This is a genomic window from Nostoc sp. (assembly GCF_036917515.1).
In the GTDB taxonomy this organism is placed as follows: Bacteria; Cyanobacteriota; Cyanobacteriia; order Cyanobacteriales; family Nostocaceae; genus Nostoc.
Window position 1 is genome coordinate 1 of sequence record NZ_JBALDE010000115.1, and the last position, 42,290, is coordinate 42,290.

The following is a 42,290-nucleotide window of genomic DNA, read 5'->3' on the forward strand; positions in this document are numbered from 1 at the left end:
TTACCCCTTAATGACCAAACCCCGCCACGAATTACGCAAGCAATTGCAAACTGCTTAACCCACAAGTGTTTCGGTTTTTCTTAGTGCCATTCGGCAAAGATGCAACTTTTGACTTCTTGGTGCAGATGTATGTCAACGATGAAAAAACTCCCATTGAAGATCCCATGCAAGAGTGGAAAGAGGAAGACTCACCGTTTATTAAGCTTGCAACTATCACAGTTCCCGCTCAAAAATTTGACTTTGAGGAGCGCAAGCGTCTGGATGAGGGGTTATCATTCATGGCTTGGCACACCCTGCCCGAACACGAACCTCTGGGTAGCGTCAACTTAGCTCGCAAGAAGGTGTATCAGGAGATCGTCAAGGCTCGACGGAAGTACGCACAACACCGCATCGAAGAGCCGCAAGCCTACAGTTCAATTTTGGACGATCCTGAATAACTGTTCTCGTCTACTACTTCCATCAACCACTCTTGGGTACAGTCCAATCAAATTCTGAGAGCGTCGGTACAGTATGCCGAGAAACCGGGTTTCTGGTGAGACTATGCAACAAAACTTAGGTATTCCATAAAAGAAGCTCGGTTTTGTATTGACGTTCCAGGTATGCTTAGTCAACTTTTGAATCTGTCTGGTTAGTCACGTATCACCCCAACAAGAGGAAACAGACCATGAAAACTATCTCTTTGCCATTGCCAAAGCTTTTTGCCGCAGCACTTCTTGCGACTTCACTTTGCACACCTATTTTCGCTCAAGCAATTCCCCAGAAGGGAATTGCAGTGTCCAACACTCAGTCCAACCCACAAGAACAGAATTTCTCCAACGTTCATGTCGTCGTAACCTCGACCAAACCATTTGAGAAGACCGTTGAAGACCTACAAGCCGAACTTGGCAAAACCAGTACAGAGGATTTAATGCGGTTACTCTCAGCCAGTAAGACCTTCGATGAGTATGCTGCTGAAGTTGAGCCGTTGGCGGGTAGAAGTCACTTAATTGAAGTCGGATTTTTGAATTGGGGAAAGGTGATGTCGCGTGTACCAATCAAGATGAAAGCAAATTGTTTCATCATCGGCAATCCTTTGACGGCGCGAAAACTTCTTGAAGCTGGTGGACCCGAAGTAGGACTGTACCTACCAACAAAAATTTATGTTTTTGAAGACAACCAGCGTGTGACTAAGATTTCCTATGATCGACTCTCACCCGTAATGGCGCAGTACAAAAACGAAAAACTAAGTACGGTTGCAACTACGATCGATGGAGTTTTACTGCGCTTAGCGAATGCTGCCGCAAATTAGTCACGGGCATTGCCCCAATCGCAGGTGGTACCCTGCTGTAGTTCGATAGTGTTGCTGAAATTCATCCCACTCCAAATTCATTCCTAGATTCAGCAGCACTTAGTTCGATAAATGATGTTTGTTGAAAAGCTCTAATCAGGAGATAACCCATGAAAATTGCTCAATATGGAATTGCGATCGTGGTGATACACGAGATTGTTAATGGATTGCATGGTTTAGCCCATATCAAAATCCCAGTCCCTCTCTCCCTGATTCAAAGTTCGTTTGTGCTGGTGGTCATTTTTCTAGCTCCTATCATTGCAGCTATTTTACTCTGGACACGGTTCTACCGCATTGGGCTCTGGTTCTTGCTAAGTGCAATGATAGGTTCGCTCTTAGTTTCGATCTACATTCATTTGATAGCCATGAGTCCCGCTCACATCTCTCAAGTTTCTTGGGAAGGTTGGGGTTTACTCTTCTACATTACAGCCATTCTCAGCTTAGTTATAGATGGGTTGGGATGCTGGCTGTGTGGGCAAGCATTGAAGTCGATTCGACAGCCAGCAGAGGTTCTGGCAGATAGCGATATGGCACAAGTTTGAAGCGTCCTCAAAATTGCGTTCAACCCAGTTTGACTCAATTAATCTATTACTAGACAACAAATAAGGAGAAAGAATCATGACTCACTATGACTACATTGTGATTGGTGCCGGCTCGGCAGGCTGTGTGGTTGCTAATCGTTTGACCGAAAACCCTGATATAACTGTGCTGTTGCTCGAAGCGGGCAATCCAGATACAAAACCAGAAATCCAAATCCCGTTGGACTGCACAACCCTACCTGGCACTGAAGTGGACTGGGGATACTTCTCTGAGCCAGAGCCGTATCTGGGCGATCGCAGAATCTTTTGTCCACGTGGTAAAGTTCTAGGTGGCAGCAGTTCGATTAATTTCCTGGTGTATATTCGGGGCAATCGTGCTGATTATGATTACTGGCAGGAACTCGGAAATCCCGGTTGGAGTTATCAGGATGTCTTGCCTTATTTCAAAAAATCTGAGCACCAACAACGCGGATCTGATCCATATCACGGAGTAGTTGGAGAGTTGAGCGTCACGGACGTCGCTTCTCCGGCGACCATATCTCAACGTTTTGTAGACGCAGCCATTACACTGGGATACGACTATAATCCTGATTTCAACGGTAAGCAGCAGGAAGGGGCAGGACCGATTCAGTTGACGGTCAAGGATGGTAAACGACACAGTGCTGCGGCTGCATTCCTGGTGCCGATTCTCAATCGCCCGAACTTAACAGTGCAAACAAGTGCGTTAGTAACACGTTTGTTGTTTGAGGGCACTCGCACCATTGGTGTGGAATATCTGCATGAGGGCATATTTCATCAGGTTAGAGTCAACCAGGAAGTGATTTTAAGTGCAGGTTCGTTCGACTCGCCCAGGCTCCTGATGCTTTCCGGCATTGGCGATGCGGAACAATTACAGGCAATGAAAATTCCAGTAGTTGCTGATTTGCCAGGTGTGGGTCAAAACCTGCAAGACCACATTCTCATTCCGGTGCCCTACGAGGCAATTCAGGATTTACACACGGCAATTACCAGCAATGGCTGTGCTGAAGCCGGACTGTTTGTGCATAGCAAGATTAATCAGGGAATTGCGCCAGATTTAGAATTAATCTTTGGTCCAATTATGTGGGCACCACCAGGATATCCCAATTCTGGTGTCGGCTTTACGGGTCTGATCGCGTTGGTTCATCCTGAAAACATTGGCAGTGTCTGTTTGCGATCATCTGATCCCAAAGATGCGCCCGTGATTCGATTGAACTATCTACAAAGTCAATCCGATGTGCAAAAGTTTGTTGCTGGGATTAAACTAATGCGCCAATTGTTTCAAACTAGTGCGTTTGATGAATTTCGAGGTCGGGAAGTTGCTCCGGGTGCGGATGTAACTGACGATACAGCCATTGAAACCTACGTTCGAGAAAACTGCGGTACGGTGTTTCATCCGATTGGCACCTGCAAAATGGGCACTGACCCAATGGCAGTTGTAGACCCCGAACTGCGGGTACATAGAATTGAAGGGTTGCGTGTCGTCGATGCATCCATCATGCCAACTCTAATTACGGGACATACGAACGCGCCCACAATTATGATCGGTGAAAAAGCAGCCGATTTAATTAAAGCCGCTCGTCGCGTTTCACAGCCACTACAGGAAGCAATTGCAAACTAATACCGATTCATCTTGGGCGATCGCATCTAGCTTTGCTCGGTCTAACACTAGAATCTTGCCACTTTGATAATATGTGATCGCCTAGATTTGCTTGAACAAGCGTAGCTAGCAATCAAACCTGCACCAATTAAGCCAACACCAAATAGGTATTTAAAAAGTAAAAAGATAATCCCTATAAATGAATTGAGGGGTTTGGAACCATTTTCTTGTTCTTTCTTTTGCCTTATTTGGTCACTGTAAAAATAAGTAAATAATGAGTAAAAAATGAAACTTTATTATCGCGGTCTAAGTTACGAATATAACTCCTCACAAGCAGCTAAAAAAGCAACACGACCATTTACACCAGTTCGTCATCAAGGTTCTGCTTATAACCTAATTTATCGTGGGCTAACCTATCACGTTGACCCCAATATCGAGCCTGCGGAAGTCTCTACACAACCAGTAGTTTATCAATTAATTTATCGGGGAGTTACCTATTTTGTAGAGAGAACAGATACAGGAGAAGTTTCTACAGTATTCTCTCAAACTGTTAATGCTTTCAAAGTTGGAAAATTTTTCATCAATATTTTGGAATTGCAAAAATAATGAAAAATTTTCTTTAAAAGTTTTGTTGTGGTGGCAATTTTATTTATCTAAAAACAACAAAGAGAACGGACATGACTCAATATGACTATATTATGGTAGGTGCAGGTTCGCCAAGCTATGTGGTTGCAAATCTTTTGACCTAGAAATTTTGGAGATGTCTACCAATTAACAGTTTAAGGAAGAAGCGAAATGAAAATTGCTCAATATGGAACAACGATTGCGGTCATCCATGCGATCGCCAACGGACTGCATGGTTTAGCACATGTGGAAATCCCTGTTGCTCTCTCTGTGCTTCAAAGTTCGTGGTTAGCCCTCTTTCAAGAAACACATTCGGTGGGGTGGGAAATAGGGATGAGTTCTAAACCAAGAGCCTGAGCTTTTTGCTTGAGGTTTTTAAGCATCAGTTCTTGGTATTTTTGCTCATAGTAGTCCATACCAGGATCAGAATATTGCCCAGCAGTTATCCACATCTGGTAAAACAAACGAGCCAATTTGTGAGCAGCTTCCATTCATAACGGAAGCGAGTGCGTCCGTAAACAGCTTCTGTCACTCTCCGAGATAAGCAAGTAGTAAATAAGTAAAATCATCCAGAAGCAAAAAAGGGTTTAAATTGGTTCATGGCACAAATTAAATGATTAAATCCTAGTAATAAATGAGAATTCGGGAAAATATCTAACCAGGGATAAATCAACTAAAAAGGACGAACGCACGAACCCATCACCGCAATTTCAGCAAATACGGGTGTAGAATAATCCAGCTAACAGTCCAAGAAGTAGTGCAGTCAGGATTTATAGGGTTTCCCCGCCGCCCCGATTACCTCCACGCCTCCCTAGTGTGTGCCAACGTAAGCCTTGCTCACACAGCTAAAGCGGGTAAGGGTATTGAAACGGCTGACGATCTGACGGCTGCGATCGCTATTGCTGAAGCCATCCGACAGTTGCAGCCACGGGTGTTTACACTGGAGAATGTACCGCGCTATCAGAACAGCCAGAGTTTCAGTATCATCCTGTCAGCTTTGGAGCAAGAGGGATATCTGGTTGATTACAGCGAAGCGCAACCAAGGCAAATTCAGCTGCGACAAAGAATCCGTTGGCTAGCACCAAGAAAATCACCGATATCAATTTGCCCGCAGTAAGCCAAATCAATGGACTGTTCATAACTATCTATTCTAGCCTTTGATCCTAATTACTACTGCGATTATTTTGTCAACGCTAATTGCTACCTATTTGCCGACCATTAGTCGGCAAATATTCTATTGGATATGCGGGTAGACACATCATAAGTTAGAGCAATGCCGTTTGCGGAACGTCTCCAAGATTTGGCGGGCTATTCGGCATCACGCTTCGATCACGTGCCTAAAAAGCAATCCACACCCATACAACAAATAAGCAAAATATCTCTATTCGCTGATAAGTTTCTGTATTCTGGGATATCCGTTCTTTGTGGAGAGCCGAATGATTTCTATAGATAACCCAAGTTGCGGGTTATCAAGCTGTGGGTACTTTGCACTTGAATAGTCGTGCGCTCGTTCAGGAGGAAGTGGCGGTTGTGCGTCGCGCAACCGCCACCTCAACTAACTCAAAAACACAAATACTGAGTGAAATTAAAGCATTATATTTGACTCATTAAACAAATGCTTGTTTGAAACTGAAAGCAAAAATGAATGCTTTTAACTTCAGTAAAAACCCTTTTCAGGTACAAGCATGAATTGACTTTGGAAAGACACGAGTGATGCTACTAAATACGGTTTCAATATCATGTCTAGTACACTGCTTAATATACTGATTCCACGGTTCATCCTTACGTTTGAAATTCTTTTTTTATATTACTTTCAACTCAATCTCAGATGAGTTGCAAATGGTAGTTAGTAGCATTTATGTCTGATACTTTCTTTTTTATCATCAAAGAACATCAGGTAAGTAATATCATGATTTCCTGACAGCAGAATACGAAAGCTTTTAGTGATTCACCTAGTTGAAGAACGCTGATGTCGAAGGAAAGAAAAAGTAATAAAGAAGCTAAAAAACCTAAAAAAGATCCCAAAGACAAAAAGGAGAAAAAAAAACCAAAAAATAGGGCGATTTAGGTAAATAGTTCTAGCGAAGACCAAGAGTTGCATTTCCTGAAATTGACAATACTTCGTCCAGTAGCACTGAATAAGAAAAGTTATTGTCAAAAATTTATTCACCCTTGGTCAAGCTCCAAAATCTGATGATTTAAGTTGTGTGTACGATGTCACGACGGCCTACGCCTACGCAACTTATCAAGCAGGATCAAACTTCAGCGAAACACCGTTCATGCAGTAGCGCTTACCAGTGGGTGCAGGACCATCATCAAAAACATGACCCAAATGACCGCCACAACGACTACAATGTACTTCAGTTCTGGTCATAAACAATGACTTATCTACAGTCGTGGCGATCGCCCCTTCAATTGGATTAAAGAAGCTAGGCCAGCCAGTACCACTATTAAATTTAGTATCAGATGTAAACAGTGGTAGTTCACAGGCGGCACAATAATAAGTGCCTTGGTCGTATTCCTTGTCCAATGGGCTGGTATAAGGGCGTTCAGTTCCATGTTTACGCAAGACATTAAACTGTTCTGGCGTTAAAATCGTGCGCCATTCTGACTCTGGTTTGGTAACTTCAAATCCACTACTAGAAGTTGTCATTGCTTGTGACCCCCAATTGATATATCTTGATAACAACGCTGTGCCGACTATGACTGCACTAGCTTGTAAAAAATAGCGTTTGTCCATATATCTATTATTTTCTATTTTCCGGTTCACTGGCCAATCAATTCCAGTACGGAATTCCCTACATGAATGACTATAATCAGCGATGTCTGGCGACAAGCCGCTTCTCTACGAGACACTACGCGAACGCGTCTACGCTCTGAATTAGTCCTAATAAACTGATTAAAATTGGCTATGAAACAACAAATTATTTTTCAATAAAATACTAGGCGGCAATCCGATAAATTTGACCTAATTTTGGACAATACAAGTATAGTTTTCAATTGGAGTATAACGATAGTCAATCATCATCTTCATCAGAGATGGTGTTTAAGATGCTGATTAGTCCCCTGTTTACCCTGACTTGTCAGAAATAAAAATGCGCGATTGAGCCGCTTCACCCCACTTAACGTAATTAGAGTCAGTAAACCTCCCAATAATCCCATTTGCCATAGACCACAACCAATTGCAGCCCCCAACCCGGCCGCAGTCCAGACACAGGCGGCTGTAGTTAAACCTTTTACTTTTGGCGTTGCAGATTTTCTTGGAGACTCTTGTAAAATCAATCCGGCTCCGAGAAATCCAACCCCGGTAGCTACACCTTGAATTGTGCGACTCAGTGCATTGGTAGCAGCATAAGGACTCTCACCCTCAGCCTGCAAAGGAATCATCACAAATAATGCTGCCCCCATACTCACAAGCATAAATGTTCTCATCCCTGCTGGTCTACCCCCTTGCTGACGGTTAAATCCAATCAAGCAACCAACCAGGAGCGCCAAAGACAATCTAAACGCTATATGTGGCCAATCATTGGCAGCAATAAACATTGGCCCCATTGCCTTATTTCTCCTAGAGACAGAACGGAATTTTGCGCCTATTGCCAGTGGACTGGATAGCTACCCACGTTTATATCTGAAAACTAAGTACATTAAGTCAATCAGTTTGGCGTACATTTAGGTTAATTTAACAGAAGGTTAGGGATAAGTAAACTAATATACACAAAGATGCTATTGCTGTATTCTCCCTAGAGACAGAAACAAGGGGAGGGGGAGATGAGAGGACAAGGGAACAAGAGAAATAACTCTCCAATCCCCAATTTTTTTTGATCGCTAGCTTATTGAACACTGCCTAATATACATTGATCTGATAGAGATACCGGAGTTTTATGAAAAACTTCTTGCTTGGTTAAGTAGAATATGTGATACTCTAAAAACTATAAATAAAGGACGGTAATTAGATAGAATTACCGTATTTTAAAAGGACAGGATTCATGCAGCTACTATGGTTCATCCCAACCCACGGCGACGGACGTTACCTTGCAACTGCTACAGGCGGACGGGCAGTAGGCTTTCCTTATCTACGGCAGATTGCTCAAGCGGTGGATGACCTTGGTTATACAGGGGCATTGCTACCCACGGGACGTTCTTGCGAAGATGCTTGGATTGTAGCTTCAACGTTGGTATCACTGACGCGACAGATGCGTTTTTTGGTGGCAATTCGTCCCGGCTTGGTATCGCCTGGAGTGGCAGCGCGGATGGCGGCGACTTTTGATCGCCTCTCTGGGGGACGCTTGCTGATTAATGTCGTCACAGGTGGCGATCCCGTGGAGTTAGCAGGGGATGGCTTGCATTTGGATCATGATCAACGCTATGAATTAACAGATGAATTTTTAACAGTATGGCGAGCGATCGCTAGTGGAGAACAAGCCAATCTTCAGGGCGACTATCTCAACATTCAGGATGGTAAGCTGCTGTTTCCACCCGTCCAGAAGCCATATCCGCCCTTATGGTTTGGCGGTTCCTCTCCGGTTGCTCAAAAAATTGCTGCCAAGCATGTAGATGTTTATCTAACTTGGGGCGAACCACCGACACAAGTAGCCGAGAAGATTGCATCAGTTCGCAGACTTGCTTTATCAGAAGGGCGAACTTTGCAATTTGGGATTCGCCTACATATTATTGTCCGCGAAACTGAGAGTGAAGCTTGGGATGCAGCAAATCAATTGATTAAGTATGTAGATGACGAAGCGATCGCTAAAGCCCAAAAAGCTTATGCTCGAATGGATTCAGTTGGACAACAACGGATGACTCAATTACACCAAGGTAATCGTGAAGCATTAGAGATTAGCCCGAACCTATGGGCAGGAGTAGGTTTAGTCCGGGGTGGTGCAGGAACGGCCCTAGTCGGCGATCCCCAAACCGTGGCGGCTAGGATATTAGAATATGCTTCTTTGGGTGTTGAGTCCTTTATCCTCTCTGGCTATCCCCACCTAGAAGAAGCTTATCGAGTTGCAGAACTTCTATTTCCCCATCTGCCATTAGAGAATTTACCCGCCGTGGAGAAGCAACATGTCTTAAGTCCATTTGGTGAGATTGTGGCAAATGAAGATTTCCCTAAGCAAAAGCCTCAAGAAAGAGCAACGTCCATATCCTAGTAATTATGAACTAGGAGATTAACAGCCATGCTGCACCAACAAATCGACCAAAAAATCTCAGAAAAAGAAGCGTGGGCATTGCGTCGTCAATTGGGAGTACCTAACAATAAACGCTTATGGGTACTAGCTTGCATGGATGAACGTTTACCAGTAGAGAAAGCATTGGGAATTGGTGAAGGAGATGCTCATATTTTCCGTAATGCTGGGGGGTTAGTTACAGATGATGCGATTCGGTCAGCGATGTTAACTACACAGTTTTTTGGCACCAAAGAAATCATCGTCATTAATCATACCGAATGTGGCATGATGACAGCATCAGGAGACTTTCTCAGTGAGGTATTGCAAAATCAAGGTATTGACGTGGATCGAGTTAGTGTAGATCCTGCTTTGCCAGAATTGAAGCTACCAAAAGGCGTTTTTTCTAAATGGATCAAAACGTTTACCGATGTAGATGAAATCTGCACACAGCAAGTGCAATTACTGCGTAATTCTGCTTTAATTCCCCAAGATGTAGTTATTCATGGCTACATTTGGGAAGTAGAAAGTATGAGTTTGCGCCGTCCCTACAAACGTCTGAGCGATCGGGTCAACACAGCATCAGCGATGGAGACCAAAACTGCAAAACATACTGAACCCGTTTTAGAAATTGGGAGTTTAATTGAATGACAAATATTTTAGCGATCGCAGGTAGTCCAACCCATCCATCTAGAACCTATGGTGTTGTCGAATACACTGCCAAGCTTTTACAACAAGAAGGCTTGCACGTAGATATTATTTCAGCGCGGGATTTGCCTGCTGAAGATTTAGTTTTTGGACGATACGACAGCCCTGCTTTAGAACAGCCAAAAGCTTTATTAGCAAAGGCAGATGGTGTGATTATTGCCACCCCGATTTACAAAGCTGCTTACACAGGAGTGCTAAAAACATTTCTAGATTTGCTGCCACAAAAATCATTAACAGGTAAACCCGTCTTACCAATTGCTTTGGGTGGAACGATCGCTCATTTATTGGCAATTGAATATGCCCTCAAACCTGTGTTATCTGAATTAGGAGCGCGGCATATCCTAGCTACTGTTTATGCAGTAGACAAACAAATTCAACGACAAGCTGATAACAGCGTGCTGTTAGATGAGGAAATTGACCAAAGACTCAAAGAAGTACTCAAAGAATTTGTTAAAGCAGCAGAATACGACGCCGCAGCACCTCAAGAATTGGTTCATGCCAATTAAATAATTAAGTTTATACCTCCGTTTGTTCGTAGCGGATGGGTAATTTCTACCCCTCTGCTACCTTTTTTTTAAAAGCTTATCACAGCTATAGCAGGAGACAGAAGGCAGGAGACAGGAGGCAGGAGGAAAAAGGTTTTAGCCTCATTTATCTTTCTTAATATGGTTGTGTTTTCCACCGACTTACTTACACTAGCGATTAATTCCGATTTCCTCCCCATAATGCCTGCACTACTTTATCAGTCGATTCTTTACCAAACATCTGCTCTGCTAACTTATTCCCTGGGTCTTGTTCAGCGCTGCTACGGCGCAAAAATAAGTCACGTTCTGCCAAAGCAGTCCGTATATCTTCTGGTACAGGCTCCGCTTTGTCTACCCAGTTTATCCAGCGTTCGAGCATTTCATTGGCATATCTGCGAATGAGGTTGACTGTATCATTTGTGGCAGGACTTGTATAACATAACCTGATAGGCGACATGAATTGACGAATATACACGCTCTTACTGGTGTACATTGAAAGATTTGGTTCTTGCTGCAAATTCAGGAATGACTGATTAACAGGCTCATAGTAGCGTTCCAGATAGTCTAGGTCTGTCAATAAATCAGTTCGAGGAATGTAATCTAAATAAAAGAAAATATCTGGAAGCGTACCAAACTCAAACGTTAGATGGGGAACACGGATATGGGAACCTAACCAAACAGTCAGACGCATAACACTAAAATTTGACTTTTCGTTATGCGACAACACATGCACTAGCCAATCAATTTCCGTACCAGAAAAAGCCTTAAGTGAACCCTGAAAATTACCGTCAATGCTAGTGTAGCTATTTAAATCATTTGTAGAATGTGCTGGATTTAGCTGAAAACGATTCTCTAACTTTTGTCGCAATTGGTTTGTAATAGTCCATAACTGCTCAAATACAGATGTATTATCTGAGTTGAGTTCTTGGTAAATCATTGTTTTTGCTGGTACATTGAGGATGAACAATAAAAACTTTTATGATTGCTTCTTAATTTTAAAGACTATAAATGTAATTTTTTTATTTACATATAATGTCAACTCACCAATTGCTACAAGTTCGTTGACAATTTGGCGTTTGATTTTTTCACTTTGGATATCCAACCTTTGTATGAGTTCAAAATTTCTGAATAGGGAACTACAGTTTCAAATATTAGCTCAGATATTGAAGGTGAGAAGCGATGGGGAAAAAGTTTGTGCAGAGTTTTGGCAATACTTTCCCTCAATACAAATTCAATAAACAATACTATAGTCGAGGGAAATGCGTTATCGCCAAGCTCAACTAAGGCGTGAGCATCTTCCTTCCGGCGAACAGTAAATTGTTCAACAACCTCCCCAATATTGTCAGAATACTCGTCTAAAAGATTGTTAAATAAGACAACATCTTCAAGTGCCGCATTGCAACCTTGACCAATAGAGGAAGATACGGCATGTGCTGCATCTCCCATGAGTAGGACATTATCACTTTGGTGATAACGGTTACAACGAATTGTTAAAATTCTTGATACAGGTCTAGTGAGGAAAGCTTCAGCTTCTTCTCTGGGCATCATCTGATAAACTTCTGGGAAATTATTTTGAAAAAATGTGAGAACTTCTTCTGTATTGGAAAGATTAACTATCTGATTTTTTTTTCGAAGAAATAAAACTACTCCACTCATGCTTCCATCTTGTTGATGTAATAGTACTATCAGCGTACTATCGTTTATTATCCAAGAATGAATTTTGCCTTGTTCCAAGTTGATACTTGAATTTTCATTGGGACGAGGCAGAAAAATCGATTTATAGTCATTAGGGACATATTTCTGCTGGCACTCAAAGTTTTTTGTAGCAAAAAAATTCTCTCTTATCTGAGAATTTGCTCCATCTGCACCTATTAACAGATCATAGTCAACAGTGAACTCATGTTTTCCTTCAACCACAGAGGCTTCCACAACTTTTTTCAATGTTACTGTCTTTGCCACAAAATCCACAGAAGTACATTGACAGTTGAAGTTTAGATTGAGTTTATTGTCGTACTTTTGGTTTAAATTTTCTAATAGCACAATTGCCAAGCTAGTGCGGTCAAGCGTAAACAGAGATTTATTTCTTGGCGTTACCCGTGTCTTACCGTTTTTTTGGTGAAAAATTGTTCCTGTCACCTCCAAACTTTTGGATTTGACCGCTTCTTCTAAACCCTCAATTTTTCTTAAAGCTCTCATTGCTCTCTCGTTCAGAGAGATAGGGTAGGTTCTAGATGTAGAGAATGAAACAATTCTAGGGTCACTGCGACGTTCATAAATGTCGATTTCGTATTTGTCGCCACGACTTAATAAGTAGTGAGCAAGCAGAAGTCCGCAAGGTCCAGCACCTACAATAACTACTTTCTTGACCATAATTCTATGACTTCCGCATTAGTTAAATAATCATGATACTTAATAGCACTAAAAATTTTTACATCCTCTAATACATTTTTCATTGGTCTTGAGAGAGATATAGTGACAAAGCTCGTAAATATGCAATCTCATCATCCCTAATCTACTACCACAAACAATTCACCGCGTCGAACTCACGTTAAATTAGAAGTAGGGCGTAAAAAAATAAACTCAATGAAAGCGATGTCTAACGACAAGCCGCAAGGCGTCTGCGCTTCTGATTTTGCATCTATCGTCGGTGAAGAAAATGCTATTTGCCTTTGGGAAAATATCGAACTCGGTCAGCAAAAACGTATTCAACAGGCTATGGCTTCTGGAAAGCTTCCCAGTTGTATTGTCTATCCGCGTACCCAAGAACAGCTAGCCGCAGTCATCGCCACAGCTCACATAAACAACTGGCGCGTCCTCCCCTGTGGTAGTGGCAGTAAACTCAGCTGGGGTGGTTTAGTTAAGGGCATTGATGTTGTAGTTAGTACAGAACGTATTAACCAACTGATTGAACACGCCGTTGGCGATTTGACTGTCACCATAGAAGCGGGAATGAAATTTTCCGTTCTCGAAGCACTTTTGGCAAAGTCGCGGCAATTTCTCGCCCTTGACCCCACTGCACCAGAGTCAGCAACCATTGGTGGTATTGTTGCCACAGGTGATACAGGTTCTCTGCGGCAACGCTATGGTAGTGTGCGCGACCAGTTATTAGGTATTACCTTTGTCCGTGCTGATGGACAAATTGCCAAAGCTGGGGGAAGAGTAGTTAAAAATGTCGCCGGGTATGACTTGATGAAGTTGCTTACGGGGTCTTACGGCACATTAGGCTTTTTTAGTCAACTAACTTTTCGCGTGTATCCGCTAGCAGAGGCATCGGCGACGGTGGTACTAACTGGCAGTGCAGAGGCTGTATCCCAAGCGGCTGATATCCTTAGAGGTTCGGCGTTAACACCAGTCCAAGCTGATTTGCTATCAACTAAACTGGTGTCCAGCTTAGGTTTGGGTGAAGGACTGGGATTAATTGCCCGCTTTCAAAGTATTAGTGAGAGTGTTAAAGAACAGTCAAACCGAGTTTTGGAAGTAGGGGAAAAGTTGGGTTTAGATGGGGTAATTTTTACAGATAGTGATGAAGGCAGTCTATGGCAGAGATTACAAAAACGAATACATTCTACTGCCACAGATTCTGTAATTACCTGCAAAATAGGAGTATTACCTACTGCTGCCGTAGAGATTTTAACTCAGGTGGAGTTGGGTTTAATACATATTAGTAGTGGTTTAGGTTTGTTACAATTAGAGGATAAAAATCAGGTTTTGGAAGTGCGCGATAGGCTAGGTTTTGCTGGAGGCGATGCCTACGGCGGGCTGCGCCTACGCACTCAAACTCATAAAGGGTTTTTAACAATTTTGTCAGCACCAAAGGCGGTTAAAGAACAAATAGATGTTTGGGATTATACAGGGAATGCTTTGCCGTTGATGCGCCGTATTAAGGAACAGTTTGATAGTAAGAATATTTTAAGTCCTGGTCGGTTTGTGGGTGGAATTTAAGAAACAAACCGCAGAGACACAGAGAACGCTGAGATAGAGAGGGGAAAAAAGAAATATGCAAGTTTCAAGAAATTTTGTTAATAATACGGCTAGTTTAAAGAATTTGAATGGCTTTGATGAGAGTCATCCGCCTGACCCGAAGTTGATTGATAGTTGTGTACATTGTGGATTTTGTCTCTCGACTTGTCCCAGTTATCGGGTACTTGGTAAAGAGATGGATTCTCCTAGAGGACGCGTCTATTTAATGGATGCAATTAATCAGGGTGAAATTGCTCTCAATACGACAACAGTAGAACATTTTGATTCTTGTTTAGGGTGTCTTGCTTGTGTGAGTACTTGTCCTTCTGGTGTGCAGTATGACAAATTAATTTCTGCAACTCGTCACCAAGTTGAACGGAATTATCCCCGCAGTTTGCCAGATCAATTTTTTCGTCAACTGATATTTTCTCTATTTCCCTATCCTAATCTTTTACGGGTTTTATTAGTTCCATTGTTAGTTTATCAAAAGTTGGGATTGCCTAAATTCCTTCGGGCTACAGGTTTACTGAATAAAATATCGCCTCGTTTGGCAGCAATGGAATCAATTCTGCCAGAAATTACTCTCAAATCTTTTCAAGATAATTTGCCGACTGTGATTCCTGCTAAAGGTGAAAAACGGTATCGCGTTGGGGTGATTTTGGGTTGCGTCCAACGGCTGTTTTTCTCACCCGTGAATGAAGCGACAGTTCGCGTTTTAACAGCGAATGGTTGTGAAGTTGTGATTCCCAAATCTCAAGGTTGTTGTGCAGCACTTCCTGAACACCAAGGACAAACAGAACAGGCGAAAGCTTTGGCAAGACAAATGATTGATAGTTTTGCTAAAACAGATGTAGATTTCGTGATTATTAATGCTGCTGGTTGTGGTCATACTTTAAAAGAGTACGGTCACATCTTAGAAGATGACCAAGAATATCGACAAAAGGCAAAGGATTTTGCAGCTAAGGTTAAAGACGCTCAAGAGTTTTTAGCAACTGTTGGATTAACAGCGAAACTATCGCCACTGACTGATAAACCATTAAATTTAGTTTATCAAGATGCTTGTCATTTATTGCACGGACAAAAGATTAGCGTCCAACCGCGTCAGGTGTTGCGACAAATTCCAGGTGTGAAGTTGAGAGAACCAATAGATGCAGCTTTGTGTTGTGGCAGTGCCGGGGTTTATAATATGTTGCAACCAGAAGTTTCTGAAGAATTGGGTCAGCAAAAAGTGCAGAATTTATTGAATACTGGTGCGGAGTTAATTGCTTCTGCTAATCCTGGGTGTACTTTGCAAATCACTAAACATTTGCAGTTGCAAGGTAAAAAGATTTCAGTCATTCACCCGATGGAGTTGTTAGATTATTCGATTCGCAGTGAAAAGTTGAAATTGTAAATATTTTTTGTGGGTTGGATATTTTGTCATTGATTTTAAACCAAAGAGCCAAAGCTATGTTTTTATTCCCCTTCTCCAAAAATTGGGAGAAGGGGTTGCGAGATGTAGCTCACTTCCCACAAGGTGGGCTAGTTTTGTATTCGTGCAAGAGGTCTAATGTTTTACTTAGTAGGTATAGAGACTTCCCAAATTCCTTGATTTCCACCATACTCTAGAACATAAATCTTATTGCCAATAATTTCAGCATCGATAGGATTACTAAAACCTATGACAAGGCGCGTAGCGTTAAGTTTATAGTTAGTATTTCCTACTTTAGTTAACTTTAAATGCAGTAGGTCTTGGCTAGCATCTTTAAAAGGGCCTACTAGTGTTTCGCCAGTAGGATCGCCTGGTGTCCAACTCAACATAAATCCATCTTTGTTAAATTCTGGACTCATTACTCCTTGTCTATCAAAAACTAATCCTAAAGGAGAACGGTGTGTTGTAAAAGTACTAATACTTTGTCCAAGAACACTGGCATCTTTGATTTTTCCATCTACAGGATCGCGGTAATTATCTGTGTCTGGGCCAAGATTAGGAATTGGTTCAATCAAATTTTCAGTAGGTCGAATAGGAAAGGTTGGATCGTTACGATAGTAACCCTTTTTGATGGCATTAAATTGAGGGCTTAATAATCGATCAGTGGCAGGATTATAATTGGGAAATTGTTGGGGATTATCTGTCCCACCAATACGCCAAGGAAAGCCGTAATTACCACCTAAACGTAGCCAATTTAATTCTTCTGACATGTCGCGATCTGGGCCATTTTCTGTGCCAAACAAATCCCCATTAGGCGCAAAAGCCATATCAAATGTATTGCGTGTTCCTTCTGCAAAAATATAGCCAGATGTCTTTAAAGTTGCTCGATTGTTTGCCAGAAAGAGATTATTGCTATTAGTAGGAAGACGGAGTATACAGGCGGTTAATCCGACTTCACGAGTATTGGGATATAGACCATTAACAGACTGAACCTCACCATGATCGGTACGAGAACCGCTATTCACATAGATAAAATTACCATCTAGACTAACAACTACACCGTTGAACTGATGGTCATAAGCTGTTTTGCTTTTGGGATAGCCTGCACTCTGAGCTAAAATAGACCAGATATGTTTTCCTGTACTCGAATTAATTACACCTTTAACAATAATTGCTTTAGTCTGGTTATTCACAACGTCTGCATTGCCAACCAAATAAATTGTGCCGTTAGGGCCAATGGCCATACCTTGAGTTTCACTTAAATTATGATTACTAGAATTGTACACAAGTGTTTTAGTAAAAGAAGTTAAATCGACTTTATAAATTTCACCATTTCGTTTGAGATAATAGAGGGTATTGTTTCGTGGATCTTTTACAATCCGAACAGAAGGAGAGACTGATAATGTATTAATAATATTGCGAACCTTAATATCAGGACGCAAGGTTTGTGGTACAACATTTAGTCCAGTAGTGCTATGATTTAATAAAACTATTGTAAATAACAGTGTTATTATAAATAACAGCATTTTAGTAACAGAATTTCTGAGTAATCTGCTTTTTACTTGGTTAAATAATTTAGTGTTATTCATTAGTTTCTTGATAAATTAGTCAGTTAATTTTGTTTCTAAATCTTCTTGAGAAGGGGAAAAACAGTGTTATCACTATTAGCCCAACCATATACAGTCTTATCTCCTAAAGTCCCATTTATTATGTCAGTAAATGTATTATTGTAAATAACTTGCATATTTATTTTTCTTGAATTTCTACTAACTAATCTCTAATTTTGACTGAAATAAAAGAAATTTTCATAAGTTCAAGTTTGAATAGAGATACCTTTGCTAACCTAATTAATACCAATATCCTGAAAAAATATTAGTTATTGATTTGGTAAGTTGATATTCAAATGATAAGTAATTGAATCAAAGTTAGTCTATTTTAATTATTTATTTTCTTAGGCTTTTTTATTTTTAACTCTCTTCTAATTATTTATTATCATGAATAAAAGGTAACGTCAAATTCTTTACTAAATCTTAAAAATGTAATTTATTTAATTTTTAATAATATTAAAAGCTTTTATAAAGTTTGATTAAGTATTTATGAAAGTTTAATATTTTTTTAGTAAAATTTACAAGATTTTTCAGATGAATACAATATTGTCATTAAGTTAAGTTTCAATATCAATTTTAATTTGGAAAAAAATACTTTTTCTATTAAATAAATACCTCAGAAAATACATAAGTTAAATTGATAGATTATCCAAAACATTTTGAGCTTAATAAAAGTTAAGCTTTACATAAATTTTATATACTTTTTGTCGAAAAAATGCCCAAAAAATGAATTTAAAAGTCAATTCCTTCTTCTTGTAAACTAATGTTGTGTTGAAGTGTTAGGCATAATTGCTTCTTGAAGATTTACGCCGCTAAGGTTAGCTCCCCGAATGTCGGCTCCTCTAAGGTTAGTTCCTCTGAGATTCGCCCCTGCCAGATTTGCACCTCTAAGGTTAGTCCAACTTAAGTCAGCTTGACTCAAGTCAGCTTCACTTAGGTTAGCTTGCAATAAGTATGCACCACTGAGGTGAGCCTTGGTCAGATTAGCTTTATATAGATCGGCTTTGTAAAGATAAGCTCCTAAAACTTCTGCTTCGTATAAACTCGCCTCACTGAGGTCAGCCGCAATCAAGTTAGCTTCAATAAGGTTGGCAAAAGTGAGATTAGCACGAATCAACTTCGCTGCACCTAAATCGGCATCTCTCAAGTTAGCGCCTCTTAAGTCAGTGCCAATTAGATTAGCAGATGCGATCGCAGCACCTCTAAGATCCACCTGACTCAAGTCAGCTCCAATCAAATTCGCATGACTCAAATCTGCCTGCGTAAGTACAGCGCCACTCAAGTTAGCAACACTGAAGTTAGCTGCACTCAAGTTAGCTTCATTTAGGAAGGCTTTATAGAGGTTAGCACTACTGAGTTCAGCACCACTGAGGTTTGCCCGCACAAGTAAAGCATTACCCAAATCAACTCTTCTCAAGTTTACCCCTTGGAGGTTTGCGCCTCTAAGGTTATCGCCTTGCAAATCAGCGGCGCTGAGGTCTGGTTCAATCTGGGGATTTTTCTTTCTCCACTCAATCCATGTAACTGCACCTGCTTTGAGTAAAGTTAGATGCTCTCGATTTGCCATTTTCTCTTTTTTACTCCTGACGCCCACCCAGAGAATTTACCCGACCAGCGACACTTTCAATGGCCGTTAATGCTCCCGCTGCTCCTGCTAGAATATCCTGTTCTTGTCCACCTAAGTAAAGCCGTCCAAAACTACCTACAGCTTGAACTTCAAGAATGTTAATCCTCGCTGCTTTCTCCGCTTCATTGGCAGCCAGTGCAGCGTAAGCAGCAGGCTCCACTTCTAATACATACAGCGTTTGACCTGCTAGTAGTAGCTGTCCCCGGCGCGTGCGATTAATCAGTTGTGTTTGATAAGCATCGATATTGCGGATAATCTGACTAGAAACAACACGCGGTTTCAGACATTCCTCTCTTTTGACTCCCAGTGCCGCCAAAATAGCTTGACCAGCAGCTCTGGTTTCGCCTTGGGAGCTAGAATGAACTTCTAATAGTCCGTATAGTCGTTCAACTACCAGTACTGCCGGACGGACAGAGGCAGATTTCAGGGCTATATCCGTAATCTTATTAATTTCTATACCAGGAGAGATTTCAATCCACAGTGATGTATCTCCTGGTAATGGTAAGAAGCCTTGGGCTACTGTTCCCATATATGCTGCATGTTGAGGTTGCAGGCTGTCGAGAAATACGAAACTGCGTAATTCTATGCCCAAGATTTTGCTCTCCAGTTGTGAAGGTAAAAAATATCTATATACAAGATATAAGCGCCTAACTTGACAATATAGGGTATAAAGGAGCGCAAAATCCGTTAAACGGATCTACACCGTGTGTCAAATGGCAATTTCTAGAAGCTAATGCTTATTTAGAAGACCATCGTCGTCTTGGGATAAAATCTACTTCGAGCGGACGACATAATTTTTGTTTAACACAGCTGCTTTGTAAACATCTTGACCCTTTTAGATTACCCCAGTTTTACCCCAAATATTTCCCCAATATCTTGCAACCTAAACTGCAAGGATTAGATACCAATGAATATGGCTCTTTCTAGCTCAAGTTGTTTTTTCTAAAGTATTTTCATCCCCATTCTGCCAATCAGGCAAATAAGCCTCTCCCAAAGGACTTAAACAGCTTGCCGTGCTTTGGGAGAGGCTTGACGGGCTTTTTTGGTGCGATCGCCAATCATTCGAGAGGGAGGGCGATCGCGATTTTTCTGGTTGAATCAGGTACTGGGCAAGTCCCCTTCAGGTAAGACATTATCTATGCTGAGTACCCACGGTATACCTTTGTCAATTGGAGAACTGACAGTAATTTTAGCTCTATTGGCAAACTGTTTTAAGTGGTTAGCAAATTGGGGAACAGTTTTCATGATATTGCGATAACTTTCCATATTATTACAAATCACGATCAACGTCAAAACGCCACTATTGATTCGGAAATACCAATGACAACTCGATAACAAAATCCGTGTCATGCGTAGACGCAGAGCGGCTTGTCGTCAGACATCGCACGCTAAGAAAAAGCTTTTTTTAGTTGCTTCCTCAAGCTGTCTAAATAGTATTTCACTTAGCTTGATTGTTTGATATGAAGGCAAATCATCTGGATGCAAGCACGGTTGATTCATAAGATTTAGGCAAGCTTCAAAAGTAACGAAGCTGCGGTGAAGATTGGTAAATTTGGTTGTTTGCAGATGAGAAAAATCTGTTTGTATGCAGTAGCTTTGGTTATTTTTCTTGAGTGACAATCCACAACAAATCTAACCACAAGTGAGGATAAGTTTGCTTAATATTTGAAAGTGGATCGCGAATCAAATTATTGGCATTCAAGCAAACAACCTCAAATAGCCCCAAGTATTCTGCTACTTCTCTGAGTAGGTTTTTTTGCTCTACTACAGCACTCATCAGTTTATCAGGGCAATAAATAGCAATGTATTTTGTATGGCGAATGCATGTTTTTATATTTACTCTTGTTAAGTGAGGATGAGGATTAATCATCTTCACATAACATTGGCTTAACAGTTTCCATACCCGTGGATGAGCGTGTTCGATAATTACGTTAAATTGCTGGGCTAAGTCCTCTTCAGTAATCATTACTCTCTCCATTGCTTTAGTGCTAAGAACAGTAATCTCATGTCATCTGTTACGTACTTTGAAAAATACCTAATTGTGCAAAAAATCAAAGTAGCAATTTTTTGCTGATGCTATGTGCATATTCACTCTTAGTCAAATAGGTAATTTTTCGTCAGGGCAAAATTTACCCCAAAAAGCGAAATTGGTTGGTATGTTTTCTACTGTTTGTATTACTCGCCTATCAAGCATCAAAGCTGAAACTAATCTCTAAAACTGTATTAAATGCTACTATTTACCAATTAAATTGGTAAAAACTTATTGCTAAATATAATGCTCTGTTTCTTGGAATTTAGGGCTTTCAAAGTAAAAAGTAAACACCCGGAAAAATAATTTGCGCTTGGCAAGCAAATTGGCAATTTCTGTGATAGTCTTTATATATGGGGAATCAAGACAGCGAAAGCACAAAAAGTCTTCAAAGAGAAATGATATAAACTCAAAGACTGCACTTTCGCCTTGGCAGATGTTTTGTTAAATCCGCTACGGCTTTTTGAAACTAAGAGACAAAGCCAATGAAGCAGGATAGTGACCTCCGTAATAACTTGAAGTCGATTAGAACTCGCTTAGGCATGAGCCAACAAGATTTGGCTAACATCGCTAATGTGACTCGTCAGACTATTAGTGGTGTAGAGTCGGGACTATATGCTCCCTCAGTAGCCATAACACTTCGCTTGGCCAAAGCGCTAGGCTGTCAAGTTGAGGATCTATTCTGGTTAGAGCGGGATTTACCTGAAATTGAAGCCGTTCTTGCCAAACCTGTTCCTAATGGTCAGCAACTACGAGTTAGCATGGCTCGTGTGGGAGGACAATGGATAGCTTATCCCTTAATTGGTAAGGATGCTTTTCGCCAAGATATGATTCCCGCTGATGGTGAGACAGTTGCAGTGGTGAGGCAGTCCGATCTTGGGGGTTCTCCCCAAGAGGAACTGCCAAAAGGGTTCCCCGACATAAGCAAACTATCTCACCCGCAGGATGAAAGCACTAGCCAAACAGGTACAAATAAAGTTCGAGTCAGGCTACTAGACGATAATCTCGACACACTTCACAACACCGTTGTGATTGCTGGTTGTGCCCCTGTGATTTCACTATGGGCAAGAGCCACCGAACGCTGGCATCCTCAACTGCGAGTCCAATATAACTTTGCCAATAGCATGGCTGCATTGCACAGTCTATGCAGAGGTGAAGCGCACATCGCTGGGATGCATTTGTACGATTCTAAAACTGGTGAGTATAATACTCCCTTTGTTCGAGATGTTCTGGCTGGCAGGGAAGCAGTTCTGATTACCCTTGGTGTCTGGGAGGAAGGACTTTTGTTGAAGTCAGGCAACCCAATGGGAATTAGAACAGTTACTGACTTAGTAAGTGGGGGAGCGACTATTGTCAACCGCGAAATAGGTTCTGGTAGTCGGATGCTTTTGGAACAAACACTCCAAAAAGAGCAGATACCGTTCGATACTGTTCAGGGCTTCGACAATATACTCAAAAATCACCAAGATGTTGCCCAAGCTGTAGTCAGAGGAGTTGCCGATGCTGGTATGAGTACAGGCTCTATAGCTGCCGCTTTTGGGCTGGGATTTATCCCTTTAAATCAGTCACGATATGATTTGGTGATTCTCAAGGAATATCTGGAAGAAGAACCTGTACAGCAGTTGCTCAGTACTTTGGGACATCGGATGGTTCACTCCCAATTTGAAATTCTCGGCGGTTACGATATCAGCAAAATCGGGGAAGTTGTAGCAACTGTTTAGAGTGGATTGCAATGGTTGGTTGTGTGGTTAAAGGAAAATTCGGCGTAAATTTAAATCCTGCTGTAACCACTCTTGAGGTATGAGCAACCTTCAGGAAATTACAACAACTGATGATGCTGAATTCGTAATACTCGCCAAATGCGATAAGCAAGCTACATAATTCGTAATTCGGGTTGAATTTGAGTTTTCGGCTTAGAATCTGTAGCTTTCTTTTTTCTAATTGGTATTATACCAATTCAATTCATGACTGCAACATATCCTTGGGTAAAGACGCGATGAATCGCGTCTCTACAAATGGTCTATTTGTCGCTTTCTTTTTTCTAATTGGTATTACTACCGTTAGAGAAATCATTTGAGTAGAGTGTTTGGTAATACTTGCAATATTCCTTGAGTGATGTCTTATCGCTCTAGCCATTAGTCAGAAAAAACAATGACTAATGGCCAACGAAAACTGACCAAAACTTGAATATGTTCTTTCTTCGGACTTTTTTTGGTGTGGAACGATCGCCTCCAACAACGTTCTGCATAAAGTCGTTGCTGTAATTTTACAGCGCGAGTACCTCCGGCACAAAGTGCCAACGCCTCATCAACTGACAGACCCACCAAACAAACAATTGTAGGATAAATTATCATGTCCGACGACAAAATTAGACAAATTGCTTTTTACGGTAAAGGTGGTATTGGTAAATCTACCACTTCCCAAAACACCCTTGCTGCAATGGCAGAAGTGGGTAAACGCATCTTGATTGTCGGATGTGACCCCAAAGCTGACTCCACTCGTTTGATTTTGCACTGTAAAGCTCAAACTACCGTGCTGCATTTAGCTGCTGAACGGGGCGCTGTGGAAGATATCGAACTTGAAGAAGTGGTAATCACTGGTTTCCGCGATATCAGATGCGTAGAGTCAGGCGGGCCAGAACCTGGTGTAGGTTGCGCCGGTCGGGGTATCATCACCGCTATTAACTTTCTTGAAGAAAACGGCGCTTACTCAGATGTAGATTTCGTATCTTACGACGTATTGGGTGACGTTGTGTGCGGTGGTTTTGCGATGCCAATTCGTGAAGGTAAAGCCCAAGAAATCTACATCGTTACTTCTGGTGAAATGATGGCGATGTTTGCAGCTAACAACATCGCTCGTGGCGTTCTCAAATATGCTCACACTGGTGGTGTACGTTTGGGTGGGCTAATTTGTAACAGCCGGAAAACTGACCGGGAAGATGAACTGATTAGCACCCTAGCAGCCAGAATCAGTACTCAGATGATTCATTTCGTCCCCCGTGACAATATCGTGCAGCACGCCGAATTGCGCCGGATGACTGTAAACGAGTATGCACCCGACAGCAACCAAGCTAATGAATATCGCACACTAGCAGACAAAATTATCAACAATACAAATCTCGCTGTTCCCACACCCATTGAGATGGATGAGCTAGAAGAATTGTTGATTGAATTCGGTATTCTCGAAAGCGAAGAAAATGCTGCAAAACTGGTAGGTGTGGCCAACGCTCAAGCAGATAGTGAGAAAAAGCTAGAAGATGCTCAAGGCGAAGCACTAGAAGCACTGAAAAAAGGAAACGTAGAAATAGTTTCTGCTAGTGAGAAGAAGTAAGGTTCTCGTTTAGACTTAGGTGCTAAATCCAGAGTAAATATTAGGTGGGCAAAAATAGCCCACCCTCTCACCAAAACAGTTCTGAGTGCTGAGTAACATTAGCAGATAGCTAAAGTTTAGTCCGTGCTGAGTAAAAAGTAAAATTAGATCGACTAAGCATCAAATTAGTTTTGAGTAGCGAATGCCTCGGCTGAAAGTGGGAAGATTCATTAATACTACTTATTCATTACTTTTTACTCAGAACTCAGCACTCATCACTTCTGAAAAATCCTTTAAAATGGAGGTAATTGCATAGCCAATCTTAACTTTTTTTTTTTCAAATTCACCGTGCTAACACTAATTTTTCAAGGTCTACACAGCAACATTAATACTTTAATAGTCTAGTTCGTGTTTTTGTTTTCTCCTTCTCTAACCTAGTTGGTGTTTATGTTTTAGGGGATGGAAAATTATCTTTCTCATTCCCTTTTATTCCATCCTTTAGATACAAGATTGATAAATTAAAACCTATGAAAGCTTTGGAAAATTCTCTTAACACCTAAGAACTTCTACCTATTGTCACCAAAGAAATGAATCCCACCCCAGGAAAAATCAACGATTCGCTCAGTGACTTCAATTCTGAAGATGCTCCTCAGCAGAAACAAAAGAAAAAAAAGTCCTCTACACAATTACCCCAACCTGGAACTACTCAAGGGAGTTGCGCTTTTGATAGTGCAATGATTACCCTAGTACCAATCACCGATGCTGCTCATGTAGTTCACGGGCCAAGTGGCTGCGCTACCAGTATTTGGGGAAGTTACAGCAGTCTCTCCTCTGGTTCGATGCTGTACAAAACACGCTTTACCAGCGATATAGATGAGAACGATATTATCTTTGGTGGAGCCAAAAAGCTGTATAAAGGCATTTTAGAATTAACAAGACGGTACAAACCGGCGGCGGTATTTGTTTACTCCACTTGCATCACCGCTCTAATTGGAGATGACATTGAGGGAGTTTGCAAAAATGCCACTGAAAAAACAGGAATACCTACTATCCCTGTACATTGTCCTGGATTCATTGGCAACCAAAATTTGGGCAACCGTGTTGCTGGTGAAGCAATGCTAGAACACGTTATTGGAACAGCTGAACCAGAGACTAGTACAGCATACAACATCAACCTAATTGGTGAACATAATATCGCAGGTGCAATATGGAATGTTTTACCGTTATTGGAGAAATTAGGTATTAGAGTTTTGGCAAAAATTACAGGCGATGCTGTCTACAAAGAAGTTTGCTATGCTCATCGTGCCCAACTTAATGTCATACTCTCCTCCAAAGCACTAATCAACGTGGCAAAAGGGATGGAAAAAAAATATGGCATTCCCTATATTGAAGAGTCTATCTATGGTATAGAGTCAATCAATCAATGTCTAAGGAATATTGCGGCAAAGTTAGGTAATTCTGATTTGCAGGAACGTACAGAAAAGTTAATTGTAGAAGAAACTGCTGCAATAGATGAAAAACTTGCTTTGTATATTACCCGATTACAAGGTAAGCGCATTATCCTTTCTATTGGAAGTTTCAAGAGTTGGTTGATTATCTTTGCTGCTCAGAAATTGGGGATGGAAGTTATTGCTATTAGTATTAAGGATAATACTGAGGAGGATAGAACTAGAGTCAAAAGTTTGTTGGCTCAAGATGGCATAATTTTAGAACAAAATACTCCTGAAGAAATTTTACAGATAATTAACGAAAATCAGGCTGATATGTTAATTGCTGAGAAACGCCATCAAGATACCTCTCTCACCGCTAGGATTCCATTCCTAGATATTAATCAAGAACGCAACCATCCTTATGCAGGCTATATAGGAATTTTAGAGGTAGCACAAGAACTGTATGCTGCTTTTTACAACCCTGTGTGGGAGCAAGTATACCAGCCAGCCCCGTGGTCAGCAGAAAATTCTTCTGAGGAGAACATTTGATGGCAATTATTAGCGTTACGAGTACATCCGTTGCAGTTAATCCTCTGAAGCAAAGCCAAACTGTAGGTGCAGTTTTAGCCTTTTTGGGGTTAAAGGGAATCATGCCTTTGTTACACGGTTCTCAAGGTTGTACTGCTTTGACTAAGGCGGTATTGGTACAGCATTTCCGTCAGACGATTCCCCTTTCCAGTACAGCAATGACAGAAGTTGCAACCATTTTGGGTGGCGAGGAAAGAGTTGAACAAGCAATCTTGACTTTGGTGCAAAGATCCAAACCGGAAATTATCGGTCTTTGTAGCACTGGACTTGTGGAAACCAGAGGTGATGACATGGTACGTTTTGTCAAAGAGATTCGCCACCGTCACCCAGAACTAGATTATCTACCAATTGTGTTTGTCTCTACACCGGATTTCAAAGGTACATTACAGGATGGCTTTGCTGGTGCAGTTGAGAGTATAGTTAGGGAAATTCCTCAAAAAAGCTCTAAGCAAGACGCTTGTCCTACACAAATTACTATTTTGGCTAGTTCTGCCTTTACACCAGGGGATATACAGGAAATTAAAGAGATTGTCACCTCTTTTGGACTTGTACCTATTGTTGTACCTGACCTTTCTGGCTCATTAGATAGTCATATAGAAGATTCTTCTAGTGCCATTACAGCTAATGGCACGACTTTGGCAAAGTTGCGCTCAATTGGCAATTCTGTATTCACTTTGGCATTAGGTGATAGTATGCGGAGTGCAGCGCAAATCTTGGAGCAGAGATTCAATATACCTTATGAGGTATTTGGTGAATTGACGGGGCTAGGAGCAGTAGATAAATTCCTGCAAGCATTGGCGGATATTAGTGGTGTTAGTGTACCAGAGAAATACCGCCGTCAACGCCGTCAGTTACAACATATAATGTTGGAGAATCATTTTTACTTTGGTTGCAAGCGAGTTTCTTTGGCGCTGGAACCTGATTTACTTTGGTCAACAGTTTCTTTTTTACGATCGCTAGGAGTTGAGATTCACTCAGCAGTGACAACAACACGCTTTCCTTTGCTCGAAAAACTTCCGATTCCTAGCGTTACTATTGGTGACTTGGAAGACTTTGAGCAACTGGCGGTTGGGTCTGATTTACTAATTACCAACTCTCATGGAGCGGCGATCGCTCAACGCTTAAAAATTCCTCTCTACCGTCAAGGAATTCCCATTTTTGACTCCTTAGATCATGGTCAATTTACTAAGGTTGGCTATCGAGGTACTATGCAACTTTTATTTGATATTGGCAATCTGTTTTTAGAGCAAGAAACAAAGGTTAAATAGGTAGGCGTAAATCTTTATCGTTGGGATAAGGCAGGAAGAAAGAGGGTTTTAGTCTTGTTCATTTTTGTTAACATAGTTTAGTTTTATTCTGCCTACTTACTTAAGCATTAATATTAGTTATCATGTCGATGTTTGCTTCAATAACATGGACATTTTAAATAATGATGAAAAGGTTTGTAAAGTGGTGTGTTGAGTTTTCTTCTTGGTGGAATATTCGCCAAAGTAGAAAGTCTCTTTTGTTTATCGTTATGCTTACCTTGAGTGCGATCGCTACGTTGTTGTCATTCCCATTGAACGCTCAAATAAATCTGCCGTCAAAGCCAATATCTGAGTTAAGGGGAGTGTGGTTAACAAATATTGATAGTGATGTGTTATTTGAGCGCGATCGCCTCAAGGGATCTTTGCAACGCCTTGATGAACTCAATTTTAACACTATATATCCGGCGGTTTGGAATTGGGGATATACATTGTATCCTAGCAAAGTTGCCCAAAAAGTTATCAGGCGATCGCTCGATCCCACTCCCGGACTGCAAGGGCGAGATATCCTCAAAGAAATTGTTAATGTGGGACATCAAAAAGGGTTAACAGTGATTCCCTGGTTTGAATTTGGCTTCATGGCACCAGCGGATTCTCTATTAGCCAAAAATCGTCCCCAATGGCTCACCAGTCGCAGTGATGGGACTCGAATTGTCAAAGAAGGTATACATAATCGCGTTTGGCTAAATCCCTTTCGTCCGGAAGTACAACAGTTCATCCAAGATTTAATCGTTGAAATTGTCAGAAACTACAATATCGATGGCATTCAATTTGATGACCATTTTGGCTTACCATCAGAATTAGGGTATGATGCTTATACAGTAGCACTTTACAAAAAAGAACACCGTGGAAAAGCTCCCTCCAAAAACTTTAAAGATTCAGAATGGGTGCGCTGGAGAGCTAACAAAATCACTGAGTTTATGAAGCGGGTATTTACAGCCATCAAAGCTACTAAAAAAGATTGCCTGGTTTCCGTTGCTCCTAATCCTCAGCGTTTCTCTTATGACTTCTTTTTAGCAGACTGGCAGAAATGGGAACGTCTGGGAATTCTTGAAGATTTAGTTTTGCAGGTATATCGGGATGACTTGAATGTTTTTATTAGTGAATTAGAATATCCAGAAGTGAAAGCGGCCAAGAGCCATATTCCAGTAAGTGTAGGTATTATGGCTGGATTGAAAAAAAAATCTGTACCGATGCAGCAGATTCAAACACAAGTGCAAAAAGTACGCGATCGCAATTTTGCCGGAGTCTCCTTCTTTTTCTATGAAACCCTTTGGAACATTAGCAAAGAAAAGCCCCAAGAACGCCAGATTGGTTTACAGCAACTCTTCCCCACACCAACAACTTACCCGAATTTGCTAGCTGGTTGGAGACCCTCTAGTTGATTTTCCTAACAATAATTCCCCACCATAAGAACCAGGCGGGGAATGAAAAACGGGTCGGAAGCACTGAATAATTATTAGTGTGATGTTTCGGCAAGTTCATCCACAATTACTTAAGAATTTGTCATAGTTTTTAATTAGCTTCCTGTCCAAACCGTCTTTATAATTCAGCTTCCGCTTCCTCAATTGTCATTGGAATTTGATTTGGAGATTGGGCACGTCTCCTTTCGATATAGATATGAAATGCTTGATCATCGTTACAATGAGCCAAAATATAAACTCTTAGCTCTTATAAAGGCATTTGTTGAAAGTTAGGTTGTGTCATAAGCAAAGAATTTCTCCGGTTGGTATTACCTCAGCTTCTATGGAATTATCTGTCAAGATATAAACATTTTTAGTACGTTCAGTTATATAGCAATCCTAAATCATTTGTAAGAGAGTAAAAGGCTGAAAAGCATATAGATACATACTTTTAATCTCCGTATTTTCTCACGATTCAATTCGGATTGCTATAGCAACTTTCATACCATCGCTGAAATACGTATTGGAAAACTCAAAAGGATTTGCGAAGAATTTATTGTACTCATAGTGTGTATTCAGGTCTGTCCGATCTCCCATTTTCCAGTAATTGAGGGTGCGATCGCCTTTTTTCAAGGGTTGGCAATCGCCTGGAGGAGCTACCCTTTAACCCAGATTAAGAACTAAATTTTCTCGATTTTGTGCATATCCCGGCTCAATGGCAAAAACACTACCGGATGCGTTGTTAGATTTTACTAGTTTGGCTGACTTACAAGCAACTTGAGAAATACTTCAGGATTAGGATAACAAAGCGATCGCTTTGTGAGTCAATTGTGCGTAGGCGAGCTTTTCGTAGACATTGCACTTTCATAAAAAGCAAGTTTTATAACAAATCCTCCTATATGAGGCTACAAAGAAAGTATTCGTTTTTATCGATATTATTTAAGTAGCACCTCAATAAAACTAAAGTTGAATTTTATTTTTTGTCCATAAATTAAAACTGTGTTGGAAGAAGTTGTTCAGCCAATGACTACCAGTAGGGCAAGTTAAAACTCCCACGAAATTGTGCCCTGCACCGTGAATGCATCGCCTGGGTTAACACTGACATTGCTGCCAGCCGAATCATAATAGTTAACATCAAACAAATTCTTGAAATTGAGTGCTGCCCGGAATCTATCTCGCTTGTAGAAGATGGCAGCATCGGTAAGGAAGTAACTGGGTAACTCAAGGGTGTTTTCCAGATCCCCTTGCCGCTCTCCCACAAAGAAGAATCCTATACCACCCCCAAAACCCTGCAATGCACCTCGCTGAATTTCGTAGGTTGTCCAAAGGTTGAAGCTATTTCTAGGGGTATTGTTCAACAAGTTACCCACTGTCAGGGTGTTGTCTTTGGTGATTTGGGCATCAGTGTAGGCATAGCCTGCAATGATGTTCCATCCTGGCAAAATTTCGCCCCCAATGTTGAACTCAATGCCTCGGCTGCGCTGCTCACCTGTTTGGATGGAAAAACCAGTTCTACCGGGTACAGGATCGGCTGTCGAGACATTAGAGCGAGTTAGGTCAAAAAAGGTAAGGGTTGCAGAAAGTCTATCAGTTAAATCTGCCTTAATTCCCACTTCATACTGAATGCCGCGTTCTGGTTGAAAAGCACTGCCTTCAAAAGTGGCTCCAGTGACTGGGTTAAAGGAGCGGCTGTAGCTGGCATAGAGAGAAATTGGCACAATGGGTTGGTAGATTATTCCTACACGGGGACTAAAGGCATCATCAGATAAGTTTTGTTCAGCACTGGTGATTCGATCTTTTGTAGTTCCTGTAAATGTATCAAATCGCACACCTAGCAAGAGTTTCAGATTATCAACAAGCGTGATCTGATCTTGAACATAAATACCTAATGTATCGGTTGAGCTATTGCTACCAACTCTAAAGCCCCCATTATCAATGGGTTGTCCATAGACAGGATTGAATAGGTCAATTGGAGCGGCTTGGCGAATAGTCGCAAGATAACCGCTCTCTTCCCTGGTGAGATTAAAACCTGTAACAAGTTGATGCTGAATGCTGCCTGTAGTAAATTTTCCGACAATGTAAGTGTCAGCATTGAAAAATTCACCAAAACTGTCAGTAAATAAGCCAATTCTATTTAGAGTGCGATTATCCGTGCTTAAGAAGGTATTTACTAAAGCATCTAAATCACGCTCATTTCGCGAAAATCTGAAAGCGTTGCGTAACTGCCAGTTTTCACTAAAGCGATGTTCGAGATTGTAGCCCACTGCGATAGAAGATACATTGTCGTTGTTCGGGTCTGGCTCATTAAAGCTGCGATTACGCGGTATTCTCCCATTCGGATTTGGCAGCACACTCCCTACAGCAGGGACACCGACATTACCACTCGATCTTGGTCGATTAAGATACTCAGTTTCTAGAGTGAGTTTAGTGCGATCGCTAATTTGCCAGGTGAGGACAGGTGCAACAAAGTATTGCTGTTCCTCATAGAAATCAAGGAAGCTTTCTGTAGTGAGAGCTGCCAAGTTCAAACGATACAACACGGTTTTGCTGGCATTCAGTGGTCCCGTCAGGTCAGCCGCACCACGATAATAATTGAAACTTCCCGCAGAGGCTTCCACGGAGTAGTAGGGTTCTGTGAGTGGTTGTTTGGTGACATAGTTAATTAAGCCTCCGAATGAACCTTGACCAAAGAGAACGGAAGCGGGTCCCTTGAGAACTTCAATTCGTTCAATGTTAGCTAGGTTAAAGATATTACTTCCAGGGTCTCTCAAACCATTTCTAAGGAAATCGCCAAAAGCAACATCAAAGCCTCGAATGTTGATTGTCGCATTTCCACTGCGAGATCCGCTATTAACTCCCTGCGATACACCAGCTACGTTTCTGAGCGCCTCACTTGGGTTTCTCACCTGCTGGTCTTGCAGCACCTGTTGTGGCACCACTTGAATTGATTGGGGAATATCACGCAGAGGTGTGTCGGTTTTGGTAGCAGTTGACGAATCTCTTACACGATAACCATCTTGCTCACCTGTCACGACTAATTCAATCGGCTCATCACCTTCTGCTGATGGTGTCTGGTTTTCTGGCTTTTGTTGGGCAGGCGGTGTTTCTGGTAGCTGTGTCGCGGTTGCCTGTGATGCTACCGCAAAAACTAACCCGCCATCATCATCAAATAACTCAACCGTAGGTATAGCCGCAACACCCACTACTGTGACTCGCACAGTAGTGGCATTAATATTTGTAACTGTTATTCCAGTAATTCCCTCAGTTGGTTTCTCCGAACGAAATCTAAAAGCATCTCCCGACGGTAAACGTAACTGCCCGCCCAACACATCTACAATAAAATTATTACCCGTACTACGATTTATTACTTGCAGTTGAGTTCCAAGCGATGTCTCTAAAATTACTTCTACACCTTTATCATTGGGATTTGCTTTCACTCCTGTGATTGGTACAACTGAACTTTCTTGAGAAGGTGTTTGTACTAGTATTTTATAGCTTTCTATTGGGGATTTCTCTCCTGCCCACGTAGAGGGTGCAATCAACAATGAAACCACACTTGCAAGCAATGCTAACTTCAGTCGATACGTCATGACTCCCCACACCGCTATAAGAAATAATTGTCAGAAAACAACATTACTGAATAAACGGTGTGCAGTGGAATAAACAAAAAAGGGCGAGACGGAATATTTTGGGGGCTAGACGGAATATTTTCGTTTTTTCCGGTAATCCTTGGGGTTCAAGCCAAACTGCTTGCGAAAGGCGATCGCAAATGACTTCGGATCGGCATATCCCACCAAATGAGCAATTTCTTTGATATTCATATCCCCGATTTGCAAAAGTTGTCGTGCTTGTTCCAAGCGATGACTGCGGACATAGCTGAATACTGTAGTGCCAAACACCTCCCGAAAGCCGCGCTTCAGGGTACAGTCGTTTAACCCAACCAGTCGTGCCAGTTCTATCAAAGTTGGCGGATTGTCCAACCGTTGCAATAATAGCTCTCTGGCATGGTGCAATCGTTCCCTGACATCAGTCTTAAGCGAGTGGAAAGGGTGATTTTCATCCCGCATTTCCACCTCCTGCACTACCAGCATCCCCAGCAATTCCAAAACTTTGCTTTCCCAATGCAGCCGTTTGGAAATTCCCCAATAGGGACACTCCAGAATTTGATGCAGCACAACCTGCATGGTAGAGGTGGTCGTGCCAATGTGATGGTAGTAAGTTTGGGTATAAGGTCTAATCAAATGCTGCAACTCTGGGGGTAATTCTCGGTCGGGATTGCTAGCGAACGAGCACAAGAATTCTGGTGAGATGTGAACGTTAACGGTTAAATGCTCTTGTCCTAAAAGTTGATATTTGCCGCCGGGAGCCATGCCGCTACCATAGAAGCCATACTGCCCAGCTAGGGTAGGAGTGCTACCTGATAGCACTCCTCCTGTCAAATAAAAATAATACTCTAGCGAATGGGCGCGATCGCAGCCCAGTGTAATAATCTCATCGTGAAACTGGTTATGGGCGATCGCCAGCCACAACCCATCTCGTAGCTCAATCTCCCGCAAATATCCCTCTCCTAATTCAGAAGGCTGCCTCCAGGTAACATCCAACAAGTCTGATGAATCTAAGTACTGCGGCGTTTCATTCGCTGAGTTCCAAAGATCCAAGTAAGCTTGCGATGAAATGGTGATGGTCATGCTGGTGTTGAAAGTCAGGTAAATTCTCAATCCAACCCAAGAAAAACCAGCTTAGATGAGAAAGAGTTGCATCTTTATCGAATCACTAATTGGGTATGAAAGGCAAGGGCGATCGCACCTGATGCTCACCCTCCATTTCCCTCACTTACCTTAAAACTCCCACGAAATCGTGCCCTGTACGGTGAATGGCTGACCGGGGAAAACACGCAGATTGTCACGGGTAGCCTCAAAGTAGTCCACATTAAACAGATTTTTAAAATTGATCTGTGTGCGTAACTGCCCTCGTTTATAGAAAATGGCAGCATCGGTAGTGACATAGCTGGGCACTTTAAAGGTATTTTCCAAATCGCCCTGCCTGTCTCCCACAAAGAAAAATCCCACACCAAACCCTAAACCTTGCATAGAACCTTTTTGAATTTCATAGCTTGTCCACAGGTTAAAGGCATTCTCCGGTGTATTGTACAATTGATTACCTACTGGAAGGGTATTATCCTCTGTAATTCGGGCATCGGTGTAGGCATAGCCTGCAAAGATATTCCATCCTGGTAAAATCTCACCTGCCAGATTGAGTTCAATGCCCCGGCTACGCTGTTCTCCAATCTGAATCGAAAATTCACCTGGGGGTATATCGGGTCTAGTGTCCTTCGTTAAGATATTGGATTTGGTCAGGTCGTAAAAGGCAAGGGTTGCAGAAAGTTTGTCACTGATATCTGCTTTGATTCCTACTTCGTACTGAGTCCCGCGTTCTGGTTGGAATAGATTGCTCTCAAAATCCGTTCCACTGTTTGGGGTAAAGGATCTGCTGTAGCTAGCATAAAGGGAAATCGGCTTTATGGGTTGATAGACAATACCAACACGAGGAGTGAAGGCATCATCCGCTTGACTGGATTCTGTATTGGCAAGCTCATCTCGACTTGTAGAGGTGGTGATGTCAAACCGTCCACCCAGCAGTAACTTCAAATTATCAGTCAACGTCACCTGATCCTGAACATAAACCCCTAGTGCATCAGTTACAGAAGTACTACTAAATTCCTGGTCGAGAGGATCTAACGGTTGACCATACACTGGATTGAATAGGTCAAGCGATGGCGCACTGCCAGAAACTCCACTCGAATCAATGGTATCGGAGCGACTGAGATCGACTCCAAATAGTAATTGATGCTTAATTGAGCCAGTTGAGAATTTACCAATTATATCTGTTGTCAAGTTATAGTAATTGACATCATTTTTCGAGATCCCATAACCACGATCCAGGATTCGATTATCAGGCTCAAGTTCACTAGCAGATGCACCTTGAGCATCGTCTCGAACGAATGCTACTTGAAAGGCGTTTCGTAATAACCAGTTATCACTAAACTGATGTTCAAGCCTGTATCCTACTCTAGCTGTTTTCGTTTCTTGATAAGCGTCAGGCTCATTAATGTTGCGGTTACGGGGTATTTCACCGTTGGGATTGGGAAGTACAGTGCCAACAGCAGGTAAACCATACAGCGGTAAATTTTTTGCGTTAGTGTAATCTGCTTCTAAAGTAAAGTTAGTTTTCGGACTAATTTCCCAACGTATGACAGGTGCAATCAAAAACACTCTATCATAGAAGAAATCAGTGAACCCCTGTTTATCCAGGTAAGATGCATTTAATCGATATGAGACTGTTTTGGAGTCATTCAACGGTCCAGATAGATCCACAGCACCCCGGTAGTAATCATAACTGCCAACAGTTGCTTCAATCGCATAAAAAGGGTCGCGCAGAGGTTGTTTGGTAATGACATTAAGCGTGCCACCTGGACCGCCTTGACCAAACAGAACTGAAGCTGGACCACTAAGGAACTCAATTCGCTCCACATTAGAAAACTCAATTGAACTATCGCTTGCTCCACTTGGCAATCCATTTCTGATAATTGCACCACTCTCAAATCCTCGAGCCGTAAAACTAAAATAATTGCGGTCAGATTGTTGGGTCGGACTCACACCAGTAACGTTTCTGAGTGCCTCATTTACAGTGTTAACTTGTTGATCTTTAAGTACCTGCTGAGGAACTACCTGAATCGATTGGGGAATATCGCGTAAAGGCGTATCGGTGCGGGTGGCAATAGAGGCATTTGGTACGCGATAGACATCTTGCTCTCCCGTCACCACCAATTCTATTGGCTCATCCTGCTGTGTTGATGGTTGCTGCTGCGGTGTCTGGTTTGCTGGCTTTTCTTCGGCTTGCGGTGTTTGGAGTCGCTGCAGTGACTGCGTTGCCGTTGCAGTAGTTGTTACCCCAAAAACCAGTCCGGCATTATCATCAAATAACTCAACTGTCGGCAAAGCTTTCTCACCCACTACCGTCACTCGCACAGTATTGGCATCAATATTCGTAACTGTTATTTCTGTAATTCCCTCAACTGGTTTCTCTGAACCAAATGTGAAAGCTTCACCCGACGGTAAGCGCAACTGTCCACCAGATACATCTGCAATAAAGTTATTACCAGTGCTGCGATTTGTGACTTGCAGTTGAGTACCTTGAGGTGTCTCTAAAATTACTTCCACACCTTTATCTGTGGGGTTTGCTTTGACTCCTGTAACTTGAACTATCTCTACTGGTTGATTGTTTCCAGATTCACCCTGAGACAGCCATTCTTTAACCGTCATCGCCGGACGTTGAAGGTCACGCACACAACGAATCGTAGTAATTGGTGACTCATTGCTTGCTGTTGAAACCTGATTAACAACTTCTGCCAATGCGGGTGGAACACCAAAAACGGAAACCAAGCCTACGAAAAAGCATAGCGATCGCTGCCATAATTTCAACATCACCCACACCAAGACTGAGAACAATTGTCAAAAACATTACAGGATAATCTGGTGTGATTGAAAGGCATTTTAGCTGCTAGACGGATTTTTTTTGAACGCTAGACGGATTTTTTCTGCTGGATTTGGTATTCCTTGGGAGGTAAACCAAATTTTTTTCTAAAGGCTGCGGCAAAATAACTCTGGTTAACAAACCCTACGGCTTTAGCGACCTCTGATACTTTCATGTTTTTTGTCTTTAAGAGCTGATGTGCTTGTTCTAAGCGATAGTGATGCAGGTAGCTAAATGCCGTTGTGCCAAAACAGGCACGAAATCCCTGCTTGAGGAGATAGTCATTTAAACCTACCTGTCGAGCTAATTCTATTAACGAAGGTGGATTATCCAACTTTTGTAATAAAATTTCCCTGGCATGGTAAACTCTGTCTACCACATCTGGTTTCAGGGGGAGAGGCTTGCTGTTGCCATTTTGGATTTCAACTTCCTGTGCAACTAAGATTCCCATCAACTCCAGAACTTTGCCTTCCAGATACATCCGTTTAGCAATACCTTGATAGGGACATTGCAATATTTGTCTTGCTACAGTCTGCATGGCTTGTGTCGCAGTTCCAGAACGGCAGCAATACTCTTGATCGGGCTGTCGAATCAACGATTTTAACTCTGGTGGTAATTCCCTGTCTGGGTCGCCAACAAAGGAGCGCAGTAGTTGATTCGATAGTTCAGGTTCTATTTCAAAACCCACTCCTAGAGCGGGCTGTATACTACAATTTATTGTCTCTTTAGGAGCTAAACCACTCCCATAAAAAATGTATTGTCCATCACTGATCGCAGCAAGTTTATTCTGGGATTGTCCGGTAAAATTAAAGTTCCACTCAAAACCATGTTCGCGTTGAGGAGCTTGGATGATTAGGCGATCGCTCAGTTGTAAGTTGAGGATGCTCAATACCAAGCCCTCTCGCAACTCAATTTGTCGCAAATAACCCTGTCCCAAAGCTTGCGGGTATTTATAAACCACATCCATTGCATCATCAGGATTTGGGTGTTGAGAACGTTCGATAGTCTCCTGAAATAGTTCCCAATAGGCTTGCCATGAAATAGTGATAGTCATGCTGGCACTTCAATTGTGATAAAAAGCTTCAACTCTTAATCAAAAATTATTCCATTAAGCTTTCTTCATCTGATTTTAGTGCCATTCGACTCAGAACACTATCCTATCCCCAAACGCCCAGCCAAGGCGGGAGTTAGGGGTAGAAGCGTGGTAATCATCAAGAATAGAGCCAAAAGACCCAAAGCGGCTCTGGCATCATCAGGTTCAGTGACTTCATTCAAGCTGGGGCGTTCCTGATCCCGTTGTAAAAAGAAAATCACGATCGCCCAGTACATGGCAATCATATTACCGAGAGACACTAGTACCAGTAAAATTAAAGTTGCGATCGTTGCCCGTCCTGCGGTTTTGCGTCCATAAATCGCCTGTATAATGCGCCCACCATCTAGTTGTCCTGCGGGCATTAAGTTCAAAGCGGTGATAATTAACCCCAACCAACCAATTATCACTAGGGGATGAACACTTACCAGAGATGACTGCAACGCCGAACCAAGGACAACTCGCGCCAAACTTCCCACCAAAATTGACCCTTGGAAAAACTGATTGGGCAATTGAAATAAACTACCTGGGTGCGAAAGCAGCAAGCCCGTTACCAGTATTAACAAAGAGACAATACCACCTGCAGCTGGCCCGGCTAAGGCAATATCAAATAATACCTTGCGGTTGGGCAATAGAGACTCAAAGCGAGTAATTGCACCAAAGGAGCCAATTTGCACTGCCGGTAGAAAGAAAGGCCAGCTAAGGCGAATTTGGTGACGCTGGGCAAGTAACCAATGACCGATTTCGTGAGCTACCAAAATCGAAAATATCCCAGCGCCTATGGGCAAAGCTTCTTGAAACCGCCCTGGATTGCCAAAAAAATCAAAATTCAGCAGTAATCCCGCAGCTTCTAAATTAGTAGCAATAGTTGCTATCAACAGAATACCTGCAAAGACTTTTTGCGATAATAACATCGGTTGGGGATCGTTACGGCTTGGTAGGACAATCACCACAGGTTTGCCGTCTGTATTTTCCACTAAAAACAGGCGATATCGATCGCCAAGGCGTTGCTGTAAACTTGCAGTTAGACGGTTGTGAGTCTCTTCTGGTTCTCCCCGCAAATTGCCTTTGAAAATGACTCCATCTTGGTAGGCGACGGTTTCTGTGGCAAAAAATGTATCGATACCAAAAATGCCTTTAATTGCATTCAAGTCATCTTCCGGTATTGGTGGGATCTCCGCTTTTAGTTCTGTGACTGCTAATTGTGGGGAATTTGCTTTAAGTGAGTCAGCAGCAGCCAGTCTTTCGGTTGCGCGTTGCTTGAGGATGGTATCTTGCCCAGCTGCGCGTAACTGTCTGCCCAAATAGACGTACAATCCGGCGGATGTTACCACTAAGAACAATATACCCGCTATATTGATGTAAATCCCTGCGGCAAACAATCCAAAAAACAAGAGCCAGGGAGTCATCAACACCACCGACTGTAACCAGGCTAAGACTCCCAGCTTACCAAAAGTTCTGGCGCGATAAAAGCCCCAGCCTAGAATACCTAAAGCTACCAGTAGGATTGCCGCCAGGATAGAAGTTTCTGATAAAGTGAACATCTCCAAACCTTTGCTATTGAGACTAAGCCAGAACAAGTCCGGTATTGCAGATACACTTATTAATTTATAACGCCGCCTGTCGTCTGCCCAAATTATCTCGCTTGGGGTAGTGATAAAACTTCATATCAGCTACGCTGTTGTTGAATTTGAAAGGAGGTCAGCATAAACACTAAAGAATCTGGTGTCACGCCAAGCCAAATCTTCTCAGTCCTCAGTTGAATGCATAAGCACAAAGTTTTGTAACAATTGTGGCTGGTTTGTGTAAAAGTCGCGAGCAATACATGAGATATAGATGAATTTGTAACTTGGTACGTTCTGATTCGAGGTCTTTTATGAGTAATGACTGGAGAAGACAACTAGATGAACAACTTAAAGACTTAGCGATCGCAGCTCAACAATACACACACCTAACTAAGGAAAAGCGGATAGCCTTAACACGTTTGATTAATGCTATTTGGCAGTCAGGTAAGCTTGTTCGTCCTTATAAAGGTCAATTTCAACTACTTTATCAAGATATTTATGATGAAGCAGTACAAAATTTATTTTTTTATCTTTGTCAAGATAACAATATTAATAAGTATGACCCAGAACGCGGCGAAGTGATGACTTGGATAAATATGCTATTAACTAAACGTTTTTTTCCAGAGGCTATCCCCAGAATTATCAGCAAAGAAAATGAAATAAATCTCGAAAACTTTCATCTTGAAAATTTACACTCATCTCAACCTATGTCTTTATTTGAACAAGTAAGAGAATGTATAGAAACTGACCCAGAATTAATTTTTTGTCAGGAACATATCAAAGGTCATCCAGAGGCAAATTTTCAAGCTATAGCTAAAAGAAGATGTTCTGGCATTTCCTGGAAAGAGATTTCGGCAGAATGGGGTATTGGAATCACATCTCTTCACAGTTTTTACCAACGTTGTTTGAAAAAATTTGCTACTAAATTTCATGAATATTTATATATTTAATGTTTCATATCATCTAATCAGCTAGGCAAAAATATGAGTAAAATCATCAACGCTTTAACATTTTCAGCCCCAATACCCGTAAATGGAAGGCATCGTGCAGAAGAGTTACGTAAACAACAAGCCACGCAAGTAAAAGGCGAACAAGTTTATCTCAACACTTTGTCTGTGTCTTTCGTAAATTATTATCTATATTGTATGGGATTTGAGACAGATTTGCATAAAAGTGATAGTTGGAATGTCATCCAACAGACACTTATGGATATTGCTGATTTGTCGCTAAAAAACTTGGGCTTATTAGAATGTCGTCCAGTATTGTCAGATGCACAATTTGTTTATGTGCCGCCGGAAGTACAGTCAAATCGAATTGGCTATGTAGCTGTGCAAATTGACAAATCATTTAGAGAAGCAACGCTGCTGGGATTTGTCAAGCAAGTACAAACTGATTTATTACCCATTAACCAATTGCAACCTTTAGATAATCTTTTGGAATATTTAGAAGAACTTTCTCAATTACAGATTGCTGAAATAGCTGATAATTCGCTGGAATCTAATCAGAATTTAGTTAATTTGAAGCAATGGTTGGAGAATATTTTTGAAGTTGGTTGGCAAGAAGTTGAGACTCTTCTAGGCACTCAAAGTATCAATCCAGCTTGGAGTATGAGAAGTAAAGCAGGCGCTTTTCTTAGCAGGGGTAAGTTGATTGATTTAGGAAAACTTTTAACCGCTCAAGCAGTAGTTTTAGTTGTTACCTTGCCTGCGGACAACGAGCAAGAAATGGACATTATCGTAGAATTACATCCGACAAATGGACAAGATTATCTGCCACCAAATCTACATCTAATGGTGCTGGATTTTGAAGGAACATCTGTGATGGAAGCTCAAACCAGAAGCAGCAATAAGAATATTCAATTGGAATTTAGTTGTGAAGTGGGAGAACGTTTCAGCGTTAAACTTGTTCTGGGAGATATCAGCATCACAGAAAATTTTGTCATTTGTTAAGAACAACAGCAGGGGTACTGCCAATGAGAAAGTTAGTTGTGCTGAAGCTAGATGGCGATTTGCACTTAGGCGTGCAGGTAACGCTGGAGATTGGAGAAGAGGGCAAACGCCCGATTACAGAAATTACTGGCAAGCTACCCTCTAATCCAGATATGGCAACAGCAATTGACCAATGGCAATCTACATATCGCAGCTTGTGGAAATTTACCCGCATCAAAGCCAAAAAAATTATTTACGATGGTTCTATTTCCCAGCGACGTCAGGAGTGCAATACAAAAGCTAGTGAGGTGCAAGAGCATCTGAATAACTGGTTGCTATTAGAGTCTTTTCGTCCCGTGCGGGAAAAATGGCTTAAACACTTGATGCCAGATGAAGAAGTGCGGGTGTTGATTCGCACTCATTGTTTACAACTCAAAAAACTTCCCTGGCATTTGTGGGATTTGATAGATCAACATTACCCCAAAGCTGAAGTTGTTCTCAGTGTTCCAGAATCAGAACCAGTAACAGCTGCATTGCAGACATCCATAAGCAGAAATAAAATTAGAATTTTGGCAATTTTAGGCAATAGTGACGGTATTGATGTAGAGCAAGACCGCCAGTTATTAGAGAAATTACCTGGTGTGACTACAACTTTTTTAGTAGAACCTGAATATTCAGATATCGACGACAATTTGTGGAAACAACCTTGGAATATCTTATTTTTTGCAGGTCATAGCAACAGTGAGGGTGAAGCTGGTTGCATCTATATTAATAAAACAGATAAATTAACAATTGATGAACTCAGATATGCCCTGACAAATGCTGTTGCCAACGGGTTACAATTGGCGATTTTCAATTCCTGTGATGGATTAGGATTAGCGCGAGAACTACAAAATTTACAGATTCCGCAAATTATAGCGGTTCTCAGTTGGGTGCAATATAGTAACAGCAGTGGGTGAACCATCCAATAATGTCTTTTTTAGTTACCGCATTCAGAGCATTTG

At 41.6% G+C, this 42,290-nt stretch carries 35 protein-coding genes and 2 pseudogenes; 20 read left to right on the top strand and 17 right to left on the bottom strand.

The window, feature by feature from the left end:
• Positions 1 to 65: 65 nt before the first annotated feature.
• From V7K89_RS14830 to V7K89_RS14850, 5 genes are all read left to right on the top strand, one after another.
• A complete protein-coding gene (locus V7K89_RS14830; RefSeq protein ID WP_335188279.1) occupies positions 66 to 437 on the top strand; it encodes a hypothetical protein in 372 nt (123 codons plus the stop codon).
• A 227-nt stretch (positions 438 to 664) separates the two neighbouring features.
• A complete protein-coding gene (locus V7K89_RS14835; RefSeq protein ID WP_335188281.1) occupies positions 665 to 1,288 on the top strand; it encodes a DUF302 domain-containing protein in 624 nt (207 codons plus the stop codon).
• Positions 1,289 to 1,692: 404 nt separating this feature from the next.
• Positions 1,693 to 1,869: a hypothetical protein gene (locus tag V7K89_RS14840; RefSeq protein ID WP_335188283.1), complete on the top strand. Its 177-nt coding sequence runs from the start codon at positions 1,693 to 1,695 to the stop codon at positions 1,867 to 1,869.
• A 76-nt stretch (positions 1,870 to 1,945) separates the two neighbouring features.
• Positions 1,946 to 3,505, top strand: a complete 1,560-nt coding sequence (locus V7K89_RS14845; RefSeq protein ID WP_335188285.1) for a GMC family oxidoreductase — start codon at positions 1,946 to 1,948, stop codon at positions 3,503 to 3,505.
• Between the two features lie 264 nt (positions 3,506 to 3,769).
• The gene (locus V7K89_RS14850) at positions 3,770 to 4,090 is read left to right on the top strand and encodes a DUF4278 domain-containing protein (RefSeq protein ID WP_335188286.1); all 321 of its coding nucleotides are present in this window, start codon (positions 3,770 to 3,772) and stop codon (positions 4,088 to 4,090) included.
• 317 nt (positions 4,091 to 4,407) lie between these two features.
• On the opposite strand, the gene V7K89_RS14855 is transcribed toward V7K89_RS14850, so the two are convergent.
• Positions 4,408 to 4,599, bottom strand: a complete 192-nt coding sequence (locus tag V7K89_RS14855) for a hypothetical protein (RefSeq protein WP_335188289.1) — start codon at positions 4,597 to 4,599, stop codon at positions 4,408 to 4,410.
• Between the two features lie 173 nt (positions 4,600 to 4,772).
• Here V7K89_RS14855 and V7K89_RS14860 point away from each other — a divergent pair, with 173 nt between their 5' ends.
• Complete coding sequence (locus V7K89_RS14860) at positions 4,773 to 5,225, top strand: DNA cytosine methyltransferase (RefSeq protein ID WP_442941670.1); 453 nt, start codon at positions 4,773 to 4,775, stop codon at positions 5,223 to 5,225.
• A 490-nt stretch (positions 5,226 to 5,715) separates the two neighbouring features.
• On the opposite strand, the pseudogene V7K89_RS35895 reads toward V7K89_RS14860, so the two are convergent.
• From V7K89_RS35895 to V7K89_RS14870, 3 genes and pseudogenes are all read right to left on the bottom strand, one after another.
• Positions 5,716 to 5,940: pseudogene (locus tag V7K89_RS35895) on the bottom strand (IS982 family transposase); the annotation flags it as partial.
• A 413-nt stretch (positions 5,941 to 6,353) separates the two neighbouring features.
• Positions 6,354 to 6,848 (bottom strand): peptide-methionine (R)-S-oxide reductase MsrB, encoded by a 495-nt coding sequence (msrB, locus tag V7K89_RS14865; RefSeq protein WP_335188349.1) that lies wholly within the window; start codon positions 6,846 to 6,848, stop codon positions 6,354 to 6,356.
• Between the two features lie 293 nt (positions 6,849 to 7,141).
• Positions 7,142 to 7,660, bottom strand: coding sequence for an MgtC/SapB family protein (locus tag V7K89_RS14870; RefSeq protein WP_335188291.1), 519 nt, complete (start codon positions 7,658 to 7,660; stop codon positions 7,142 to 7,144).
• Positions 7,661 to 8,094: 434 nt separating this feature from the next.
• Here V7K89_RS14870 and ssuD point away from each other — a divergent pair, with 434 nt between their 5' ends.
• From ssuD to ssuE, 3 genes are read left to right on the top strand one after another with little or no spacing between them, the layout of a single operon-like run.
• Positions 8,095 to 9,255 carry an FMNH2-dependent alkanesulfonate monooxygenase gene (gene ssuD, locus V7K89_RS14875; RefSeq protein ID WP_335188293.1) on the top strand — a complete coding sequence of 387 codons (1,161 nt, stop codon included), beginning with the start codon at positions 8,095 to 8,097 and terminating at the stop codon, positions 9,253 to 9,255.
• 27 nt (positions 9,256 to 9,282) lie between these two features.
• Positions 9,283 to 9,921: a beta-class carbonic anhydrase gene (locus tag V7K89_RS14880; RefSeq protein WP_335188294.1), complete on the top strand. Its 639-nt coding sequence runs from the start codon at positions 9,283 to 9,285 to the stop codon at positions 9,919 to 9,921.
• Positions 9,918 to 10,484: an NADPH-dependent FMN reductase gene (gene ssuE, locus V7K89_RS14885; RefSeq protein ID WP_335188296.1), complete on the top strand. Its 567-nt coding sequence runs from the start codon at positions 9,918 to 9,920 to the stop codon at positions 10,482 to 10,484. The genes V7K89_RS14880 and ssuE overlap by 4 nt, the downstream gene beginning before the upstream one ends.
• 196 nt (positions 10,485 to 10,680) lie before the next feature.
• Here ssuE and V7K89_RS14890 read toward each other — a convergent pair whose 3' ends face one another.
• Positions 10,681 to 11,439, bottom strand: coding sequence for a red chlorophyll catabolite reductase (locus V7K89_RS14890; RefSeq protein WP_335188298.1), 759 nt, complete (start codon positions 11,437 to 11,439; stop codon positions 10,681 to 10,683).
• Positions 11,440 to 11,552: 113 nt separating this feature from the next.
• Positions 11,553 to 12,872 (bottom strand): FAD-dependent oxidoreductase, encoded by a 1,320-nt coding sequence (locus V7K89_RS14895; protein WP_335188300.1) that lies wholly within the window; start codon positions 12,870 to 12,872, stop codon positions 11,553 to 11,555.
• Between the two features lie 213 nt (positions 12,873 to 13,085).
• On the opposite strand from V7K89_RS14895, the gene V7K89_RS14900 reads away from it, so the two are divergent.
• Both V7K89_RS14900 and V7K89_RS14905 read left to right on the top strand, forming a co-directional pair.
• Positions 13,086 to 14,444, top strand: coding sequence for an FAD-binding oxidoreductase (locus tag V7K89_RS14900; RefSeq protein WP_335188302.1), 1,359 nt, complete (start codon positions 13,086 to 13,088; stop codon positions 14,442 to 14,444).
• Positions 14,445 to 14,499: 55 nt separating this feature from the next.
• On the top strand, positions 14,500 to 15,855 hold the full coding sequence (locus V7K89_RS14905) for a (Fe-S)-binding protein (protein ID WP_335188304.1): 1,356 nt from the start codon (positions 14,500 to 14,502) through the stop codon (positions 15,853 to 15,855).
• Positions 15,856 to 16,016: 161 nt separating this feature from the next.
• On the opposite strand, the gene V7K89_RS14910 is transcribed toward V7K89_RS14905, so the two are convergent.
• From V7K89_RS14910 to V7K89_RS14920, 3 genes are all read right to left on the bottom strand, one after another.
• Positions 16,017 to 17,462, bottom strand: coding sequence for a PQQ-dependent sugar dehydrogenase (locus tag V7K89_RS14910; protein WP_335188306.1), 1,446 nt, complete (start codon positions 17,460 to 17,462; stop codon positions 16,017 to 16,019).
• A 778-nt stretch (positions 17,463 to 18,240) separates the two neighbouring features.
• Positions 18,241 to 19,047 carry a pentapeptide repeat-containing protein gene (locus tag V7K89_RS14915; RefSeq protein ID WP_335188308.1) on the bottom strand — a complete coding sequence of 269 codons (807 nt, stop codon included), beginning with the start codon at positions 19,045 to 19,047 and terminating at the stop codon, positions 18,241 to 18,243.
• A gap of 10 nt (positions 19,048 to 19,057) precedes the next feature.
• Complete coding sequence (locus tag V7K89_RS14920) at positions 19,058 to 19,699, bottom strand: hypothetical protein (RefSeq protein ID WP_335188310.1); 642 nt, start codon at positions 19,697 to 19,699, stop codon at positions 19,058 to 19,060.
• 453 nt (positions 19,700 to 20,152) lie between these two features.
• Here V7K89_RS14920 and V7K89_RS14925 point away from each other — a divergent pair, with 453 nt between their 5' ends.
• Positions 20,153 to 20,365, top strand: a complete 213-nt coding sequence (locus tag V7K89_RS14925) for a hypothetical protein (RefSeq protein ID WP_335188312.1) — start codon at positions 20,153 to 20,155, stop codon at positions 20,363 to 20,365.
• 342 nt (positions 20,366 to 20,707) lie between these two features.
• On the opposite strand, the gene V7K89_RS14930 is transcribed toward V7K89_RS14925, so the two are convergent.
• Positions 20,708 to 21,073: a hypothetical protein gene (locus V7K89_RS14930; protein ID WP_335188315.1), complete on the bottom strand. Its 366-nt coding sequence runs from the start codon at positions 21,071 to 21,073 to the stop codon at positions 20,708 to 20,710.
• Between the two features lie 548 nt (positions 21,074 to 21,621).
• Here V7K89_RS14930 and V7K89_RS14935 point away from each other — a divergent pair.
• Positions 21,622 to 22,857: a substrate-binding domain-containing protein gene (locus V7K89_RS14935; protein ID WP_335188317.1), complete on the top strand. Its 1,236-nt coding sequence runs from the start codon at positions 21,622 to 21,624 to the stop codon at positions 22,855 to 22,857.
• 414 nt (positions 22,858 to 23,271) lie between these two features.
• Here V7K89_RS14935 and V7K89_RS14940 read toward each other — a convergent pair whose 3' ends face one another.
• Complete coding sequence (locus V7K89_RS14940) at positions 23,272 to 23,490, bottom strand: hypothetical protein (protein ID WP_335188319.1); 219 nt, start codon at positions 23,488 to 23,490, stop codon at positions 23,272 to 23,274.
• Here V7K89_RS14940 and nifH point away from each other — a divergent pair.
• From nifH to V7K89_RS14960, 4 genes are all read left to right on the top strand, one after another.
• The gene (gene nifH, locus V7K89_RS14945; RefSeq protein ID WP_335188321.1) at positions 23,489 to 24,466 is read left to right on the top strand and encodes a nitrogenase iron protein; all 978 of its coding nucleotides are present in this window, start codon (positions 23,489 to 23,491) and stop codon (positions 24,464 to 24,466) included. The genes V7K89_RS14940 and nifH overlap by 2 nt on opposite strands.
• Positions 24,467 to 25,032: 566 nt before the next feature.
• Positions 25,033 to 26,424, top strand: a complete 1,392-nt coding sequence (gene nifE / locus V7K89_RS14950; protein WP_335188323.1) for a nitrogenase iron-molybdenum cofactor biosynthesis protein NifE — start codon at positions 25,033 to 25,035, stop codon at positions 26,422 to 26,424.
• Positions 26,424 to 27,731: a nitrogenase iron-molybdenum cofactor biosynthesis protein NifN gene (nifN, locus tag V7K89_RS14955; protein ID WP_335188325.1), complete on the top strand. Its 1,308-nt coding sequence runs from the start codon at positions 26,424 to 26,426 to the stop codon at positions 27,729 to 27,731. The genes nifE and nifN overlap by 1 nt, the downstream gene beginning before the upstream one ends.
• Positions 27,732 to 27,895: 164 nt before the next feature.
• Positions 27,896 to 29,152 (top strand): glycoside hydrolase family 10 protein, encoded by a 1,257-nt coding sequence (locus V7K89_RS14960; protein ID WP_335188351.1) that lies wholly within the window; start codon positions 27,896 to 27,898, stop codon positions 29,150 to 29,152.
• A 157-nt stretch (positions 29,153 to 29,309) separates the two neighbouring features.
• On the opposite strand, the pseudogene V7K89_RS35900 reads toward V7K89_RS14960, so the two are convergent.
• The 6 genes and pseudogenes from V7K89_RS35900 to V7K89_RS14985 form a co-directional block, all read right to left on the bottom strand.
• Positions 29,310 to 29,426, bottom strand: a pseudogene (locus V7K89_RS35900) (DUF6887 family protein); the annotation flags it as partial.
• A gap of 787 nt (positions 29,427 to 30,213) precedes the next feature.
• A complete protein-coding gene (locus tag V7K89_RS14965; RefSeq protein WP_335188333.1) occupies positions 30,214 to 32,760 on the bottom strand; it encodes a TonB-dependent siderophore receptor in 2,547 nt (848 codons plus the stop codon).
• Positions 32,761 to 32,865: 105 nt separating this feature from the next.
• Complete coding sequence (locus V7K89_RS14970) at positions 32,866 to 33,858, bottom strand: AraC family transcriptional regulator (RefSeq protein ID WP_335188335.1); 993 nt, start codon at positions 33,856 to 33,858, stop codon at positions 32,866 to 32,868.
• 150 nt (positions 33,859 to 34,008) lie between these two features.
• Positions 34,009 to 36,654, bottom strand: coding sequence for a TonB-dependent siderophore receptor (locus tag V7K89_RS14975; protein ID WP_335188337.1), 2,646 nt, complete (start codon positions 36,652 to 36,654; stop codon positions 34,009 to 34,011).
• Positions 36,655 to 36,752: 98 nt separating this feature from the next.
• Positions 36,753 to 37,757: a helix-turn-helix transcriptional regulator gene (locus V7K89_RS14980; protein WP_335188339.1), complete on the bottom strand. Its 1,005-nt coding sequence runs from the start codon at positions 37,755 to 37,757 to the stop codon at positions 36,753 to 36,755.
• Between the two features lie 98 nt (positions 37,758 to 37,855).
• The gene (locus V7K89_RS14985; RefSeq protein ID WP_335188341.1) at positions 37,856 to 39,337 is read right to left on the bottom strand and encodes a site-2 protease family protein; all 1,482 of its coding nucleotides are present in this window, start codon (positions 39,335 to 39,337) and stop codon (positions 37,856 to 37,858) included.
• A 332-nt stretch (positions 39,338 to 39,669) separates the two neighbouring features.
• Between V7K89_RS14985 and V7K89_RS14990 the strand changes: the two genes are divergently transcribed.
• The 3 genes from V7K89_RS14990 to V7K89_RS15000 are packed head-to-tail and all read left to right on the top strand — an operon-like array spanning position 39,670 to position 42,245.
• The gene (locus tag V7K89_RS14990) at positions 39,670 to 40,308 is read left to right on the top strand and encodes a sigma-70 family RNA polymerase sigma factor (protein WP_335188343.1); all 639 of its coding nucleotides are present in this window, start codon (positions 39,670 to 39,672) and stop codon (positions 40,306 to 40,308) included.
• Positions 40,309 to 40,341: 33 nt separating this feature from the next.
• Positions 40,342 to 41,307 (top strand): DUF1822 family protein, encoded by a 966-nt coding sequence (locus V7K89_RS14995; RefSeq protein WP_335188345.1) that lies wholly within the window; start codon positions 40,342 to 40,344, stop codon positions 41,305 to 41,307.
• Between the two features lie 23 nt (positions 41,308 to 41,330).
• Positions 41,331 to 42,245, top strand: a complete 915-nt coding sequence (locus tag V7K89_RS15000) for a hypothetical protein (RefSeq protein ID WP_335188347.1) — start codon at positions 41,331 to 41,333, stop codon at positions 42,243 to 42,245.
• Positions 42,246 to 42,290: the final 45 nt, after the last annotated feature.

Bases quoted from the DNA above. Each gene is read 5' to 3' on its own strand.
- V7K89_RS14975 (WP_335188337.1), bottom strand. From the start codon at position 36,654: ATGTTGAAATTATGGCAGCGATCGCTATGCTTTTTCGTAGGCTTGGTT.
- V7K89_RS14995 (WP_335188345.1), top strand. From the start codon at position 40,342: ATGAGTAAAATCATCAACGCTTTAACATTTTCAGCCCCAATACCCGTA.
- V7K89_RS14905 (WP_335188304.1), top strand. From the start codon at position 14,500: ATGCAAGTTTCAAGAAATTTTGTTAATAATACGGCTAGTTTAAAGAAT.
- V7K89_RS14835 (WP_335188281.1), top strand. From the start codon at position 665: ATGAAAACTATCTCTTTGCCATTGCCAAAGCTTTTTGCCGCAGCACTT.
- V7K89_RS14965 (WP_335188333.1), bottom strand. From the start codon at position 32,760: ATGACGTATCGACTGAAGTTAGCATTGCTTGCAAGTGTGGTTTCATTG.
- ssuD (WP_335188293.1), top strand. From the start codon at position 8,095: ATGCAGCTACTATGGTTCATCCCAACCCACGGCGACGGACGTTACCTT.
- V7K89_RS14890 (WP_335188298.1), bottom strand. From the start codon at position 11,439: ATGATTTACCAAGAACTCAACTCAGATAATACATCTGTATTTGAGCAG.
- V7K89_RS14850 (WP_335188286.1), top strand. From the start codon at position 3,770: ATGAAACTTTATTATCGCGGTCTAAGTTACGAATATAACTCCTCACAA.
- nifE (WP_335188323.1), top strand. From the start codon at position 25,033: ATGAATCCCACCCCAGGAAAAATCAACGATTCGCTCAGTGACTTCAAT.
- V7K89_RS15000 (WP_335188347.1), top strand. From the start codon at position 41,331: ATGAGAAAGTTAGTTGTGCTGAAGCTAGATGGCGATTTGCACTTAGGC.
- V7K89_RS14980 (WP_335188339.1), bottom strand. From the start codon at position 37,757: ATGACTATCACTATTTCATGGCAAGCCTATTGGGAACTATTTCAGGAG.
- V7K89_RS14940 (WP_335188319.1), bottom strand. From the start codon at position 23,490: ATGATAATTTATCCTACAATTGTTTGTTTGGTGGGTCTGTCAGTTGAT.
- V7K89_RS14915 (WP_335188308.1), bottom strand. From the start codon at position 19,047: ATGGCAAATCGAGAGCATCTAACTTTACTCAAAGCAGGTGCAGTTACA.
- ssuE (WP_335188296.1), top strand. From the start codon at position 9,918: ATGACAAATATTTTAGCGATCGCAGGTAGTCCAACCCATCCATCTAGA.
- V7K89_RS14895 (WP_335188300.1), bottom strand. From the start codon at position 12,872: ATGGTCAAGAAAGTAGTTATTGTAGGTGCTGGACCTTGCGGACTTCTG.
- V7K89_RS14910 (WP_335188306.1), bottom strand. From the start codon at position 17,462: ATGAATAACACTAAATTATTTAACCAAGTAAAAAGCAGATTACTCAGA.
- V7K89_RS14985 (WP_335188341.1), bottom strand. From the start codon at position 39,337: ATGTTCACTTTATCAGAAACTTCTATCCTGGCGGCAATCCTACTGGTA.
- V7K89_RS14990 (WP_335188343.1), top strand. From the start codon at position 39,670: ATGAGTAATGACTGGAGAAGACAACTAGATGAACAACTTAAAGACTTA.
- nifH (WP_335188321.1), top strand. From the start codon at position 23,489: ATGTCCGACGACAAAATTAGACAAATTGCTTTTTACGGTAAAGGTGGT.
- V7K89_RS14930 (WP_335188315.1), bottom strand. From the start codon at position 21,073: ATGATTACTGAAGAGGACTTAGCCCAGCAATTTAACGTAATTATCGAA.
- V7K89_RS14900 (WP_335188302.1), top strand. From the start codon at position 13,086: ATGAAAGCGATGTCTAACGACAAGCCGCAAGGCGTCTGCGCTTCTGAT.
- V7K89_RS14870 (WP_335188291.1), bottom strand. From the start codon at position 7,660: ATGGGGCCAATGTTTATTGCTGCCAATGATTGGCCACATATAGCGTTT.
- V7K89_RS14970 (WP_335188335.1), bottom strand. From the start codon at position 33,858: ATGACCATCACCATTTCATCGCAAGCTTACTTGGATCTTTGGAACTCA.
- nifN (WP_335188325.1), top strand. From the start codon at position 26,424: ATGGCAATTATTAGCGTTACGAGTACATCCGTTGCAGTTAATCCTCTG.
- V7K89_RS14840 (WP_335188283.1), top strand. From the start codon at position 1,693: ATGAGTCCCGCTCACATCTCTCAAGTTTCTTGGGAAGGTTGGGGTTTA.
- V7K89_RS14960 (WP_335188351.1), top strand. From the start codon at position 27,896: ATGAAAAGGTTTGTAAAGTGGTGTGTTGAGTTTTCTTCTTGGTGGAAT.
- msrB (WP_335188349.1), bottom strand. From the start codon at position 6,848: ATGGACAAACGCTATTTTTTACAAGCTAGTGCAGTCATAGTCGGCACA.
- V7K89_RS14935 (WP_335188317.1), top strand. From the start codon at position 21,622: ATGAAGCAGGATAGTGACCTCCGTAATAACTTGAAGTCGATTAGAACT.
- V7K89_RS14855 (WP_335188289.1), bottom strand. From the start codon at position 4,599: ATGGAAGCTGCTCACAAATTGGCTCGTTTGTTTTACCAGATGTGGATA.
- V7K89_RS14845 (WP_335188285.1), top strand. From the start codon at position 1,946: ATGACTCACTATGACTACATTGTGATTGGTGCCGGCTCGGCAGGCTGT.
- V7K89_RS14880 (WP_335188294.1), top strand. From the start codon at position 9,283: ATGCTGCACCAACAAATCGACCAAAAAATCTCAGAAAAAGAAGCGTGG.